This is a genomic window from Antrihabitans auranticaus, assembly GCF_016481275.1.
GTDB lineage: Bacteria > Actinomycetota > Actinomycetes > Mycobacteriales > Mycobacteriaceae > Antrihabitans.
Genome location: NZ_JAEMNW010000001.1, coordinates 1318415 through 1375263 on the forward strand (window position 1 = coordinate 1318415; position 56849 = coordinate 1375263).

Here is a 56849-nt window from a genome sequence, read left to right on the forward strand (position 1 = left end):
TTCGTTCGTGCTCACCGACACCGCGGGCTGCACCTCGAGCCCACTCGCCGGACCGGGCGCCGACCCCGAGCAAAGGGTCAGCCCTCCCGGCGTGCCGCGAACCATTCGTTCGTGCTCACGGGGCCGCGGGCTGCACCTCGAGCCCAGTCGTCGGGCCGGGCGCCCGAACACGAGCAACGGGTCAACCGCCCCGGCGTGTCACCGACCATTCGTTCGTGCTCACCAACACCGCGGGCTGCACCTCGCTCGCGAGCTCCCCCACGGGCCCACTCGCCAGGCCGGACACCCCAGCACGAGCAAAGGGTCAGCCGCCCCGGCGTGTCGCGAACCATTCGTTCGTGCTCGCCGCGGCTCGAGGTGCGCGACCGGTCCGCAGACTGGCCGACCGGGCCTTCGCGGCGCGAGATGGGCCGTGGCGCCACCACAATCGCCCACTCGTCGGGCCGGGCGCCCGACCCCGAGCAAAGGGTCAACCCTCCCGGCGTGTCACAAACCATTCGTTCGTGCTCACCAACACCGCGGGCTGCACCTCGAGCCCACTCGCCAGGCCGGACGCCCGAGCACGAGCAAAGGGTCAGTCGCCCCGGTGTGTCGCGAACCATTCGTTCGTGATCACCAACCCCGCGGGCTGCACCCCGTTCGCGAGCACCCCTACGGGCCCACTCGCCAGCCCAGGCGGCCCACCACGAGCAAAGGGTCAGCCCTCCCGGCGTGTCACAAACCATTCGTTCGTGATCACCGGGGTGGAAAGAGCGAATCGAAACTTATATTGCACACAACTTAATTGTGGACTACAGTTATCTCCGTGCCCGACGAACTGTCACTCGACCGCCAGCTGTGCTTCGCGCTTTACACCGCGTCGCGGGCGATGACTGCGGCCTATCGGCCAGTTCTGGAGTCACTCGGCGTCACCTATCCGCAATACCTCGTCTTGCTTGCACTGTGGGAGCGAGACGGGCGCGGCGTCGGCGACCTGTGCGACGCGTTGCACCTGGACACGGGCACGTTGTCACCTTTGCTCAAACGGCTCGAGGCGCTCGACCTCATCAAGCGGCAACGCCTCACGGCCGACGAACGTCGGGTCGAGATCCGGCTCACAGACAAGGGCGCAGGGCTTCGCGGCAAAGCCTGCGACATCCCGCACCACGTCGCGCGCAACAGCGGACTTCGCGTAGAAGATCTGGGCGACCTCAGGGAAGTCCTTGTCCGACTGACAGATTCACTCAACGCATCACTGACGAAAGTGGAAAAATGACTCTCTACACCGCAGAAGCCCTCGCTACCGGTGACGGCCGCAACGGCCACGGACGCACGTCCGACGGCAAGCTCGACCTCGATCTCACATCGCCGAAGGAACTCGGCGGCAGCGGCGAAGGCACCAACCCCGAGCAGCTTTTCGCCATCGGTTATGCAGCGTGCTTCCACTCCGCACTGCGCCTGGTCGGTGCTCGCGCGAAGGCCGACATCTCCGATTCGGCCGTCGGTGCGAAGGTCAGTCTCGTCTCCACCGACAACGGCGGCTTCGGGCTCGAAGTCGAACTCGAGGTCACCCTGCCCAACCTCGCCGCCGACGAAGCGCAAGCACTCGCCGACAAAGCACATCAGGTGTGCCCGTACTCCAATGCCACTCGCGGCAACATCCCGGTGAAGGTCACGGTCACCGACGACTAAAGCGCGAACCGAACTCCGGTCAACTTTTCGGACAGTTCCCACAACTGGGCAGCGACCGCCTCGTCCTTGGACTTCTTGCTCGATCCCTGAAGTTTCGGATGGCCGCGGTTGTTGCCCAGTTTGTCGGGTCCGACGTAGCCACCGCCCGGTGCGCCGGGTTCGGTGGCCGCGTACAGCTCAGGGAGCGCACCCATCTCGGCGCTCTGGGCGATCAGCCGATTCCCGAGGGCCAGCACTTTGTCCTGGATCGACTCGGTTCGGCCCTGCAATTCCGTGGCCGCGTAACCGGGGTGCGCACCGAGCGACTTTACTTTCGAGCCTGCCTTGTCGAGCCGGCGCTGCAACTCGTAGGCGAACATCAGGTTCGCGAGCTTCGATTGGCAGTAGGCGATCCACCGGTCGTAGCGGCGCTGTTCGAAGTTCGGATCGCCGAGGTTTATCGATCCGACCAGGTGCATGTTGCTCGAGAGGGTGACGACGCGGTCGGAAATCTTCGGCAGCAGCAGCCCGCTCAGGGCGAAGTGGCCCAAATGATTTGTCCCGAACTGCATTTCGAAGCCGTCCGCGGTCTTGCGGTGCGGCACCGCCATCACTCCCGCGTTGTTGATCAGGACGTCGACCTTGTCGACGGAATCCGCGAAGGCCCGTACCGACGCGAGGTCGGCCAGATCCAACTGCCGAACCTCGGCGCGGGTGCCGACACTGCGCGCGACCGTGTCGCCCTTGTCGACGTTGCGGCACGCAAGGATCACGTGTCCTCCCGCCGCCGCCAGCGATCGAGCAGCGACCTCGCCGAGCCCGCTGTTCGCACCTGTGACGATGAAGGTGCGGCCGGATTGATCGGCCATGTTCTGCACTGTCCATTTGTTATTGGCGCTGCTCACGGTTGCCAGCCTACTGATTACAACCCCGCAGCGGGCTAGGTCGAAAGGCCCAACCAGTCCACCGGCACTTGTATCGTCGCTGTGGACACAGCCGAGATCAGGTGAGGAGTCGATGTGAAGCCAGGCGGGCCGGCAATCGTGCGTTCGATCGTCGCCGTGATCGTTCTAGCGTTGGCATTGGCCACCGCGTGCGGCAGTGGTGACGAGAATCGCCGCGTGTCGATCGGCCATTCGCTGGGACAGTCCGAGGTCAACGGCATTCCCGAACGTATCGTGGCGCTCGGGACGCAATGGCTCGACGCGACGGAAGCACTGGGCATAACCCCGGTCGGTTACATCGACGACGTCGCCGTGAGCACGGGCGCCCCCGCACCGTGGGAGCCGCCCGAACTTGCCGACTCGGTCGCGATCGATCCCAGAGGCGACATTCTCGCTCAGGTGCAGGCGCTCGATCCCGATCTGATCCTCACGCCCGGATTCGCGGCAGACGAGAAGAACTACGGCGGACTGTCCAAGATTGCACCGACCGTGCCGAATCTCGGTAATACCCAGATCGATTCGTGGACCGCGCAGGTCGACGTCCTCGGCAAGATTCTCGATCGGGAGGGCCAGGCAGCCTCCCTCATCGCGAATCTGAACGGTCGCATCGACGCCATCGCCAAGAAATACCCCGGTCTCGCGGGCAAGACGTACGCCGCCATTCGGGTCGAGTCACCGACCGAGTTCTCGGCGATCACGGCGCCGGAAATCGGCGCGAACACCCTCTTCACAAAGCTGGGCATGAAACTGCCGCCGCAGCTGACGGCAGACCCCCAAGCCGGGCGGAAGACATTTCCGCTGGAACGCATCGTCGACTTCCCGACAGATCTGCTCGTGATCACAGCGACATCCCCCGAGGCTGCTGATGCGCTCGGCGCTGTACCCGGTTACTACGAGCTTCCGTCGGTGCAGAAGGGCAGCGTCGCGGTGCTCGACATTGCGACCGGCACCGGGCTCGAACTGTTGTCGCCGCTGTCACTGCCCTACGCGCTCGACATGCTCGATCCCACCCTCGAGGTCGCCGCTACGTGAGCCGACGCCTGCCGCGGCAGCTCGTTCGACGGTCAGCAAGCTCTCTGCGCTGTGCTCGGCGTGATACGCCGCTCCGCCACCCCGCACGCCGAACAAGCGCTTACTCCAGATCAGCCACACCACCGCAGCGACGTTGACCACCAGCGCACCGATGCGCAGGGCGGTGATGCGTTCGGTCAGTTCGTAGATCTCCAGCGGCAGAAAGATACTCGTGGCAACGACGGCGAAATATTCACCCCACCGCTGCACCAACCAGAGTCCGACCGCTTCGACGATCTGCAGGACGGCATAGGCACAGATGCCGATACCGATCCACAGCAGCGTCGTACTCGACAGGTCGAGTGCCTTGTCGATCCCGTGGACGATCTTCGAGTTGTCGATGTTCCAGCCGATTTGGTCCGCTAGTTGCCGCAAGAGCGGCAGATCCGCGTCGTAGGCCGCTCGGAAATCGGTTCGCGACGAACGGAAATGGAAGACGCCGTACGCAATCGCAAGCAGGACCAGCGCACGGGCAAACCGTTCGATGGCGAGCAGGCGCATCAACCAGCGGTCGCGGAGCAATCTGCCGTGTGGGACCTCCGGCGCCTGATCCGCGGGACCACTTCCGCGCGGTTCACCAGGAACGAAGTTCCCGCACCGCAGGCAGCGCCATGCCTCGCCGATCGCGGTGTCCACCTGTAGCCGGGCACGCAACTCGGGTTCATCCGGCGAATAAGTCTCGTGGCCACGCCAGGCGCACGATCGCAGTGCCCAATCCATTGTCGCAGCCTAGCCCCGCATTCCTGCGAACTCGTCAAACTTGGGCGAGAGCTCCCGTGACGAATACCGCGACCTCTGCGCAGATCTCGTCGACGCTGACTGCTTCGTCGCCGCCGGCAGTCACGGCGAATTCTTGTGCAAGTGAGTTGACGATGCCGATCACGGCTACCGGGAACAATCGGTAGTTCCGACCACGCGCCTCATCGCGCTCGACCGCGCGCTCGATCTCGGCGAGGATCACGGCCGACATCCGCTCCCGCCAGCCGATCCGCCACTTCTCGACGGTTGCGCTCACACCGACAACTTCGACGTAGCAGACGCGCGCACTCCGGTGATCGCGGCACGTCACTGCCAAATACGCTTCGAAGCTCCTGGTGATGCGATCCGCCAGCGGTTCTTCTGCTGCCGCGGCCAGCGCTGCAAGCGCTGCCGCGGCGGCTCGCGCGGTGATTTCCTCGACGAGCGCGATGAGCAGACTTTCGCGACTTCCCATTTCTTCGTAGAAGCTCCGCGTCGAGACGTTCGCGGTTGCGCACAGTTGCTCGATCGACGTCACGGCATAGCCTTGTGACCCGAACAGTTGCAGTGCAGCGGCTTTCAATCGTTCGCGGCGCTCGTCGCTACGCTGTTCGGAGGATCGGCCGCCGTAGCTACGCTTCGCCGGAGTGCTTCTTTCTACTGCCGCCACCGCGTCGATGCTACCGATCCGGTGCCGGTGTTCTCACCAAACGTATCGTCGGTTGCGGCAATCGGCTGACGCCTCGATGCTGAGCGCAGCAAGATTGAGTATCGGCACGCTTGTTTCTGCCGCCCCAGCTACGCGTGAAGGGATGCCATGTCGGACATCGCACCGCAAACGACCGTCGTGCTGGCAGAAGTTGCGACCCCCGTCGAACGCGAGGTGATCAGTCAGTGGCTGGCGAACGGCGGTCTCGGCCGTGACGCCGGCACCAAGACGCCGGTCCTGGTCGACCTCAACACCGACGAAGTCGTGAACCGGCTGGTCAGCCGCAGCGACAATCCGATCGTGCTGCCGGTCCGCGTGCTGTGGCTGCCGAAGGAACGCGACGGCGTCCGGCGCGCGAGCTTCAAAGACGTTGCTACACTGAACAACCCCCGAAACCCGAACCGGTTCGCCCAGCGTTGGATCGTCAAGCGCTCGCCCGATCGGCACCGCGTGCTGACCGGCGAGCCTGCGACGCTCGACGAACTGCGCAACCGCCACCTCGAATCCGGCGGCGACCCGGCGCCGCGGTCCCTCGCCCGCTACGTAGTGCGCAGTGCCGTCGTCACGTTGTCGCGTGCGGAACGGTCCGTGATCGGCGACCGCTACAAGGTGCCCCGCCTGGTCGTCGAGGAGATCTTGGACGGCGCGGCCTTCCGCAAGGAACTCGACGAGATCGCCACGAAGAGCGGCATGTCGCGAGACGAAACCTACGAACGCGCCGAAAGCGCTCTTCGTGAACTCGTCGCAACGCAAAGCCGGCTCGTGTCCGACCTCTTCAGCCAAGCCATGGCACCGATGCACAAGCGAGCGTGGACGGTGCACGCCGACGAAACCGGACTCGAGGAGCTGCGCGCACTCAATCGCCGGTATCCACTGGTCTTCCTGCCGTCGCACCGGTCCTATGTCGATGCGTTCGTGCTTGGTGACGTCCTCGCACAAAACGACTTTCCGCCGAATCACCTCATCGGTGGCGCGAACCTGAACTTCTGGCCGTTGGGGCCGATCGCCCGTCGATCCGGCACGGTCTTCATCCGCAGAAGCTTCGGGGACGACGAGATCTACCGCGCGGTCGTCGAGGAGTACTTTGCATATCTGCTCTCCAAGCGGTTCAACATGGAGTGGTATTTCGAAGGCGGCCGAACCCGTACGGGCAAGCTGCGGCCGCCGAAGTACGGCTTGCTGAACTACCTGGCCGAAGCGGTGCGCAGCGGCCGGGCCGAGGATGCGCTGCTGATTCCGGTCGCGATCAGCTATGAACGGCTCAATGAACTGGGGGCGATCTCCGACGAGCAACTCGGCGGCAAGAAGCAACCCGAGGGTCTGGCGTGGATGGCGCAGTACCTGCGCAGCCAGCAGAACTCGGCCGGTCACGTCTACCTGCGCTTCGGCGAACCGCTCTATGCGCGTGAACGTCTGATCGCGCACGGCGACATCATGGCCGATTCGGGCGCGCAACCCGACGAGGCCAAGTCGCGACTCGCCGTGCAGAAGGTCGCTTTCGAAGTTGCCGTCGGGATCAACAAGGCAACCCCGATCGTCGCCAACGCGCTTGTGACACTTGCCCTTCTGGGTGTTCGGGGCCGTGCGCTCACCGTCCCCGAAATTCAGGACATTCTCGGTCCGGTTTTGAAGTACATAGACGAGCGCAAGATTCCACAGGGCGAACTACATGTGCTTGCCTCGCGCATCGGCCTGACGGGAGTTCTCGACCGCCTCGCCCTGGCGAAGGTCGTCACCGCCTACACCGCGGGCGAACAGGCGGTGTACTCGATCGAACCGGGCCAGCACCTGATCGCGGCCTTCTACCGCAACAGTGCGATCCACTGGTTCGTCAACCGCTCGCTACTCGAACTCGGCATCTTCACCGCCGCCGACAGCGAGTCGAGCGATCCGCTTGCGGCCGGACTTGCCGAAGCCCGCCGGCTACGCGACCTGCTGAAATTCGAGTTCTTCTTCCCCGAGAAAGACGTGTGGGAAGACGAGATGCAGGCAGAACTGCTCCTTGTGGACCCGGAATGGAACGAACGCACGCCCACTGCGGCCGAGCTTCTGGACCAGCTCGTCGGCACCAAATTCATGATGGTGCACAGAACGTTACGGGCTTTCCTCGGCGCTCAGCTCGTTGTGGCGGAGCGGCTTGCGTTGCGCGATCCGGCGGCAGAGGTCGACAAGGACTCGTTCATGGACGAGTGCGTCCGGGTAGGTCAGCAGATGTTGCTACAGGCGCGGTTGCACAGTCCGGAGTCGGTGTCGTCCGAGTTGTTCGCATCGGCGTTGCGGCTGGCCGCCAACCGGAACCTCGTCGATCCGGGTGGCGACGAACTGCGCGAACGGCGCGAAGCCTTCGCAGCCGAGCTGCGGGCGCTCGGTGACCGCATAGACAGGGCCGAGTCGATGGACGCCGCGAACCGGCGGGCCTACTGATGGATCTCGACCTCATGGAACTCGACGATGCCCTCACCCGGATTCGTTCCGGTCCGCAGGGACCGACTGTCGGCGCGTTCTTCGATTTCGACGGAACGATCGTGCACGGTTTCAGCGGTGTTCCCTTCTTCCGCCATTTCGTTCGGGCCGGGCGGCTGACGGCGCGCGAGGTGGCGGCGACGATGATGTCCGGGATTCGCGGCGGCAAGACCGAAGCCGACTTCGCGCGGTTCATCGACTTGGCGCTCGCAGGCTGGCGTGGATACACCGAAGCAGAATTGGACGCCATCGGAAGTCGCCTGTTCGAGAAGCGAATTGCGGGACACCTGTATCCCGAAGCGTGGCAGCTGATCCGCGCGCACGAGCGTGCCGGTCATACGCTCGCGATCGCGTCGTCGGCGACTCGCTTTCAGATCGAACCGACTGCGCGCGCTATCGGCATCCAGCGCGTGCTGTGTACGCAACTGGAGGTCGAGGACGGTGTACTCACCGGTCGAGTCACCGACCGCCCGATGTGGCGCAGCGGCAAAGCGATGGCGGTCAAGGACTATGCCGCCGAGAGCGGACTCGACCTCGCTTCGAGCTACGCATATTCCAACGGTGGCGAAGACGTCGGGTTTCTCGCCTTGGTGGGCACCCCGACAGCAGTCAATCCCGACCGCGTGCTGAGCGGCGCAGCAGCCGAAAACAACTGGCCGATATTGCGTTTCAAGCCGCGTGGCAATACCGGACCGATCCGCGCCGCGCGGACGGTCGGCTTCTTCGCGGGTTTCGCAGGTGGAGTCGCCGCGGCGGCCGCCGGTGGTGTGAAGACCCGCGACCACATCCGCACCCGCGACAAGATCCTCGCGAATACTGGCGACTACCCCCTGAAGCTCGCGGGCATCGATGTCTCGATCAGCGGTGCCCACAATGCGGTCGAGCCACGTCCAGCGGTCTTCATCTTCAATCATCAGAGCGAACTCGATATGTTCGTGCTGGCAAAGGTTTTGCGGGGCGGCTTCACCGGCATCAGCAAGAAGGAAGTCGCGACGAACCCGGTCTTCGGTCCCCTGTTCAGATACATGGGCGCCACCTTCATCGACCGACAGAACACCGAAAAGGCAAAGGCAGCATTGCTTCCCGTCGTCGAAACCCTCAAAGGCGGACTGTCCATCGTCATCTCGCCCGAGGGCACGCGCTCACTCACACCGACGCTCGGTCCGTTCAAGAAGGGCGCCTTCCACATCGCAATTCAGGCTGGTGTGCCGCTGATCCCGATTGTGATCCGCAACGCTGGAGAGATGCTGTGGCGCAACGGAACAGCACTTCGATCTGGCACTGTGGATGTCGCCGTGCTCGACCCGATCGACGTAACAGGTTGGGATCCAGACGATTTGAACGAGAACGTCGACACCGTCCGGCAACTGTTCGTCGACACACTGGCGAACTGGCCGGCGAAATAGCGTGCTCCCGATCCGCGACGGACTGAACCCGACGCGGCTGCGGCTGCCTGCCGGCGAGTGGCCGACGGTGCTGGAGTACCTGGTCGGACGGTTCCCTGACGACGCCACGCGAATCCGGGAAAAGGTAGGCCTCGGCGAGGTCGTCGACGAGCGCGGCACCGCTATTACCGGCGAAACCCCATACCGCGCCGGTAGTTTCGTCTTTCTCTACCGTGATCCACCACACGAGGACCGCGTCCCGTTCGAGATCGACATCCTGCACCGCGACGATGACCTACTCGTCGTCGACAAACCGCATTTCCTGGCCACGATGCCGCGCGGCATGTACGTCGTCGAGACGGCACTGGTCCGGCTCCGGCGCGAACTCGGCCTTCCCGACCTCAGTCCAGCCCACCGGCTCGATCGACTGACGGCCGGCGTCCTGGTTTTCACGGTCCGCCCGGAAGTCCGGCGCGCGTATCAGATGCTGTTCGCAGAACGCCTGGTGCGCAAGACGTATCACGCAATTGCGGGTTTCGATCCCGCGCTCGAGTTGCCACGGACCGTGCGCAGCCGGATCGTGAAAGAACGCGGCGTGCTCCAGGCCAGGGAGGTGGCGGGCGACCCGAACAGCGAGACCGTCGTAGAACTCCTGGACCGGAACGGTGACCACGGGTTGTACCGCCTGCTCCCCCACACCGGCAAGACGCATCAACTGCGCGTGCACATGAGTTCGCTCGGCATACCGATTGCCGGCGACAATTTCTACCCGGTGCTGTACGACGTCGCGCCCGGCGACTACTCGAATCCGCTACGGTTACTTGCCCATTCGCTCGAATTCGACGACCCGATCACCGGCGCCGCCCGCCGATTCGTCAGTGCGCGGACGCTCGGAAACCTCGCGGAGCAGACCCCGTCCAACGGCGAAAAGCATGCGTGAAGCTCGCCGTCTCGGCGTACCCCAACCGCTCGGCAACCTCGGCGACCGATAGCCGGGTCTGACCGAGCAGGTCTTGCGCGACCTGCATGCGGACCTCGTCGAGCAGGCTGCGGTAGGAGGTCCCCTCCTCGATCAGGCGGCGGCGAAACGTGCGCGGTGCAAGAAACAGCGACGCCGCAACCTGTTCCGCCGTCGGCGACCGTGCCGGGTTGCCGAGCAACACGTTGCGGACCTGGCCCGTGAGGCCGGTGTGCGTTTCGGACCGCTCGAGCAGTTCTCGGCATTGCTGCTCGGCCATTGCGGCTGTGTGCGGGTTCGCGAGCGGCAGCGGGAGCTCGACGCTGCTCCGACTGAAGCACGCGGCATACCGCGGCGCACCGAACTGGATGTCCGCATTCACCAGAGCGCGCAACCGCTCTGCGACCTCACGACCGGGGGATCGATGCGGTAGTTGAACACGATCCAACGGCACAAGGGGACCGACGAGCTCGCCCCGGAGCGCGTCGATGATCCCGATGTCACGTTCGGCGACGAAGGTCCGGTGCGACGGCGGCGCGGGTCCCGGGTCGACGACAAGCGCTACCTCGTCCCCCTCGTGCTGGGCTGTGATCTGACAGTAGGAAAAGGACAAATCGAGATAGCGCAGGCCGAGGTCGATTGCCGCCTGCAGCGTGGGACTGCTGATGAGCGCATATCCCCAAATGCCATGCGTTGTGACGTGGTAGCGCCGCCCTACTTCGATCCCGAGGCCCGGCCGGTCCAGCGCCGAACACAGATTGGCAATGACCGCGAGTTCCTGCTCTCGGGAAACCACGAGTTCGGGAGCTGCCAGCCCGGCAACCGACAACCCGGTGCCGCGCAGGCACTCGTCGGCCGCGAATCCCTGTTCGACGGCGAACTCCGTCATCAGCGCAACGCTCGGTGCGCGTCGCCGAACCAAAGCTGCCGTCACGCGAATCCCTCGTATCGATCGCCGCCGTGGCCAAATCTATCAAAATTGTGGCCGCCGCTCCCCTGGGTTCTGAGCTGTCGGAGCAATACAGTTGGATGGTGGCACGTGACGCACGTCACGGCCTCCACGCCAAGGAGAATGAGTGACCGAGCAGGATTCTTTCGATTACGTCATCGTCGGCGCAGGTAGCGCGGGCTGCGTGCTCGCCAATCGACTGAGTGAGAATGCCGGGACATCCGTGCTCTTACTCGAGGCCGGCGGCGAAGACGATGCCGACGAGATTCACATTCCCGCCGCGTTTGCGGGGCTGTTCAAGACCAAGTTCGACTGGAACTACGAAACGACCGAGCAGAAACACATGGGTGGCCGAAAGGCATTCTGGCCACGTATGAAGGCGCTCGGTGGCTGTTCGTCGATGAACGCCATGATCTACATCCGCGGGAACCGCGCGGATTACGACGGCTGGCGTGACAACTACGGCGCCGAAGGCTGGGGCTACGACGACATCCTTCCGTACTTCGTGAAGTCCGAATCGAACACCCGTCACAGCGCTCCGTATCACGGCACGGACGGTCCGCAGCATGTCGAAGACCGCCGCTATACCCACGAGCTGACCGACGCCTGGGTCGAGGCGGCAGTCGCCAGCGGGCTCAAGCCGAACGACGACTTCAACGGCGCCGATCAGGAAGGCGCCGGCCGCTACCAGGTGACGTGCAAGAAGGGGCACCGGTGGTCCACCGCCGACGGCTACTTGCGGCCGGCGCTGGAACGACCGAACCTCACGGTCCGCACGAACGCCCTCACCACGAAGGTGCTGCTTCGCGGCACCAAGGCGATGGGCGTGACGTACCAGAACAAGGGCGTCGAGCACACGGCGTACGCGAACGCCGAAGTCATTCTCTCGGGCGGCGCGATCAACTCGCCGCAACTGCTGATGCTGTCGGGAATCGGTCCGGCCGCGCATCTGCGCGAGGTCGGCGTCGACGTCGCCGTGGATCTGCCCGGCGTCGGCGAGAACCTGCACGATCATCCCGTGATTCCGTTGCTCTGGTACACGAAGGGCACTTCCGACCTCACCGATTTCGTCAACCCGGCCCGTCTCATCCAGTGGCAGGCAACCGGACGTGGTCCGCTTGCGTCGAACGTCGGCGAAGGCGGCGCGTTCTTCGCATCCCGAGACGGTTTGGCCGCACCCGACATCCAGATCCACGTCGCTCCGACGGGCTTCTACGACAATGGTTTCCGCGAGCCCCTTTCGCAAATGTTCACGTGCGGTGTGACACTCGTGAACGTCGCCAGCCGGGGCAACCTGCGGCTGCGGTCTGCCGACCCGTCCTGGAAGCCGGCGATGGATCCTGCGTACTTCGCGGATCCGGCCGACATGGATGCCGTAATCGCCGGCTGTCGAACATCTTTCGATATCGCCGAGCATGCACCGATCAACGGTTTCCTCGATCGCCCGTTCATTCCGGGCAAGGTCGACGGCGCGACCGACGAAGAACTCGCCGAGCACGTTCGCACCTGGACGCAGACGCTCTATCACCCCGTCGGCACCTGTGCGATGGGTGGCAGCGACGATTCGGTCGTCGATCTACAGCTACGCGTTCGCGGTGTCGACAACCTGCGCGTAGTCGACGCGTCCGTCATGCCGGAAGTCGTCCGGGGCAACACCAACGCACCAACGATCATGATCGCCGAAAAGGCCGCCGACCTCATCCTCGGCCGCACCCCGTCAGGAGCTACCAGATGACCACCACAGCAGACGTTTCCACCGAAACCTTCGATTCACTCGATCCTGCGACCGGTGACGTCGTAGGTACCTACCCGGTCAATACAGCCGAGCAGGTCGACGAGACCGTCGAAAAGGCGCGCGTCGCAGCGGAATGGTGGAGTGGGCTCACCTACGACGAGCGTGGCCAGCGGCTACGCGCATTCGCCGGTGTCATCGCGCGCCGGATGGCTCAACTCGCAGACGTGATTCACCTCGAGACCGGCAAGCCGCATTCCGATGCCCAACTCGAGGCCGCTCTGGCTCTCGACCACATCGCCTGGGCGTCGAAGAACTCCAAGAAGGTTCTGGGCCGCAAGAGCGTCTCGTCGGGCCTGATCATGTCGGACCACTCGGCGTCGGTGGAATACCTGCCGCTCGGCGTGATCGGCGTGATCGGTCCGTGGAACTACCCCGTCTTCACCCCGCTGGGCTCCATCACCTATGCGCTCGCGGCCGGCAACGCGGTCGTCTTCAAGCCGAGCGAGTACACGCCTGGCGTCGGCGCGTGGCTGGTCAACGCGTTTGCGCAGGTTGTTCCGGAAGCTCCTGTACTGCAGCTGATTACAGGTTTCGGCGCCACCGGAGAAGCGCTGTGCCGGTCGGGTGTGAACAAGATTGCGTTCACGGGTTCGGCAGCGACAGGCAGGCGCGTCATGCACGCGTGCGCCGACACGCTGACGCCGGTGATCATCGAGGGCGGCGGCAAGGACGCACTCATCGTCGATGCGGACGCCGACATCAAGAAGGCCGCCGACGCAGCCGTCTGGGGTGGTCTCGCCAATGCCGGCCAGACCTGCGTCGGAGTCGAGCGTGTGTACGTCCATCAGGATGTGTACGACGAATTCATCACCGCCGTAACCGAATTGGCCGAGCCAATTAGAGCGGGCGGCGACGCGGACGCCAAAATCGGCGCCATGACGATGCCGAGCCAGCCCGACGTGGTCCGCCGGCACATCACCGACGCGCTCGAGCGCGGCGGCCGGGCAATTCTCGGCGGCCTCGGATCGGTCGGCGAGCGGTTCGTCCAGCCGACGATCCTCGTCGACGTGCCGGAAGACTCCATCGCGAACACCGAGGAAACGTTCGGACCGACGCTGACCATCGCCAAGGTTCGCGACATGGACGAGGCAGTGAAGCTGACGAACAACTCGAAGTACGCCCTCGGCTCCACGGTGTTCTCGAAGAAGCGCGGCAAGGAGCTCGCCCACCGCATCCGGTCGGGAATGACGGCCGTCAACTCCGTCATCTCGTTTGCGGCAATTCCGTCGCTCCCGTTCGGCGGCATCGGCGACTCCGGCTTCGGCCGCATTCACGGTGCCGACGGGCTCCGCGAGTTCACCTACGCCAAAGCTGTTGCGAGCCGGCGCATGCCGGGCCTCATGAACCTCACGAGCTTCGGTCGAACGGCCTCGAACGACAAGGCAGTCATAACCCTCGCCAACGTGCTTCACGGACGCGGCTGATCCCAGATCGGTCCCCAGACACCCCCACTTGGCTCTCGAGTGGGGGTGTTTTGGACTTCACGCCGTCACCGACAATATTTCTTGTCTTGACAAATTTTGTTTTCGGTACGACAGTTGTCCCATGCACGAAGTAGCAGTCATCAACAGTTCGGCCGCCGCCGAGATCTCGCTGGACCCCACCCGGGCCGCGTTGCTGGCCGCACTGGTCGAACCGGGTTCCGCATCGAGCCTGGCCGGCCAGGTCGGGCTGACGCGACAGAAGGCCAACTACCACCTCCACGCGCTCGAAAAGCACGGGCTGATCGAACTCGTGGAGGAACGCAAGAAGGGCAACGTCGTCGAGCGGCTGATGCAAGCGACCGCCGCGTCCTTCGTCATCTCCCCTACCGCGCTCTCGGCAGTCGCGCCAGATCCCAGCCGGTTCCCGGACCAGCTGTCGGCACGCTGGATGCTCGCGCTCGCCGCACGGCTGGTCCGTGAGGTCGGTGACCTCATCACCGGCGCAACAGCGGCCAAGCGGCAACTCGCGACCTTTGCGATCGACAGCGACATTCGTTTCGCCTCGGCCGCGGACCGTGCCGCATTCGCAGAAGAGCTGAGCGAGTCAGTCAAGACACTGGTTGCCAAGTACCACAACGAAACTACGGCGAACGGGCGCAACCACCGATTCGTCGTCGCCCTACATCCGAGCCCCAAGAAGGAGCAATAGCCATGCCCGAGTTCAAGATTCAGCGCCAGGTCGTACTGCACGCCAGCCCGCAGGAGGTGTTCGACGCGATCACCGCGGGCACGGCGGGCTGGATGTTTCCGACGGGTGGCGACCCTGCAATCGACGGCACGCAGCCCGATGCCGACCCCGTCGTCGCGTGGGAACCGCCCAACAAGTTTGCGGTACGCCAGGAAGCCGACGGGTGGTTCAACGCCCTCGAGTACCTGATCGAGGCGCGCGACGGCAGTACGGCAACGCTTCGGTACGTGCATTCCGGCATCTTCACCGACGACTGGGACAACCAGTACGACGGCGCCGGCAGGCACACCGATTTCTACCTCCACAGTCTGGGCCAGTATGTACGTCATTTCCCCGGCCGACCGGTCACCTACGTGTCCGCAGATGGACCGCAAGGATCGGCGACACCCGACGGAGTCGACATCCTCCGTCGGGCAATCGGATTGGGCGCCACCGCACAGGTCGGAGACGCGGTAACTTTCGATGTGCCCGGCTTGGGCACGATCGACGCCGAAGTCGATTACGCCAACGACTACTTCATCGGCCTCCGCAGCGCCGACACCCTGTACCGCTTCTATGGCCGCAACCACTTCGGCGGCACAGTCGACGCCGCGCATCACATCTTCGACCCGACCGCCGACCAGGAGGCGACGCAGGCAGCGTGGCAAGCCTGGCTCGACAACGTTTACGCCTGACGACTTGACCTCAACCATAGTTCAGGTTGAACACTCGTATGCAGACAACCCGAAACCCCTAGGAGTTCAGATGACCACCACCCTCGAAACCCGCACGCAGCGAATCAAATCCCTCGAACTGACCCGTGTCGAAGCCGTCGTGGCGACCGTCGTAGTCGGCCTCGCCGTGAACCTCTTACTGTGGCTCATCGGCCTCGGCGCCGGTGGCTCGTTCGAGGTCACCGATGCCGGCGAAAAGATGACTGTCGCGCCGGGCGGCGTCGTCGTCCTGTCCGTCGTGCCCACGATCGTCGGTATGACCGCCGCCGCACTGCTGTCACTCCGATGGGTGAGCGTGATCCGTATCGCCCAGGTCGTCGGACCGGTCCTGTCGCTCGCCACGATCGCGGGAACCATCCTGTCCGACTTCGACGGTGCGTCCACGGTGTCGCTCGCCGCGATGCACGTCGCACTCGCCGCGGTCGTCTACTTCGGACTCGAGGGCATGCGCCGCGGCATCACCAAGTAGTTCGCAACGTCGCGCCGAGCTTGGCGGCCTCGTAGTGCGCCAGCTCGCGCGCGATTTGCGCGTCAGCGGTAGCAAGCTTCGGCCCGAATCGTCTGTTCGAACGCCATTTCGCGGGTCGGCTCACCGACGACCGATTGACCGCGCCGCTGACGATTCTGGGCACATTCCGCGACTGAACTTCTTGACCAAGTAGCGCGTGAAAAGGGGAGAATCAAGACATCACGATCTTGAACAGCCCACCTGAGGAGTTCGAATGCCCGGTGCACTTTCGGTCAGGTCGTTGACTCTGACCAGAACCCAAGCCGTTCCTGCCACCGTGCTCGGCGCGCTCGCCGTCAACCTGGTGATCTGGTTGATCGGATTGGCTGCAGGCGGCAGTTTCGAGTTCGTCGACGAGAACGATGTAGCACGAAAGGCCGCGCCGATGGGTGTCATCGTCCTGACGCTCGGACCGGCAACGGTCGGCATGCTGGCCGCGGCACTGCTCTCGCTGCAGTGGCCGATCTTCGTTCGGATCGCGCAGGTCATCGGCCCGGTACTGGCTCTTCTGACGATCTGGCTCACGATCGACGCGGACTTCGACGGCGTGAGTACGACCGCCCTTGCCGCGATGCATGTGGTCCTCGCAATCGCACTCGTCGTCGGCCTGGAAGCGATGTACCGCGGAATCAACGTGCGCGCGCAACAGGGAATCCGATGACCACCTTCGACGGACTGCCCACCCATCCACTTCTCGTCCACGTCATCGTCGTACTCACACCGCTGACCGCGGTGCTCGCAATCGCGTGCGCCCTCTGGCCCGCGGCACGCCGCCGATTCATCTGGCTGCTGCTGCCGTTCGCCTTGATCGTCCTCGTGCTCACCCCCATCACAACCAACGCGGGCGAATGGCTCGAAGACCAGTTCGGCGAAGTGCCTGCCATCGAAACCCACGCCGACCTGGGCGAGACGATGATCTACTTCGCGCTCGCGCTGACGCTCGTCGCAGCGGCAGTCACGGCGGTGCACTACTTCGAGCAGCGCGCGAAACCGTTGAAACCCGCCGTGGTGTGGGCGATCGCTGCTGTCACGATCGTTGTGGCGATCGCGACGTGCGTGCAGGTCTACCGCATCGGCGACTCGGGTGCTCGCGCCGTGTGGGGCACGACCGCTCTCGCCGAGCCCTAAGTCGAGGCAGCAGCGGGTTCGTCCTCTTCCGCTTCCGCCGTATCGGCGAGGTGGGCGCTCGGCGCGAAGTCGTCGGCGTCCGGCCATTCGATCTCGTCGGGCAATGTGTAGTTCTTCGTCATTGTCTCGGTCAACCGGCGATGCAATCTGGCCCGTTCTACGTCGGATTCCGCGTTTCGGTGCTTTGCATGAGCGAGGTTCTTCATCTCGAGCGGATCCGCCGCCAGGTCGTACAGTTCGTACTCCATCGGAGCGCCGCCATACGGGTCGTAATACACCGCATACTTCCAGAGGTCCTCGACGATCGCGCGGATGAATCGGGCCCCCGTCACGGGAAAGACGTCGTCCTCGTAGGTGAAGTGCAGCACGTCCTGAACCGTGACTGCCGGATCAGCCAGAATCGGGGTGAGGTCGTGTCCCCTGAAACCGTGGTTTTCGCGGCCCGGCGCGTCCGCAATCGTCGCGAGTGTTGGCAGAACATCGATCAGGCTCGCGAACGAATCCGTCTGCTTCGGTTCCGGATACATCCGCGGATTGGAGAAGATCAGCGGAACACTCAATGATTCCCGGTAGGCGTTGTAGAACTTCTGCCGACTGCGGCCGTGTGCCATGCCGAGCTCACCATGATCACTGGTCCGGACGATCAGCGTGTCGTCGGTGAGCCCTTTTGCGTCGAGCGCATCGAGGACCTTCATGATCTCGCTGTCGACCTGCTTGTGCAGATATGCATAGAAGTTGGCATAGGTGAGTTGCCGCTCTTTCGTGCGGACATGTCCCGTCGCGAGGCCGAGGAACTTCCGAAATCCAGCGTGCACACTGGGTTTCGTCGACAGATCGTCGTCCACGCTTGCCGGAAGGCCGATTCCGACGTCCTTGAAGTCTTCCAGACGATAGCCGCCCTGGGCATACGTGGGAGTGAAGTTCCGTTCCTTCAACGCACGAATGCCGCGGCCCGGATACTCCTGCACGTCGTGCGGATTGACGAGCGCGACGATGAGGCAGAACGGCTCAGGTCGGTCGTAGGTCTCGATGAAGTTGACCGCGCTTTCGCGGTGCATGTCTTCGTGCGGACGATCATGTCCCGCCGCGGTGCCGGTGCCGTCGACGAAGCGTCCATCATTGTTGACGGATCCACCGCCGAGATCGGCCAGGCTGGTCGGATCGCTCATATCCGGCGGATTCCAGCCGTGGAAACCGTACCGGTTCGCCAGGTGTTTCTTGTCCGCGTCGGACCAGTAGTACCGCTTCATCTCGGCGTTGTAGCGGACGGGACGGGTCAGGTGCAGTTTCCCTTTGAGTGCGACGTGGTAGCCGGCCGCAGCCATCGTCGTCGCAAGGTTTGGCAGGCGACTGGGCAGGACCGAAAGATGGCGTTGCACTTCGGATTTGGGATCGTCACTCGTGACAATGTTCTTGACACCGTGCTCGGCCGGATACCGACTGGTAAGTAGGGTGCCGCGGCTGGCCGAACACGCCGCCGCATTGCACTGGGCACGGGTGAACTGCATACCGTGCGCCAGTATTCGATTCCGGGCCGGGAGATTGGCCTCCGCCCAGCCGTCCGGCCAGTGCATCACTTCACGCTCTTGGTCGGTGATGATGATCAGAATGTTGGGCTTGCTCGGCAGGTCTGCGAAGGTCACGGCGCCCTCGATTCGTTCGACTGCGAACTCGGTGCGCAAATTCTAACGCTGCCGTTATGGTGATGAGCAATGATTCTCGACCCGCATGCACCGCCCGCTCCAGACATGATCTGGATTCCGGGCGGCGAGTTTCTCATGGGATCCGACGACCACTATCCGGAAGAAGCTCCCGCACATCGAGTCTCCGTCGACGGGTTCTGGATCGACCGTTTCCAGGTGACGAACACCCAGTTCCAGAAGTTCGTCGCCACAACGGGTTACGTGACGCTCGCGCAACGCGCACCGAATCCGGCCGACTATCCCGGCGCGCACCCGGACATGCTTGTTCCGTCCTCGACGGTTTTCGTGCAACCGAAGGTTCCCGTAGACCTGAGCAACCACTACAACTGGTGGCGATTCGTTCCCGGTGCCGACTGGCGCCACCCGCGGGGTCCGGATTCGTCCATCAAAGGCAAGTCGAAACATCCCGTCGTGCATGTCGCCTTCGAAGACGTCGAGGCGTACGCAGCATGGGCCGGCAAGCAACTCCCCACCGAAGCGCAATGGGAATTCGCCGCACGCGGTGGGCGCGATGCTGTCGAGTTCGCTTGGGGTAACGAACTTTTGCCGGATGGCAGGTTCATGGCCAACACCTGGCACGGCGATTTCCCGCTGACGAACCATATGCCGGACGGCTTCAAATGGACCTCTCCGGTCGGCACGTTTCCGGCGAACGGGTTCGGCCTGTACGACATGATCGGAAATGCCTGGGAGTGGACGACCGACTGGTTCGGCGACCGGCATATGGTCACGCATGCGTGCTGCACTGTCACCAATCCGCTTGGTGGCGAACGGGACACGAGCTACGACCCCGCCGAACTGGCGCAGGGCCTCCGCATCCCGCGCCGAGTGATCAAGGGCGGTTCACACCTGTGCGCGCCGAACTACTGCCGGCGCTACCGGCCTGCCGCCCGGATGCCGCAGACAATCGATACGTCGACGTCGCATCTGGGATTCCGCTGCATCGTCCGCGCGTAGCCGTCTCCTATGCTATGTTGCATAGCATATTGCCGACGGAGGAAGCCACGTGAGCGAAGAGAAGCTGAAAACGACCGCGTGCGTGCTGTGCGAATGCAACTGCGGAATCACCGTCGAACTCGACGGACGTCGATTCGCGAAGATCCGCGGCGACAAGACGCACCCCGCATCGGAGGGTTACACCTGCGAGAAAGCAATGCGCCTCGACCTCTACCAGAACGGCCCACATCGCATCTCCACGCCTATGAAGCGCGTTGCGGACGGCAGCTACGTCGAAATCGACTGGGACACAGCACTCGACGAGATCGCAGCAAAGTTGACCGCGATCAAAGCGCGCTACGGCGGCGACACGATCTTCTTCTATGGCGGCGGTGGACAGGGCAACCATCTCGGTTCGGCGAACGCTCTCGCGCTGCGCGGGGCGTTGGGCTCGACGTTCCACTCGAATGCGCTGGCACAGGAAAAGACCGGCGAAATCTGGGTCGATGGCCGCCTGTACGGCGGGCACACCAAGGGCGATTTCGAGCACGCCGAAGTCCTGGTGTTCGTCGGCAAGAATCCCTGGCAATCGCACAGCTTCCCGCGCGCCCGGCCCACCCTGAAGCAGGTCGCGACCGACCCAGCACGGTCGATGATCGTCATCGATCCCCGAGTCAGCGAAACCGCAGCCATGGCCGACTACCACCTGCAGGTTCGACCGGGTGGCGATGCGTGGCTGGTCGCCGCACTGGTCGCGGTGATTGTGCAGGAGAACCTCGTCGACGCCGACTTCATCGCGGCGCATACCAGCGGCTACGACGAGGTACGTGCCGCTTTCGCGGCCGTCGACATCCCCGCATTCGCTGCGACCAGCGGTGTCTCGGAAGAGCAGATCCGTTCCGCGGCAAGGCGAATCGCGACAGCGTCGAGCGTCTGCGTGTACGAGGACCTCGGCATTCAGCAGGCACCGAACAGCACCCTCGTCTCGTACCTGAACAAGATGCTGTGGATCCTCACCGGCAATTTCGGCCGCCCTGGCACGATGTTTCTGCACTCCAGCTTCGCCGCCCTTGCCGGCGGATCCGGACCGCCCGTAGGCCCGCGCCGCACGCCGACTCGGTTGGACCGGGCGAAGAAGGCCGCGACCACCAGGGCCGTCACATTGGCAGGCACAGCGCTCGGCCGAGCCCTTCCGGCTCTTTCGGGCCCCCTCGGACCCGTCGTCGAAAGCGGGTCACGGCGCTTGCTCGAGGCGATGGTGCCGCTTGCCGGTGGCATGCTTTCCGGCGGTGGCGGGGGTGGGGCAGGCCGAACGACGCCAGTCACCGGAGCGAAGATCATCGGCGGACTCATTCCGTGCAACTCGATCGCCGACGAAGTTCTGACCGACCACCCCGACCGCTTCCGGGCGATGTGGATCGACAGTTCGAATCCTGCTCACTCGCTCGCCGACTCGAAACGCTTCCGCGACGCCATGCGCGAACTCGAGTTGTCGGTCGTCATCGATGTCGCGTTCACCGAAACCGCACGGCAGGCAGACTACGTACTCCCGGCGGCGAGCCAATTCGAGAAGCCGGAGGCAACCTTCTTCAACTTCGAGTTTCCGAAGAACGTCTTCCACCTGCGCAAACCGATCCTCGAACCGATGACGGGCACTAGGTCGGAGCCGGAGATCTACGCTGCGCTGCTGCGCCGGATGAACGTCGTGGACGAGGCGACGCTCGATCGCCTGCGAACTGCCGCGCGGGCAGGGAGGGACACCTTCGGTGCGACCTTCCTCGCGACTGTCGCCGGCGCACCGCGGCTCGCGAAGGTCGCGCCGTACCTGCTCTACGAAACGCTCGGGGAGACGCTGCCGCGTGAATTGCGCGGCGCCGCTGTGTTGTGGGGTGTCGCCCAGATGTGCGCTCTGTCGAACGGTGCGGCAGTCGCGCGCGCTGGTTTCACAGGTAAAGGCCTCACGCCTGGGAACAGATTGTTCGATGCGGTCCTGAACACGCCGACCGGTGTCGTGTTCACCGCCGACACCTGGGACGACGTGTGGCACTACGTCAAGCGCCGGGACCGCCGCTTCACCATCGCGGTCGACGACTTCCTCGACCAGGTCCGCGGCCTCGGCACCGCACGGTCGGTGTGGACGACCGACGAGTTCCCGCTCGTTCTCGCCGCCGGAGAACGGCGCTCGTTCACTGCGAACACGATCATGCGCAATCCCGAATGGCGACGGCGAGATCGCCAGGGGAACCTGCGGATCAGCGCCGGCGATGCGGGAGCGTTGCGCATCGCCGACGGCGAGAGCGCGCGCCTGGTCACCGAACGCGGCGAGGCAATTGTCACCGTCGAGATCAGCGACATGATGGCGAGCGGAAACATCGCCCTGCCCAACGGGTTCGGTCTCGACTTCCCAGCCGCAGACGGTTCGAGCCGGTCCGCGGGCGTGGCACCGAACGAGCTGACGAGCCTCGGCCTCAAGGACGAGTTCGCCGGCACGCCATGGCACAAGCACGTCCCGGCCCGGCTGGAAGCGCTCGCCCCTGTGCGCGATTAGCGAGTCCCTGGACTCTCCAACCGCGCACGGGGTGTCAGCCGTGAGCTATGTAGGACTCCAACTGCTCGCGGTCGCTCTCGAGCTGGCTGATCCGGCTCTTCACTACGTCGCCGATGCTGACAATGCCCGCGAGTGAGCCGTCAGGGTCGACGACCGGCATATGGCGGACACGACGCTGGGTCATCGCCTCGGCGAGGCTGTCGACCGTGTCGTCGGGCGCGCATGTGTAGACGTCCTTGGTCATGATCTCCGATACCCGGCTGTGCATGAGGGCCTCGCCGTCTGCGTGCAACTTTCGCACGACATCTCGCTCGGAAACGATGCCGATCACCCGCTGCCCGTCGAGCACAACCAAGGCACCTACGTTGTGATCCGCAAGGGCGGCAATCAGTTCCGCGACAGTCGCCGTCGGCTCGACCGTCGCTACAGCCGCGCCCTTGACCCTCAGCACGTCTGAGATCCGCATCTCGAACACCTCGATCCAGCATTGGTTCGTGCGAAACGTGTGATTGCTCCAGGATATTCACACAGCAGCGCTGGTGAAAGGTGCTTACGAACCTGGTTTTGCCGTGTCGGCCAGCGAAGCATCCAGTACGGCCATGAGATGACGGCGAATCACGGGCCAGTTCGCGTAGACGTCACCCATGCCCGGTATGGGCGACATGATGACGGCCCCCCGAATCGTCGACACCGCCAGATCGATCAGATCGCCGAAATCCGGCCGTGCGGCGTAGGTCGGGACCATCGACACCGCAATCGATTGCATTGCAGTTCTGCCGAATCCGAGGATGGCGCCGATGTTCGCGGCCATGTCGGGGTCGGTTCGTGCGACATTGAACAATTCGAAGACCGCGGGGCAGATCGGCAGGTTGTGCAACTCCCACAGGCGTTCCAGCAGAATCTCCGCACGCTCGCGCTCGGTATCCGCATCGATCGGGCGCGCGGCCGCTTGCGCAGCGAGTTGTTCGACCAACCGGTGCATTGCGGCCTCGACGAGAGTTGTTTTGGTCGGGAAGTAATGCTGCTGCGCGCCTTGGCTGACACCCGCCCGGTCGGCGACGCCTCTGGTGGTCAGAGCTGTGTAGCCGACGTCGACGAGCGTTTCGATAGTCGCGTCGAGTAGGGCCGTGACTGTCGCAGCGCGGCGCTCGGCCTGCGTTCGCGTGCGGGTTTCCATCGTCGGATCGTAGCGACTCCCGACTTATAAGTCGAGGGACTTGTAAGTCACTCGACTGGTAACTAGAGTCCGACCTTGCAAGTCAACGTTGACGAGGAGCGGTATGAAGCAACTGAATGGCAAAGTCGCTGTCGTGACCGGCGCGGGATCCGGCATCGGTCGTGCACTGGCGATCGACCTGACAAAGCGAGGTGCGCGGGTCGCGATCTCCGACGTCGACGCTGCCGGACTCGCCGAAACGGCGAAGATCTGCCGGACGCACGGCCCGTCGCCGCATGTCCAGGTCCTCGATGTCAGCAACCGCGAGGACATGACCGCGTACGCCGATACGGTCGCCAAGTTCTACGGCACGGTCAACCTCGTCATCAACAACGCCGGCATCACGATCTTCGGAACCGTCGAGGACTCGCCGTATGCGGACGTCGAGAAAGTCATGAACGTCGACTTCTGGGGCGTCGTGCACGGCACCAAGGCCTTCCTCCCACACCTGATAGCTTCCGGCGACGGGCACATCGTGAACATCTCCAGTGTCTTCGGTCTGTTCAGCGTGCCGACCCAAAGTTCTTACAATGCAGCAAAGTTCGCAGTTCGCGGCTATACGGAGTCGCTACGCCAGGAGATGCTGGTCGCCGGCCATCCCGTCGGCGTCACCTGTGTGCACCCGGGCGGCATCAAGACCAACATCGTCCGGAACGCGACGTCGAGCACGGGCGTCGAGATGGAAGCCCTGCGAAAGCTTTTCGAGGAGAAGCTGACTCACACGAGCCCGGAGTCTGCCGCTCAGACGATCCTGCGCGGTGTCACGTCGAGCGACTCGCGCGTCCTGATCGGTTTGGACGCAAAGGCTTTCGACCTGATCGTTCGGGTGCTCGGCCCGAGCTATCAACGAATCTTTGCCACGGCAAGCAGATTCCTGCTGGGAGCGCACGTCGCCCCGAAGGTGCCTGCAGCGAAATCACCTGAGGCGGTGTCCGTATGACCAGGACAGTCGCACTGACCGACGCCGTCGCACTCCCCTGCGGCCAGCAGTTGCCCAACCGCTTCATGAAGTCCGCGCTGAGCGAGGCGCTCGCCGATTCCCGCAACCGTCCCACCGAGCGTCTCGAAAGGCTCTACGCGCGTTGGTCAGATGGTGGATACGGGCTCGTGGTCACCGGAAATGTGCAGGTCGACGGCAGGCATCTCGGCGAGCCGGGCAACGTCGTCGTCGAGGACGACTCGAATCTCGACGGCTTGAAACGGTGGGCCGCAGGCTTCAAGGAAGGCGGCACGCCGCTCTGGATGCAGATCAATCATCCTGGACGGCAATCGAATCCACTCGCCCGCAGCAAGCCGGTCGCGCCGAGCGCGATCGCGGCGAAGGTGCCGGGCGCGACGCGGCCCCGTGAACTGACCGATGCCGAGATCGTAGACATCATCGAACGATTTGCGACGACCGCCGCCGTTGCCGAAGCCGCCGGATTCGACGGCGTCCAGATCCATGGTGCGCACGGCTACCTGGTGACGCAGTTTCTCTCACCGCTGGTCAACCAGCGGACCGACCGTTGGGGCGGAGATGCGACACGGCGCCGGCAGTTCGTGCTCGAAATCGTGCGCCGGATTCGCAGCAACGTTTCGCCCGGGTTCGCCGTCGGCATCAAACTCAATTCCGCAGATTTCCAGCGGGGCGGGTTCACCGAGGACGAGTCCCGCGACGTGGTCCGTGCGCTGGTGGACGAAGGCATCGACATGATCGAGGTCAGCGGTGGTTCCTACGAAGCCCCCGCGATGATGGGTGCCGTCCGCGCGTCGACGGCAGCGCGTGAGGCGTACTTCCTCGACTACGCGCGGTCGGTTGCCGACCTCGCCGGCAATGTCCCGATTGCCGTCACGGGCGGCTTCCGCACCCTGGCCGCAATGGCCGAAGCTGTTTCCGCCGGCGACTGCGACATCGTCGGGCTCGGTCGTCCCGCATGCACGACGCCCGACGCACCGAGCGCGCTGCTGGAGCAGCGAACCGACAAGCTGACCACGGGCCGGATCTCCCTCCCCATGTCGGGCCGAATCGACGACCTTCGGAAGCTGGAAAGTCTGCTCGATTTGCAGTGGCACACAGACCAAATGCACCGCATGGGCGACGCCAAGGAACCCGACCACAACCGGCAGTGGTGGCAGACGCTCGTTTCCACGGCGGTCCGCAACGGAACCGACACACTGCGTCCGAAACGGGGCTGAGCACAGACCACGGGAAGCCATGATCGGTAGGTCCGCGTAGCCTGCGGAAATGACCCTCGATCATGGCGACCCGGGCGATGCGCCCACCGTCCCACCACCGTTGACCGCCGTTGCCGATCCGGCGCGTCCGTCCGCAGCGGAAGAGGCAAGAACTCTCGCCGCATCGACCAACGTCGCAACACTCGCGAGCCTCACCTCGGACGGCGATCCGTGGGCGTCGTTCATCACCTACGGCCTGCTCGACGGTGCGCCGGTCCTCTGTGTGTCCCGGATGGCCGAACACGGGCGGAACCTCGCACACGATCCGCGTGCGAGCCTCGCGATCGTCACCCCGGACCCGCCGAAGGACCCACTGGCGAGCACTCGGATCACGCTCGCCGGCGTCGTCGAGCGACCGGTCGGCGACGAACTCGCAGCTGCCCGCGAGGCACATCTCGCCGCGGTGCCCGCGGCGAAAATCTACATCGACTTCAGCGACTTCTCACTGTGGGTGTTGCGCGTGCAGCGCGTGCGCTGGGTCGGCGGGTACGGGCGGATGGACTCCGCGACAGCCGAGGATTACAACGCTGCCACTGCCGATCCGATCAGCCCCGTCGCCGGCGGCGCGATCACGCATCTCAACGACGACCACGCCGACTCACTGCTTGCGATGGCGCAGGTACTCGGCGGATTTCCGGACGCAACCGTCGCGACCTGCTTCGGTGCGGATCGGTATGGACTCGATCTCGACGTGACCACACCGCGCGGCTTCGCGGTGACCCGCGTCGGTTACGCGGCACCGATCTCAGCAATCGGTGAACTGCGGGCAGCCACCGTCGAACTCGCACGTCGATCCCGAATATCGAACGGGTAGATCGCGCATAATCGACATTTGCAACGGCATTTCCCTCGTTATGAAGGACGGTAGGCGATGACCGACACCGATGTTCTCGTCGCAGGCGCAGGGCCGATCGGCCTGACTGCAGCAATCGAATTGCGGCGGAGGGGAATTCGGTGCCGAATCGTCGACCCCCTGCTCGAACCACCGCAGTATGCGAAGGCGGTCGGCGTTCAGCCCCGGACACTCGAAGTGTTCGAGGGCATGGGCGTACTGCGGCAGGTCCTCGACGCCGGAATCCAGATGCGCGGCCAGATCGTCTACGTCAACGGCGAGCAGGTCAACCGGATGGATATGGTCGTGCCCACCGACGTGCCCTTCGGATTCATCGGATTGCCGCAGTACGCCACGGAACGGATCCTGCGCGAGCGGCTGACCGAACTCGGTCTGGAGATCGAACGGGGCGCCGGGCTCACGTCTTTCGAGCAGGACGCTGACGGAGTGAGTGCCGTCCTGTCCACAGGCGAGGAGGTCCGCGCGCAGTATCTGATCGGCTGCGATGGTGCGCACAGCGTGGTCCGCAAGTCGCTGGGGCTCACCTTCGAAGGCGCCGCCTTCGAGGAGCAGTACATGCTCGGTGACGTCGAGGTCGACTGGAACCTACCGCGGGAGTATGGAGTCCGAGCGACACACCAGACCGACGGCAAGGTCGACGACGTACTCGTGTGTATTCCGCTGCCCGGCCGGCGCCGGTACCGCATGTCGATGTTCGTGCCCGAGGACCTCGCGAGCGCGCCCGCGTCGACCGGTGACAAGATCGCGCACGGTTTCGAAGGCGGCAGGGCACCTGAACTGTCGCATATCCAAGCGGTGCTGGACCGGCTCTCGCCAGAGCCGACCACAGCAAAGAACCTGCGCTGGTCTTCGGTTTTCAGGATCAGCCATCGAGTCGTCAATTCCTACGGCCGCGGACGGGTTTTCATTGCCGGCGACGCCGCTCACATCCATCCGCCTACCGGCGCGCAAGGCATGAACACCGGTATTCAAGACGCGCACAACCTGGCCTGGAAGCTTGCCTTGGCGGCACGCGGCATCGGCGCCGCGGAACTGCTCGATAGCTACGATGCCGAGCGCCGTCCTGTCGGCGAAGAGGTGGTCGGCAGGACGGTTCGCAGCGCACGTGAAGGAATCGGTGCCGATTCGAAGGACCCGGACTTCATCATTCGGCGCGAGGCGCAGTTGCTCATCAACTACGCGGACAGCCCGATCGTCGCGAAATCGGATGCAGCCGAGCCACTTCCGCACGCGGGCACTCGTGCACCGGATGCAACGGGCCTGACGCGGGAGGTCGTGGCCTGGCCATTGCGACTATTCACGTTGCTCGGCAGGTTGCGCCACACTGCGCTGATCTATGCGGACGCGACGACGACCGAGGCAGACCTCGCCGGGCTCGAAGACATCGCGCGAGCCGCGACGGAAGCTGCGCACGGACTGCTCGACGTGTACATCGTCGCGGACCCGAAAGCCGATGTTGCAGAAGCACTTCTGCCGACGGTCCGGGACGCCGACGGGAATTTCGCTCAGCTGTACAACGTCTCGTCGTCCGCCGTATTCATCGTTCGCCCCGACGGCTACCTCGGTTACGCCGGGCGATCGATTTCAGCAGACGGCATCGTCGCGTATCTGCAGAAGACGTTCAGCTAGGACGCGAGCTCTTGAGCAGTCCCGAACCGGTCGCGTGCAATGCGGTTGCGGCCCTGTCCCATTGGCGCTTTGCGCGGGTTTTGTCGGGTTCGACGAAGTTGGAAATCAGGATCCCGCGAATCGTGTCCATCGCGGTGAAGATGAAGGACACGAGTTCACGGCTCGCGTCGCGGCCGGGGAATGCTTGTTGGAGTGCCGTCAGGATGTTCGACGTCGCGAGGGGTTCGAATTTGGCCATCTCGCTCGCAAGCAGCGGGTCGGTTCGCCCTGCAACCCACAACTCGACGGTTGCAACGAAGATCGGTCCTTGATGGACGTCCCACAACAAATCCAGGATGCCGCGTATCGGATCCTGTGCAGAATTGAAGCTTCCGATCTCGTGGAGCGCGGCCTCTGCGCGACGCGCTGCGAGATGCTGAATTGCAGCGACAACGAGGTCTGTCTTCGATCGGAAGTGGTGCACTTGCGCTCCACGCGTCACGCCGGCTTTTTCGGCAACCCGTGGGGTTGTCGTACCGGCGTAGCCGAACTCGACGAGGCAGTCGATTGTGGCGTCCAGTAGGCGCACCTGCATTTCGGCGCTGCGTTGTTCCTGGGTGCGCCGAACCTTCGGCTGCGAGGGTGCACCGCTCGTGGACATGGTCGCATCCTACTTGCGCGGCTATCCGCTCACCGGAACGCCGGCAGTGTGAGTGCGTGTTGGCCGAGTGTGTTGCGGGCGTGCACGATTGCATGCGGTGCCAGTTCGTAGCTCCACAACGGACAGGCCCGGTTCGGCATCGAGTCGCTCCGACAGTGTCTCCACCATCCGGTTCGCCTCCGCCGTGGCCGTGCACGCCCGACCGTGCCCGCTGCGCGGCAACACTGCACCACAACGCGAGTAGGCGTCGACCTGCAAGTCTGTGACCGCACTCATCGAGTGCATAGTTCTACAGGCCGCCACGCCGACCCACCACCTGCAAAACCGCACTCTCGACACGGACCCCCGCAACGGCCTACAGCGAGGCGGCCAACGACCTACTGATCACGAGTCGCTGAATCTGGTTGGTGCCTTCGAAGATCTGGGTAATTTTGGCTTCGCGCATGTACCGCTCGACGCGGAAGTCACGGGTGTAACCGTAGCCGCCCAGCACCTGGACCGCGTCGGTCGTGACTTTCATCGCGGCGTCTGTGGCGACAAGTTTCGCGACGGATGCGTTGCGCGAGTAAGGAAGTCCAGCATCGCGGCGACGTGCGGCGTCGACGTAGGTCGCGCGGGCGGAATCCACCGCGGCGGCCATGTCGGCAAGCAGGAAGCCGAGGCCCTGGTGGTCGATGATGTTCTTTCCGAAAGCTTTTCGCTCTTTCGCGTAGGCGACCGCATCATCGAGAGCGGCTTGGGCGATGCCAACGGCGACTGCCGCGATCCCCAGTCGGCCGGAATCCAATGCGCTGAAAGCGATCTGGAGGCCCTGCCCTTCGTCACCGAGTCGGCGTTCGGCGGGCACGAAGGCTCCGTCGTAGAACGCGGCCGTGGTCGGTACCGCGTGCAACCCCATCTTCTCTTCGGGCTTGCCGAACGAAAGGCCTTCCAGCCCATTCGGAATCAAGAAGCACGAAATTCCCCGCGACCCTTCGCCTGTCCGTGCGAACAGGCTGTAGAAGTCGGCAATCCCGCCGTGTGTGATCCAGGCTTTCGCGCCGTCGATCAGATAGCCACCCTCGGTCGGTGCTGCCTTGCAGTTCAGCGCTGCGGCATCCGATCCGGCCTGCGGCTCGGAAAGGCTGTAGCCGCCGACCATCGAGCCGCTGAGCATCTCGGGGAGCCACTTGGCCTTCTGCTCGTCGGTGCCGTATGTGAACAGGGGGAAGCACGCCAAGCTGTGGACGCTGACAGCTACGGCGACTGCTGCCCAGCGCGCGGCAAGTTCTTCGAGAACCTGCAGGTAGACCTCGTAGGGCTGGGCACCGCCGCCCCACTCCTCCGGGTACGGAAGACTCAGCAGTCCCGCTTCGCCGAGCGTGCGGAAGACGCCGTCCGGATACGTTTCGAGCTTTTCGTGCTGATCGACCGCTGGCGCGAGCACTTTGTCGGCCACGTCGCGGGTCAACGCGATCAGATCGCGGGCATCGTCAGTTGGGAGCAGGCGTTCGACGGGCACGAGTCCTCCAGGCAGCAGTACTGCGACGAACTTCGCAGTATCAATAGTACTGTAGCTGATCCTGCAGTACTGTTTCCAGTATGTCGAGCGCCACCAGTTCAGCCCACGCAACCGCACGCCGGGCCGAACTGTTCGACCAGCTGGTTCACCTCTTCCTGACCGAAGGATTCGCGCATCTGACGCTCGACGAGGTCGCGGCGCGGTTGAAGTGCTCCAAGTCGACGCTTTACACACTTGCGCGCAGCAAAGAGCAGCTCGTGCGGGCCGCTACGGTCCATTTCTTCCGCGGCGCAACCGCGAGCACCGAAGCGGTGCTTGCGTCGTCGACGGGCACACGAGATCGCCTGACGGCCTACGTCCTCGCCATCGGTGACGCCCTGCGCCCGGCGTCCGAGCAGTTCATGGAGGATTTGGCCGCATTCTCGCCCGCTCGCGAGATCTACGAACAGAACACTGCGATCGCCGCCGACCGTGTTGCGCAGTTGATCACCGACGGTGTCCGCTCGGGCGACGTGCGCGACGTGCATGCTGCCTTTGTCGCCGACGTCGCGGCGTCGATGATGGTGCGTATCCAGACTCGCGAAGTAATTCGCCGGACCGGCCTCGACGACTCGCAGGCCTACACCGAATTAGCCGCGCTGCTCGCCGCCGGACTCGGCACCTAGTTCAGGCGGCGGTACCGCTGGGCACCAGCGTGTCGAAGTTCGGTAGCGGAAGCGAGCAGATCGCCTTCGCTTCGGCAGCTGGGATACCGAACATCCGCAGCAGGTCTTCCGTGACCTGGTCAGCGGCCTCTGCGTCGTCACGCTCGGGCTGATCCTGCAACAGCTGACCGAGGCCCATGGCCGCCCCGCCCGCGATCACAAGGGCCAGCTGCGGATCTGCCACGGTAAATCGTCCCGCCGCGATGCCGGCTTCGATATCCCGCAGCGCACGAGGTGCGAGACCCCGCTCCGCCGTGATCAGCGCCGGACCGCTGTTGAGCAACACACGACTCAAATCGGGTTGCCGACGATGAAATCGGCCTGTCAACCGGAAACTCTGGGCGAACATCTCGGCCGGATCCGCGAAGTGCTCGGCGAGCGCATCGAGCAGTACACCGTGCGCGTCCAAAGCCTCGTCGACCGCCGCTTCGAACAGTTGGTCCTTGCTTTCGAAGTGGTTGTAGAACGACCCCATGCCGACGTCCGCGGCCTGGGTGATCTCCAGAACGGGCACATTGAGTTTCCCCGCCGCGATGAACCGTTGAGCGGCAGCGATCAGGGCCGCGCGAGTGCGCATCTTTCGTCGTTCGAGGCGGCTTTCGCCGCCCTCTTTTCCAGCCATACACCCAGATGCTAGCAGCACGCGTCATAAATGACGATATCGTCAGTAACCTTGACTGATCCCCGCCTCGTAAGTGACGATATCGTCAGAACTATTCCGAAGGAGAACCACATGACCCGTACCGTTCCGCAGTACCGTCCCGACATCTACACCCCCGCGGCGATCCAGGACCCCTACCCGCACTACGCGCGGATGCGCGAGCTCGGTCCAGTCGTGTGGCTCCCACGGCATCGGGTCTACGCACTGCCGCGATACGCCGAATGCAAAGCCGCACTTCGGGATCCGGAGACTTTCACGTCCGGTAGCGGAGTCGCGCTCAACTGTGTCACGAACCGAATGTCGCGCGGAACGACGCTCAACAGCGACGGCGAAGAGCACGACAGGCGCCGCAAGCTCGTCGCGCACCGACTCACTCCGCGCGCGCTCCGATCGATGAGTGCCGCAGTCGAGCAGCAGGCAACCCGAATCGTCGAGGACGCGATGTCGCGACGGCAGATCGACGGCGTCCATGACTTGGCGAGCGCCCTCCCGTTGGCGGTTGTCCCCGATCTCGTCGGCTGGCCGGTGGCCGGGCGCGACCAGCTCTTGCGTTGGGCAGGAGCCACATTCGACGCACTCGGGCCGATCAATCGGCAGTCGGTGAAGTCCATTCCCGCGAGCATCGAGATGCTGCGCTATTCCCGGCGGGTCGTGGAGCAACGGTCGATCATCGACGGCAGCATGGGCCACGACGTTCTCGTTGCAGCCGACGCGGGCGAGATCGGTCACGCGGAGTGCCCGGCACTGATGATCGACTATCTCGCTCCCTCGCTCGACACGACGATCAGCGCAATCTCGAGTGCGCTGCATCTATTCGCAAGTCACCCCGAGCAGTGGGACGAGATCAGAGCCAATCCGAAGTTGATACCGAACGCCGTCAACGAAGTCGTCCGGATCGAGTCACCGCTGCGTGCGTTTGCCCGATCGACCAGTCGCACAGTCGAAATCGGCGATACCACCATTCCGCGAGACGCACGAGTGCTCGTGATGTACGCGTCGGCAAACCGCGACGAACTGCAATGGACAGATCCGAACACCTTCGACGTACATCGCAACGCGACGAACCAACTCGGCTTCGGTTACGGCACCCACGGGTGCGCTGGACAGGGGCTCGCACGTCTGGAAACCGAAGCGATCCTGCGCGCACTTGCCCAACGCGTCGAGCGAATACTGCCGAACGGCAAGCCTTCCTGGGCGATGAACAACATCATTCATCGCCACGAGCAACTTCCGCTCGAACTCGTTCCTGCAAAGGAGAACGTCTGATGCGCGTATTTGTCGACCGTGATCGCTGCGAAGCGCACGGCATGTGCACCCTGCAAGCCCCGACCGTGTTCGCCCTCGACGACGAGGGCGAACTGGTGACCGAGTTCGAATCCGCCGACCTACCAAGCGAACTCGAGGCAGAGGTGGATTCGGCCGTCGACGCGTGTCCCGTCGCTGCGCTGCGCGCTCGCTGAGCTACAAACTGCTCTCCCGCGTCGCACACTGGCTGCGAAGGAGTGCAGTGGTGTCGGCGACGGACTGCGGTCTGCCGAGCAGAAACCCTTGGGCCAGATCGCATCCGCACGCGCGCAGGGTTTCCAGCTGTTCGACGGTCTCCACTCCTTCGCCGACGACGGTGAGATCGAATGCGCGAGCAAGCATCACGATCGCCGAAACGATCGCCCTGGGTCGCGCCGCCGGAAGACCTTCGACGTAGGACCGATCGATCTTGAAGCACTCGAAGACCGGATAGCGGCTCAAATAGTTGATGGAGCTGTAGCCGCTGCCCAGATCGTCGAGCGAGATTCCGACGCCGAGGCGGTGCAACGCCCCAAGTGTCGCAGCGACACGGGCCGTATCTGCGACCCAGACGGTCTCCGTGATTTCCAATCCCAGCGCTTGCGGCTCGAGTCCGGTCGCAGCGACGACTGCGGCGACCTTCGCCACGAACGCCGAATCACGCAACTGCAGTGCGCTGACGTTGACCCGGACGCTGATATCGCTGAACTTCCGCCATTCGGCGGCCTGCGCGCAGGCGGTCCGCAGTGCCCACTCACCCAATTCACCTACCAGTCCTGTGCGTTCGGCGACCGCCACGAACTCCGCCGGGTCGATTACTCCGAGGTCCGCGTGCGTCCACCGCGCCAGTGCCTCGACGGCCACGATGTCACCCGTGACGAGATCAACCAGAGGCTGATAGCGCAGGTTCAGGTCGTCGCTGCCGAGCGCCCTGCGTAGGTCGACCGACAAGCGGCGAGTCCGGTCCGCGTCGTAGACGTCGTCGTGATCGAAGACCGCGTGGCCGCCGGTGCCGGCGTGTTTCGCCCGGTACATCGCCAAATCGGCACGTCGGATGAGTTCTTGTCGCGTGGAATGCGGCTCCGAGACGGCGATGCCGATACTGGCACTCAGCGGTGTGGGCTCGTTGCCGGGCGGATGCGGCGTGCTGATCGACTCGGTCAGGGCGTGCGCGAGCCGTTGCGCATGGGCGATGCCCTCGATGCGGTCGGAAATGACCAAGAACTCGTCACCACCGACCCTCGCGACCGTGTCTTCGGGCCGGGCGGCCGCAGCAAGGCGGCTCGCGAACCGCAACAGCGCTCGGTCGCCGGCTTCGTGACCGAGGCTGTCGTTGATGATTTTGAAATCATCGATGTCGAGCAGCAGTACCGCGATCGACGTGCCCTCGGCATCCGCTTTGGCCAGCGCCTGCTCTATTCGCTCGTAGGCCAACGTGCGATTCGGCAGACCGGTCAACGGATCGTGCATGCTGCGTTCGTGCAGCTGCCGGTCGAGATCGAGGCGCCGAATAGCTGCCGACAGCACGCCTGTGACGGTCTGCAGAAAGGACACGTCGCGCTCTGTGTAGATCCGGTTCTGGTTGCTGTGGACCGACAGGGCACCCCACGGACCTTCGGCGCCGGGTATCGGCACGCACACTCCGCTGCGGAATCCGTAGGACGCCATCGCAGCGGTCGAGAATCTCGTTTCGTTGTCTCGGTCCTCGCAGATGATCACGTCGTTGGCCAGCAGCGCGCAGCCCATCAGCGACATGTTGCCCGCCGGCACCGTCGCGGGCCGCGGTGGTTTCCCGGTGAATGCTGCGACCAGGATGTTGTCGTCGTCGCCCACGATCGGGCGGGTGATCATCGATCTGTGTACGCCCATCAACGTCGACGCGGCTTTGGTTGCCGCGACGAGGAGTTGTTCGAGTTCGCCATTGAGCGCCAATTTGCTCAACTCTGCGACGGCCTCTTGTTCGGCTGCCCGGTACTCCGACGCCTCGATGACCGCCTGCCACCGAATGTCGTCATGTTCGTCCCGGCGATCCCGAATTATCGAGACGATGACGCTCGGTTGACCGCTCGGACGATCGACCGTGAAGGCAGCGATCTCGACGGGGATCGCCTGACCTGACGCGAAGTTCCGCAGTTCGGTAAGGCCGCGCCATTCCCGCGACCTGGCGAGAGCCAGTTCCACATCACTTGCCATGACATGGCCGAGATGGGTGAAGAATTGCGGTGTCGACAGCGGCTCGCCAGCAGGCAGCGCCGCCAGACCGACCAGCGCCAATCCGGCTGGGTTGACATAGATGACGCGTCCGTTGCCCTCTGACACCGAGATCATGTCCGGTGAGCGATCCAGCACGGACCGCAGAATGCCCATGTCGTCCAATGCGTCCGGCACGGCACCCTCCAACGAAGAAGAGTCCTTCTCAGGTCTCGACAGCGCCTACCTAACTGGCAGTCCGCTCGTGTTTGCGTGCGTCCCTCGCCAGTGAGCGGTCACGCTGCTCCTCGAACTTCGGCACTTTCACGGTAGCCATGTCGTCGAGGTACGCGGCAAGTTCGTCGCGGACCTTCTCACCGTGGGCGCTGAAGTCGTTGCGATCGAAGATGTTCCATTTCCGCAGCACGGGCATGACAACTTCCTCCAGGTGCTGGCGCAGGTCGTAGATGCCGTGCTTGGCCATCAGGACGCCGTTGCGGCGGAAGTTCGGCATGCCCGCACCGGGCATCTGGAAGTTCTGGACGATGAGGTTGATGCCCTCGATCGTCTGGTCCGGCGCGACGTCGAGCGCGGCGCCGCACAAGTTGCGATAGAAGATCATGTGCAGGTTTTCGTCCGCGGCGATGCGCTGCAGCATCCGGTCCGCCATCGGTTCGTTGCATGCTCTGCCCGTGTTGCGATGCGAAACGCGCGTCGCCAGCTCCTGCATGGTCACGTACGCGAGAAATGCCAGCAATCGCGCGTCATCGCCGCCGGGCGGTGCGACCGCGCCGTTGGTCATGTGCTCCATGCGGTCACGTTCGAGCGCGACAGGATCGACCGCACGGGTGACGACGAGATAGTCCCGCAGGACGATGCCGTGGCGGTTCTCCTCGGCGGTCCAGCGGCCGACCCACGTACCCCAGGCGCCGTCCAACGAGAAGTTGTCGCCGATCTCTCGGTGATACGAAGGCAGATTGTCTTCGGTGAGAAGGTTGGTGATCATCGCGGCCCGTGCGAGTTCACTCAGTTGCGACTGGGCGAGATCCCAGTCCTCGCCACCGAGCGCGGCATAGTTTCGGCCCTCGTCCCACGGCACGTAGTCGTGCGGATGCCACTCCTTGGCAACCGAAAGATGCCGGTTCAGGTTTTGTTCGGCGACCGGCTCCAACTCGGTCAACAACGCCGCCCGTGACAACTTCTTCATCATTCGCACCCCTTCGCTCGCGCGGCGTAGCTGTGCCGAAACCGGTTTCGTCGCAGGGTCCACAGTAGGACTCCGCGCACCCTTCCGCACTCATCTCTGACTACATCGCAGATACAGTCTTCACGGCAGCGGCCGTCAGTCGCCGAGACGGCGCAAACGCTGGTGCCGCAACACTGCGCGCACACCCGCAAACGCGAGGGCCACCAATGACCCGGCCGCCACGAATCGTACGAGCGCCAGGTTCGCCGAAGCCGCCGCCAACAAACCGTATACGAGGCCGAGCGCAGACGCCCACACCAAGGCATTGAGCGATCGGCGGACCTCCGGGCTGATCGCTTGCCGCCGCGCCCACGCCGCGACGCCGAACACCGTGCCGGATGCGGCCGCAGCCATGCAGCCGTAGACGACGTTGAAAACAGTGTCGCCGCCGTCGGGGTCCGATCGCATCGGCGCAAAAGCGTAGACGGTCAGCAGAGTGATCACCGCGGCTGCGGCCAGCGGCCTGCCGAGACTCACGAGGAGCGGACGGCTCGAAAGCCGGCCGCCGAGTGAGAGGTATTCGCCCGCCGCGAGCAGGACGAGGCATCTGCCGACGAGCACGTGCATGTGCGCCAGCCCGAAGTGGTCCTCTGAGAGCGTATCGATCTGTGCCTGAACTGCGGGAATGTAGAGCAGGGTCGCAAAGAAGAGCAGACCGCAGACGCGCGTGAGTTCCCGATGCCGAGGCTGATTGTGATCCACCATGCGCGCGATCCACACGGCGCCGAGCGCAGTGGGAACGCCGAGCGCGATGAGGTCGACGAGGACTTGCGCGCCGCCATACCGGTCAGTTGACACGAAGCCTCACACTACTGGCGGGCTTCCGTCGTCACAGACCGAGATCCCGCGCACTCCGGTCGACGTCGATATCGTCACGATCCCGCGTGACGGCGCGCTTCAGCCGCTTCGCAAGTCCACGTTCACGACCGGCTTCCGGGGGCATTGCAAGCTCCCACATGGGTAGTCCGAACACCGCGGCAATTGCGGAGGTCTGCTCGACGTCCAGCACGGAGTCACCGTTGAAGATCTTGCTCAGCGTCGTTTCCGGCACGCCGGCGAGCCTGGCGAGTTCGCTTTGCTTCATGTTGCCGGCACGCGCCATCTCTGCGCGGATATGTTCCACGATGGCAGCCTGTTCGCGACCTGCCAGTCGCTTCCCGCTCGGCATGCACTGATCTTACGCATCGGAAGCCGTTCAGCTTATTACCCAGAAGACATATCCATATGGAAAGATGAAGAGCGGTGTACCGCGTGGACGTTCGAGGTCGGCTCTTCGAGGGGTAGTTGCCGACCGAGAACTGCGGTTCCCCAGCGGGGATTGCATGCAGGACGCCCGCATTCGGCTCATAGTTTGGAGAACCCCGGTGACTGCCACATTCCATGACGCCGCTTCGACCGAACAGCACGCGCACCCCAATTTGTCGCCGCGCGAAATCGAAGTGTTGCTGGGCTGGCTTCGCACCGACTCCAAAGTTGCCGTCGCGGACTCGATGTATCTGTCCGTCGGCACGGTCAACACCCATCTGACCCGGATTCGCGCCAAGTACGCCATGGTGGGCCGCGCCGCGCCGACCAAGGCCGCGTTGGTCGCGCGAGCCCTGCAGGATCGGCTGATCACGATCGACGAACTCTAGGATCCTTCAGTTCGGCGTGCCGGTTTCCGAGGGACACACGGGATCGGGCCCCGACGGCGGCGCCATGTCGTTGAGCGTGTTTTGCAGTTCCTCGTGGGTTTGCGCCTCGGTCTTCGCCTCGGCGGACCCGTCCGACGGCGATTCGACGATGTCGGCAGTCGTAGCCACAGCTACCTGTTGGTGGTCGTAGTCGATCTGCGCCTGCACGTCCTTCTTCAACTGCTCGACCTGCGAATCGACCGAATCGGGAAATTCGATGGCGTCGATTTCGTCGAGATAGGTCTCCAGTCCGCCGATTTCGATCTCGTTGGCTGCGATTGCGGCGTCGAGATCTCCCGAAGCGAGCGCGTCCCTGAACGGCTGTCCGGCCTCGGCGCTCGCACTCGCGGACTTGCTTCGTGCGAGTCCCAGCTGATGTGCGGCGACGAGCGCCGGCGCTGACGGGTGCCCGAGGCTCGCCTGAAGTTCATCGTTGGCGACGGTGTTCTCCCAGTCAGCGACGAAAATCTCCCACACGACAATCGTGGCCTCGTTGGCATCTGTCGCAGCTGCCATATCGTCGAGGCTGTTCAGCTCATCGGTATTTGTCCGGTACAGCCGTTCGGCCGCTTCGCGGCTGCCGTCGGGGAAGTCGATCGCGCGCACCTTCTCGTCCCACGCCGCGATGATCTTCCGGTATTCGGCGGCCGCCGCGCGTTGCCCCGCAACGTCGTTCGCGATGTGGGCAGCATCAAGATCGCCGAATGCGCTCGTGCAGTCGAATACCTTCGCGGCCTCGCGCAGTGCGGTGTAATCGGCCTCCGAGTCGGACGTGTCCGGGTCCGACGAGGCCTCGTCGTCCTTCGTTCCGCAACCCGCCAGCGTTGCGGCCGCGAGCCCCAGGCAGGCCAGACCGGTGAGGGCCCGGCCAAGAAAGCTGTGTTGTTTCGCCGACGACGGCACGTTGACCTCCACGGGGGTGAGTGGCAATCCGACCCCCGCGAGTGAATGTTCCAGAAATATAGCCCCAGAAGTGTCCGTGCGGACGAGATTTATGGTGTTCAGAAACCCAGACCCGGCGGGATGCAGACAGCTCCCAGGCAGGTCGGCGCGTTCACGACGACCGGTACCGGCGCGGCCGTAGGCGTCCAGCCATCACCAGCGCTGCGCGACGGCGTTTCCGTGCCCCACCGCACCTCCGCGCCGTTCTCGACGGCGGAGCATGTCCAATAGACCTGATAATTGCCGTTGAACATCGGGAACGTTGTGCTCACCCATTCCCTGGTTTCGCCCGGTTGAATATCCACCGGGCCCCAAAAATTCTGGGGAGTCCCGTTGTGCGGGTAGTTCGGCTCTTTGAACAGAAACACACCGCAGACCGTAAGCGGTGCCGAGTAACTGTTCGTCACTCGGATCGTGACGGTCTTGTTCACTGCCCACGCCGAAACGCTCACCGCATCGGGGGCCGCAGGATTGGGTGGTGCCGCCGCGGCGGGAGCAATCACGCCGAGCAGTAGCAACGCCGCGCCGACTGCCGACCAGAGCACTCGCTGCATGGGGTTCATCGAGAACCACCTCCCGCTCATCATTCTGATTCGGTAGTGCCCGCTAGGGGCCGCTTTCGAACTCCAGGTGGTGACGAATCTCCTCCGCGGCCGCCTCGAGGTGACGGGTGAGGATGCCGCGGCCCAGAAATTCGGTCAGCCGCGCGAGTAGCAGGCCCGACAGGTCGTAGGTCACCGACATCGTCAGTACGCTGCCGTCGTCAGCGGGTTCGACTACTGCCTCGAACGTGTGCTCGGTTCCCCGTGTCGTCCGCCAGCACAGGCGATACGGGTCCGGTCGCGTCACGAGAACGCGGCCGCCGATCTGGATCGCGCCGACATCGAGGAAGACGTCCCAGCCCTCGCCGCCGCCTTCGGGACCCACGCACTTCCATCTGCCGACGCCGGAGATCAGCGGCAGCGATTCGTGCGGGTCGGTGACGAACGCCGCGACCTCATCGGTGGGTCGGCGGATTTTCCGCGAGACCGTTGCGCTTTCGCTCATGCGCTCACCCGACCAACGGCAGAACAGTTTTCGATGCAAGCCTCGAGAGGCCGGTCTGCATGACGCTCGTAACGTACTCGTACGCGGCATCCCAATCGGGTTCGTCGCCGAAACGCTCGTGCAGATCGATCGGTTTCAGTACCTGAATCCGGATCTTCGCCGGTAGTGGGATGTGGGGTAGGTCGCCGGGCAGCAGACCCCACGGCACGCTGATGCTCAGCGGCACGCTCTTGATCCGCAACAACTTGTCGAAACGCAACAATTGCGCCATCCGTCGTCCGTCGTTGAGGACGTAGAAGGTGTCTTGACCACCGGTTGCGACGACCGGCACGATCTTCACGCCGGCAGTGTGCGCAAGCTTGAGGAAGCCCTGTCTACCGTCGAACACGATCTTGTTTCGGTCGCGCGAGGGACGAAGGGCTTCGACGTCGCCGCCCGGGTAGACCAGTGCCGAAGCGCCCTGCTCGAAGATGGCTGCCGCGACGTCGGGATCAGCAGGCACGACACCCATCTTGCGGCTCAGCGAGCCAAGGATCGGCATCCGCGTCACCACCTCGTGGGCGAGCGCATAGAGGGGGCGTCCAGTCACCGTGAAGTAAGTGTTGTACGCCAGTACGAAAACGAAGGTGTCAGGAATGTTTGCCCCACCGCTGTGATTGCCGACGAACAGAACCGGTTCATCCGGGACGTTCCGGAAGCCGTCCACCTCGGCGCGAAACCACAGGGTTGCCGCCAGCCACAGCCGCGGCAGCATCGTTCTGATGAACTGCGGGTCGCGACCGGCGAGTTCGGGCCGCTCTGAATCCGTCGATAAGTCAGCTGACACACACATCGTCTACCCCACTCCGACCTTCGCTACGCAAACGAAGCAGCCGAGTCCGGTTCTATTGCTACCGTTGGTGTTGCTCTCGTGCATGGACCGAATGTGGAGGCGTCTTGCGAACCATCGTTCGCGTGTTGCTTGTCGTGCTGGCAATCGCTTGCGGCGCAGCACTATTGCCGCCAGCGGCGATCGGTGCACCGAGCGCTGATATCGACGACGTCACCGCACGAGAAATCGACGACCTCGTCGCGCTGCGCGCCGCCGCCGGAGCCGTGAGCAAGGGCGAATCGATCGAGATTGTCTCTGCGAATTTCCTGGGCACGCCGTACGGCGCTGACATGCTCGTCGGCTCGGCGACGCAACCCGAGCAGCTCGTCGTCGATTTTCGACGGGTCGATTGCTTCACCTATCTCGACTACGTCGAGGCGTTGACCCGGTCGACGGATCGCGAGCAGTTCGTGGCCAACCTCATCGCGACGCGATACCGCAACGGCCAAGTCGATTTCCTCCAGCGCAGACACTTCTTCAGCGACTGGTCGCCCGACCTCGCAACCGACATAACCGCATCGCTGAGTCCTGCCGCAGTGCCGGTCGCCAAACAGCTGAATGCAAAAGCCGACGGCGGAACCATTCTTCCCGGTCTACCGGTCGTCGATCGCACCATCACCTACATTCCCAGCGCCGCGGTGGACCAGGCTGTGATCGGCCAATTGCGGACCGGCGACTACATCGGCGCCTACGCCGACCTCCCGGGCCTGGACGTCACCCACGTCGGGATCTTCGTCATGACACCCAGCGGCCCTATGTTCCGCAATGCTTCCTCGCTCGCGGAGAACTCCGCCGTGGTCGACTCCCCGTTCGCCGACTATGTGCAGTCGACACCCGGAATCGTCGTCTACCGACCGCAATAACACCTGTCACGAAGGGGTGCCATGTCCCGATCGGCATATGAGCGCATGCGCTCCGCTCATCTGAACCAGGTGCAGGCCGCGCTCGACGACCACGTTGGACGCCTGGACTGGTCCCGCGAGCAGATCGAGCACTTCCGCAACGCACGGCTGCGCGCGCTGCTCGGTTACGCACGTGAACGGTCGCCGTTCCATGCCGAGCGACTACGCGACCTCGATCCAGCGACAGCTTCGGTCGCAGACCTGGGGTTGCTGCCAATGATGACGAAGCAAGACGCACAAGAGAATTGGGACTCCATCGTCACCGTAGGCGGCCTGAACCGGGCCCGCGCAGAGCAGACTCTGGCGGGGCAGACGTGGTTCTCCTACACGTCCGGCGATGAGCAGATCTTCAGCTCGGGCGGGTCCAGCGGCGTGCGGGGCGTCTACGTGTGGGGCTGGGAGTTCTTCGTCTCGGCCGCGTGCCTCGCATGGCGAATGCAAGCGCGCGAAGAAATGCGCAGGACGACTGGTCCGACGCGCCTCGCGGTTCTTTCGGCAGGGGAGCCCCCGCATGCCAGCACTCCCCTGTTCGATGTCCCGACGGCGCCCGGGATGGAAACGGTCGTGATCCCGGTCGGCGCGCCGTTCGACGAGGTGCTCGCAGCCGTTGCCGCAGCCCGGCCGACGCATCTCGTCGGCTACGCATCGGTGATCGGCAGGCTTGCGCGCGCGGCAACGCGCGGCGAGTTGGCAATTTCGCCGGTGCGCGTCAGTACCAACTCGGAGCCGCTTCTCGACGAAGACCGCCACGCGATCCAGGAGGCGTGGGCTGCACCCGTGCACAACCTGTGGGGTTCGACCGAGATCGGTGTGCAGGCCGTCGGCTGCGCGCTGGGCGAGGGCCTGCATATTGCCGAAGACGAGGTTGTCCTCGAGCGGGTCGACGAGAACGGCATTCCGGTCGCGCCGGACGCACCCGCGGTACGAACGCTCGCGACCGGTCTGGCGAACCGGACCTTCCCGTTCATCCGCTACGACCTCGGCGACCAGGTCACGCTGCTCCCCGAGCCGTGCCCGTGTGGAAGCGCATTCGCGCGGGTGGCCGACATCGGTGGCCGACGCGACGATGATTTCCGCTACGGGCCGGTCACCGTGCCTGCCAGCGCCTTCCGCTACGTCCTGGGCACGGATCCGCACGTGTCCGAATACCAGGTCACGCAGACCGCGGCCGGTGCCGACATTCTCGCGGTCGGCGATCCCGATCCGGTCGCGCTGGCGGCAGCGGTGATTGCTGCGCTCCGTGTCCAGGGGCTGGCAGATGCGTCTGTGCGGATCCAGATCGTCGACCGCCTACAGCGACTCTCCGGGAGCGGGAAGCTGCGCCGATTCATTCCCCTACGCTGACTTGACCGACCAGTTGACCGATTGGTAAGTTACCGATCGGTCAACGAGGAGGCAACAATGCTGTCGATTGTCTGGGAACAGGTGCAGAACCCGATTCTGTACGCACTTCCCTTCTTCGGCGTGTTCATCGCCATCGAGGTTGTGCTACTCCGCGTGGCAGGCGAGCACGAGACGCGCGGAGGCTACTCCGCAGTCGATACGCGCACGAGCCTCACGATGGGGATGGGTGCGCTTGTCTTCATGACGCTGTTCAAATTCCTCACGATGGTGCTTTTCGTCATCATGTGGACCTATCTGGCACCGTGGCACATTCCGTCGAACACCTGGTGGAGTTGGCTGCTGTTGTTCGTGGTCGTCGACTTCACGTGGTACTGCAATCACCGCTTCTCACATCGGGTCCGGATCGGTTGGGCTGCACATCAGGCGCACCATTCGAGTCAGTACTTCAACCTCGGCACAGCGTTGCGGCAAAAGTGGAATCCCTGGTCCGAGGCGATCTTCTGGCTACCGCTACCCCTTCTCGGGTTCACACCGTGGACCATCTACGTCGCGTTCGGTTTCAACCTGATCTATCAGTTCTTCAGCCATACCGAGACCATCGGACAGCTGCCGCGCCCCATCGAATTCGTGTTCAACACCCCGTCACACCACCGTGTTCACCACGGCAGCGACCCGGAGTACCTCGACCGGAACTACGGGGGGATCTTGATCGTCTGGGACCGCATGTTCGGCACCTTCCAACGCGAACTGCACACTCCGACTTACGGATTGACCACCCCGGTCGACACCCACAACGTGTTCAAGCTGCAGTATCACGAGTACGGGAAAATTATCGCCGACGTCCGCCGAGCCGACCGCTGGCGCGACAAGATCGGATACATCGTCTGCCCGCCGGGTTGGGCTCCCCGCCAGGCACCTGCACAATGCGAGGGTGCCGGAAACGAGAGCGGTGGGTTCGAAAGGTGTGCCACGCGCACAGCGTGAGCAACAGATCCTCGACGCGGCAACCGCCGAGTTCGGTCGGTACGGCTATGCGGGCGCTGCCCTTTCCGCTGTCGCAACCGCGGCCGGCGTGTCGAAACAGTTGGTGCTCAGCTACTTCGGTTCCAAAGACGGTCTTTTCATCGCGTGCGTGAAGAGGGCAGGCGACAACCTGGTCGACCCGATCGAGCGGGTGTTGTCCGCCGGCGACTCCCCAATTCGGACCGCCGCGAATACGCTTGCCGCAATCTTCGACGCACTCGAACCCCGCCCGAACGACTGGAACGTGATCAACGATCGCACGCCACCGGCCGGCGGTCCGGCGCATGAGGCCGCCCGACAGGTCCGGCTGACCATCGCAGGGCAGGCTGCCCGCGGTGTATCGGGACTGGCAGAGCCCGCGAGCTTCACCGACCCGGACGACATCTCGGTCCTCACCGACCTCTGGATGAGCGCCGTGACCGCGCTGGTGCGCTGGTGGTTGCGCCATCCCGAACAGACAGCGGCGCAGATGAACGAACGAAGCGGGCGAATCCTGGCCGTCCTCAGCGGCATCGCACCGTAGCGTTCGGGGCGGTGGTCGTGCGACAGTTTCCCGATGGTGGGACGCGTCGCGGTAATCGGAGCCGGGCCCGGCGGGCTGGTTGTTGCACGCTGGCTGTTGTCACAGGGCTTCGAGCCGACCATCTTCGAGCAGACTTCCCGCCTCGGCGGTCAGTGGAGTGGACTGCCCGGCCATAGTGGCGTGTGGCCTTCCATGCATACGAACACGAGCCGCGTACTGACCGCGTTCAGCGACCTCGATCCACTCGATGACGCCGTATTCCCCTCCAGCAGAAGCATTCTCGACTACCTCGAGAATTACGCCCAGCTGTTCGGCCTAGTCCCGCGCATCAGGTTCGGCACCTCGGTCGAGCACATCGGACGGGACGCGACCGGCTGGGTGGTGAGCCACGCGGACGGCGACGAGTCGTTCGAGCGAGTGGTGGTCGCGACCGGCAGGTTTCAGGCCCCCGCAATCCCCGCGGTTCCCGGGCTCGACACGTTCGCCGGATCGGCAGGTGCGACGAGCACGTATCACTATCGTGATTCCGCGCAGTACCGGAACCAGCGCGTGCTTGTCGCAGGTTGTGCGGTCAGTGCACTCGAGATCGCCGCCGACCTCGCCCAGCAGGGCGCTGCACGCGTCGTCGTCACGCAGCGGCGGCAGCGGTATGTCCTGCCGAAGTTCGCCGCTGGGGTTCCGTCCGATCACCGAATATTCACGCGCTACGGCACACTCGCCACCGAGCAGCTCCCCGCACCGGAAGTCGACCGCCAGCTGCGAGAAATCGTCGTCGAGGCCGGTGGCAGCCCCGAGCAATACGGCGCTCCGACGCCCGATCCGTCGCTCTTCAAAGCAGGCGTCACGCTCAACCAGCAGTATCTGCCGCTCGTGGCGGAGGGCCGAATCTCGGTGCGGCCCTGGATGACATCGGTCTCCGGCACGACTGTCGCCTTCGCCGACGGACATGCCGAGGATTTCGACGCGATTATGTTCGGCACCGGATTCGAGCTTCGCCTGCCCTTCTTGAGCAACGAAGTCCAGGCAATCCTCGATCTCGACGCTGTGCACCTCGACGCCGACCGGTACACCTTCCATCCGGACCTTCCCGGCCTCGCGTTCATGGGCATGTGGGACCAGTCCGGTGGCTACTTCGTTCCCATGGAACTGCAGGCCCGCTGGATCGCCTACACGTGGGGCGGCACGATCCCCGCAACGAATCCCGCCGACCGAAAGTTGGCTATCGATGTGTACCGCTCGCGGCGCGGCATGCCACAGAAGACGCGAATGAACCTGGCGGCCTTGACCTTCGCTCGTGCAGCGGGGGTGGAGCCGCACCTCGACAGTTGGCCGGAGTTACGCCGCGGCCTGCTGTTCGGACCGTTGGCGCCGAGCAGCTTTCGCCTCGAAGGTCCCGACGCTCTACCCGACGCCCCGGCCCGATTCGCCCGCGACGCTGCAGCTTTCGGAGCGATAACGTCCAACGACTTCACCGCGCGCGAGGCGCGTTACTGGTCACTTCTGTCTGCCGCGCACACAATGCACGCAATCTAGGAAATCGGGTGCAGGGCCGGTTGTGTGGTGGGTATGGAACTGGAGACGACCCCCGTGCGTCGACCGATCGACGCCGGAATGGCCCGATCGTGGCTGTTGGTTAACGCCGCGCGCGCCGAACTGTTCGATCCCGCACAGGCTTCCGAGGCCGACCAGATCGTCCTCGACGTCGAGGACGCGGTGGATCCGGTACTCAAGCCCGCCGCGCGCGATGCCGTCGCAGCCTGGCTGCAACACAACTCTGCCTGGGTACGTATCAACAGCTGCGAGACTCCCTTCTGGTCCGACGATGTCGACCGGCTGCGGGGAGCACCCGGCCTCGCCGGAGTCATGCTCGCCAAAGCTGAGTCCGCACAACAGATCACCGATACCTTCGATCGACTCGGCGGCGCCACACCCGTCATGGCTCTCGTGGAGTCGGCGCTCGGAATCGAGGAAGCATCGAGCATCGCCCGCGCCCGCGGTGCCTTCCGACTGGCGTTCGGCAGTGGCGACTACCGCCGCGATACCGGCACCAGCGCCGACCCCATCGCGATGGCATATCCCCGCTCACGTCTCGTCGTCGCCAGCCGGATCGGCAACCTGCCCGGCCCTATCGACGGACCGACCGTGGGCGACCTCGGGTCGATCCTGCGCGAACAGTCGACGATGTCGGTGGGTCTCGGTCTCACGGGCAAGCTGTGCCTCGACACTGCCCAGGCGCCCGTCGTCAACGAAACCATGAGCCCGACCTTCTCCGACGTCGAGTGGGCCAACGAATTCCTCGCGGATTTCGCCGCGCGCGGCAGTGTGATCCGCGACGGTAGCGACCCGCCCCGGATCAGCCGGGCGCGGAAGATCACGCAGTTGGCAACCGCATTCGCGGTGCTACAGACGTCAGGGGCACCCGCGGTATAAGTTGACGCAGCATGACAATCGAACGCGTCACGACAGACAATCTGACAGTGGGTCACATCGGCAAGTACCTTGCGATCCTCTCGCAATTCCGGATCGGCGACAGCGTCACCGAATCTCTCGTCGCGGGCCTGCTCATCAATGTCGAACACCGATACGGCGAGGCCCTCGAACACGAAACTCTGCTGACGATCGCGATCACACCCAAGGACACGTTCACGTCCACGTTCGTAGACCGCGGGGAGATCGTGCTCGGTGACGAGATTCTGGAGGTCATCACCGTCGACTTCGGGATCGACTCGAGCAGCGACAAATCCGACTAGATCATCTTTCGCCGAAATCGGCGCTGAACTACTCTGCACGTGCCACACTGCGAATAAAGTGCTGGTCAGTTCCACACCGGAGTTTCTTGCATCGGAGATCGCCATGCTCGCAGCGTTGAATCGCACCAAAATCACCGTAATCTCCTGTGTGACAGCAACGATCGCAGCGTGCGGTTTGCTGATCGGCGCCGGCCCTGCAACTGCCGCACCACCCGGGTTAGGCGCGGTGCCGCAGTGTGCGTGGGAATTCATGTCCAACAATCAAGTTCTCAACATCGCGTTCCCCGACACGAACGCGACGTACTGGGTGCTGCCGTACGCCCTCGCACCGGGCGACAGCATTCAGTTGTCCGGCACGTACCCATACGCGCGGTACATGTCGCTCAACACCTACGGAACCGACTTCAATACGATCGATACGTTGCGCGACAACCAGATTCGTCCCGATGCGGGTAGCAGCAATCCCTTCGTCGACGCGGCCGCGGCTTCGTTCGCACCACCGCAACGCCAGTGGCATGCGACCGTCGTCAGCGGAGCGGCCGATCACGAGCGCAATCAGATTCAAGGACTGCCATCGGGTGTCGACCCCCAGACCGTGCCGCTCGGCTTCCTCATCATCCGGGTCTACGTGCCCGACAACCCGAGCTCGGCTCCAGGAGGCGTGCCGTTACCGGCCGTCACACTCACGCACGCCAACGGCGCATCGGTGCCACTGCAGACATGCAACACGGTATTCAACCCGGCGACGATGCCCGATGGACCGGGCAAGATGGTGCTGCAAGCGCTGTTCGATCGAGTCGTCGCGGGTGCGGCTTCCGGTGCGTTCCCGGGCAATGTTCCCGAAGCGGTCTTCGTCAATCCGGCCAGCACCTCAGGTCTGTTCCCGAACGGCGACAACAAGTACATCGGTGCCGGATTGACGTACCGCCCGCAGCGAATTCTTGTGGTCCAGGGTCGGGCACCAAGTTTCCCCGACACCCGTTCCGGCCAGACGGTCGCCGGCTCCGACACGCAGGTCCGTTACTGGTCGATGTGCCAGAACGATCAGGTTTCGCCATATCCGGTGGTGACCTGCGCCGCAGACTTCCAGACCGGCGTAAACGGCCAGGGTGACTACACCTACGTTGTGGCCGCCGCCGGCGACGTCCCGGCGCGCGCAGCGACCGACCCGAGCGTCACGGTGCTCGACTGGGGGTCGACCTCGGTGCCGAAGAAGGTGCTGTTCATGCGGTACATGCTCCCGTCTGCGGCGTTCTATCCGAATTCGATTCAGTTTTCCCAGAACACCGGTTCCGATCCGGCGTCGACGATGGGGCCCTACTACCCACGCTCGGTCTACTGCAATACGGCTACCTTCGAGGCCGGCGGCGCACAGGCCTGCTTCGACAACCCGGCGGGCTGACGTCGGCTAGGGTTCGCCCGTGGGCTTACTTACTCCTCTGGCTGTTCGAATCGGCGCCATATCCTGGATGCCGAAAGCACTTCCCCTGATCGAGAAGACCGACCGACGCCTGCAGCAGGTCAGTCGCGGACGCGTCAGCATCCTGGACATTGCCGGGCTGCCGAACATGATGCTGAGCGTGCCCGGCCGCAAGACGGGTGTCCCGCGGACCACGCCGCTACTGTGCGTTCCGCACCATGGGGAATGGCTGGTTGCGGGGTCGTACTTCGGCGACGAGAAGATGCCGGTCTGGGTTCACAACCTGCGCGCCAGTGACGGCGCGTCGATCGTCTTCGAGCGCGAGAAGATCGACGTGAAATGGCGGGAAGTGCAGGGCCCCGAACGCGAAACCCTCTGGGAAGTACTGGTTTCCGTGTGGCCGAACTTCGATCTGTACAAAACCCGAACGAAGCGGGTCATTCCTGTCTTCGTACTTTCTCGAACAACGCCGTAGAAGAGCCAGCACCGCGACCCACAGGGCCGCGGTGCTGGATCGGAAAGCCAGGCTCAGACGAGCGCCGGCGCGAACGTCGACCGCTCGAATCGGCCCGCCGGCGCGAAGCGCGCCAGCAACGCGGCGGGGTCTTCGCCGGTGACCTGCGCGATGTACGCGCCCGCTGCTTCGACGGAGTCGACGCCCAGGAACGGCTGTGGCCGATGCAGCAGACCGACCAGCGCAGAGGCAAACCGCGGATCGACCGCAGCCGTCGCGAAGAACTGTCCGCCGATGTCGGCGAACTCGGGATCGCTCAGGAACAACCGGGTGACCTTGTTCGCTGCGTCGGACCGCGCGGCAAGGAACGCCGAGTACTGCCCCGTCAACCATTCTTCGTCGAACGCACCATCGTGCACCGCCGCGGCGGCGACGAGTCGCTGCGCCTGGATCAGGCCGCTCTGCGCGCCCTGGCCGGCGATCGGGTCGTATGCGACGGACGTATCACCGAGTGAGCCGACGACATGACCGCTCGCGGTCCGGCCGACACCTGCACGAACGACCGGGCGGACAGCACCCTTCAGCCACGAATGCGGGTCCTCGCCGATGACCTCTGTGGCGAGCACCTCGGGCAGATCCCAGTCGATGTAGTCGCGGTAGAGGTCCTTGACGATGCCGAGCGCGGATTCGGCAGAATCGGCTGCGGCGAAACGACTTTCCCAGTCACTGCCCGGCCGCGCCCAGCCGAGGAACGCCCAGCTCGGGCCGGCGTCCTTGTGCAGGTACGGGCCCCACCAGCCTTCACCCTGCTCGGCGAGGATAGAGAAACCACTGTGCGCGCCACCCGCAGGGCTGCGGTGGGCGAAGACGCCCTCGTCGAAGCCGAGTCCGGTGACCGTGACGGTCAGCAACTTTCGCTGCGGCGCGTCGTACACCGACCGAACCGGATCGATGGCGAACAGATCCGACAGGCCGCCACGACCGGTCGCGACGAGGGTCAAAGCGTTAGCGGCCGCGATCCGGTCGAGCGTCTCGGGTGTGACCTGCTCGACGACGAACTTGCCGCCACGCTCCTGGAATGCTGTCAGCCGCTCATCGGCCTTGAGCCGGGTATCGACCGCGACGCCCACATACCCGTCGAAGTTGCCGTCGAACGCGATGAGCTCTGCATTCTCGGCACCGGCGATTCGGACGCTCAGCCCGGAGTGCCGGGGTGCACGGGACGTATAAGGATCGAGGCCAAGGGCAACCTCGGCCTGCTGCGTCTCGCCGAACTCCAGCGCGGTGCCAGTGGCGGGAACGTCGTTGCGCAACGACCGCTGGTCACGGTCGCTGTAGATGGTGACGTCGAAACCGGCGTCGAGCAGGCCCAGAGCAGCGGTCACTCCGGTCTGGCCAGCGCCGATGATTGCAGCGGTCCGGGTGGATGGGGACGTGGAATTCTGTGTGGTCATGATCGAATTCTTGCTTCGCCGTGCATGTTTCAGCAGGGTTGCGATCACCGCGAATCGATTCCATTATCGCGATTGCCGACCGCCTACGATTGCACTATGTCGTTCACTGTCACGGAACTCCACGGCGACCGGGCTGAACAATATCGCCAGCTCGCCGACCAGGCCGAAGCATTGGTGACAGGAGAGACCGACCGAATTGCCAACGCGGCCAATATATCTGCGCTGATCTACCATGCGTTGACCGAGGTGAACTGGGTGGGCTTCTACTTCTTCGACGGCCACGAGTTGGTCGTCGGACCGTTCCAGGGCAAGCCTGCATGCGTTCGAATCGCGCTCGGCAAGGGCGTGTGCGGCACCGCTGCGGCGACCCAACAGACTCAACTCGTCCCGGACGTGCACGCATTCGCGGGGCACATCGCCTGCGACGCGGAGACTCGATCGGAAATCGTCGTGCCGCTTGTGCTCGGTGGCGAACTCGTCGGCGTGCTCGACCTCGACAGCCCTGCACCTGACCGATTCGACGAGGCGGATCGACACGGCCTCGAAGCGATCGCCGAGGTGTTCCTGCGAACCCTCGGCGATCGCTGAGCAACTCACGCCGTGAGCGCGCTCGCCCGCACCTCGGAATCCGGCAGAGCCGTCGAGCCTGGTGCCCCGAGTCGATAGTTCGCACCGCGGTGCTCGTCCGGCAGGCGATCACCCGCACCGAGCAGCTTGTTGCGCAGAGTTCCCGGAGCGTAATCGCGCGCGTACACACCACGCTCGGTGAGCACCGGAACGATGTGCGTCACAATATCTTCGAACGTTCCTGGGGTGATCGCGTACGCGAGGTTGAAGCCATCGAGGTCGGTCGCATCGACCCAGTCCTGCAGTTCGTCGGCGACGGTCACGCCGGATCCGACGAACACCGGACCCATCCCACCGATTCCGGCCCAGCGGCCGATATCCCGGACGGTCCACTCGCGACCGTCGTCATCGAATTCCTGGAATGCGGCGACCGCCGACTGGATTGCGTTGCTCTCGACCTGACCGATCGGATCGTCCAGGTCGTAGCGGGAAAGATCGATGCCCATCCAGCCAGACATGAAGACAAGGCCGCCTTCGATGCTTGCGTAGGACAGATACTCCTCGTGCTTGAGTCGGGCGGCCTCGTCGGTCGCGTCGGTGACGATCGTGGCCAAGGCATAGATCCGCGCCGAATACCGGTCCCGCCCTGCTGCTTGCAGTGCGTCCCGGATTCGCGAGACAGTCTGCGCGAGAATCCGTTTGGACGGACCCGCCACGAAGATCGCCTCGGCATTCTCGGCCGCGAATTTCACGCCACGAGTCGACGCGCCGGCCTGGTAGATAGTCGGGGTGCGCTGCGGTGACGGCTCGGAAAGGTGAACACCGGGAACGGTGAAATGCGTTCCGCGATGGCCGATGTGGTGCACCTTGGCCGGGTCTACATAGACGCCGCTCGCCGCATCGCGGACTACGGCGTCGTCCTCCCACGACCCTTCCCACAGCTTGTAGAGCACCTCGAGATACTCGTCCGCGTGGTCGTAACGCGTATCGTGGTCGAGTTGGTCGTCGGCACCGAAATTTCTTGCTGCCGAGGGCAAATAGCCCGTCACCACGTTCCAGCCGATCCGGCCCTTCGTCAAATGATCGAGGGTGGACAACCGCCGGGCGAATGGATACGGATGCTCGAATCCGGTCCCCGTCGTGATACCGAAACCGAGGTGTTCCGTCACTGCCGCCATAGCCGACACGAGCAACAGCGGATCGGCGACCGGAATCTGCGCGCCCTGGCGTAGTGCGGCGACATCGTCGCCGCCGTAGACGTCGTACGTGCCGAGCACGTCCGCGATGAAGATCCCGTCGAATCGGCCCTGTTCCAACAGCTTTGCGAGCTCGGTCCAGTAATCGAGATCCTTGTAGCGGTGCGATTGGTCGTCGGGGTGTCGCCACAGTCCGGGTGACTGATGCGCGACGCAGTTCATGTCGAACGCGTTGAACCTGATTTGCCTGGTCATCGAGCGGCGTCCTGTGACTTGCGTTCGCCCGCGCTCCACGCGAACGGCAAGTCCGTTCCGTTCAGCAGGTGGTCACCGATCGACCGCGCCTTGAAGATCGCTGGGTTGTGCACCGAGATCGTTCGAGCGTTGCGCCAGTGCCGATCGAGTTGGTGGCGCTCCGCAACGATCGACGCGCCACCGAGTTCGAACAGTTGCGTGGTCGCAGCGAGGACGGTGTCGATCACACCGAGCTGGGCCTGACCGGCCGCCAATTCTGCTGCGATGAGCAGCTTCTCGTCCGTTGCACCCTGCGCGAGCACCTCGTCGAGGACATCGGCTACCGCGAGCACGCTCGCCCGCGCCGCGAACGCTGCCGCGGATAGCCGGCCGATGACCTGCTGCACCAGCGGATCCTCGCGTGGCAGGTCGGCCGCGGCGTGGGTGTAGGTGCGGGTGCGCGCCGAAACCCATTCTCGTGCGTCACGCTCGGCACGTTTCGCGATTCCTGCGAGCACCGCGAGCTGGAAGAGCTGCAGATACGACGTCGCATAGGTTGCACCGGGACCGCCGTAGCCCGGCCCGAGAATCCGGTCTTCGGAAACGGCGACGTTGGTGAATTCGGTTGTCCCACTTGCGGTCAACCGCTGCCCGAAGCCATCCCAGTCGTCGTGCTGGCGCACGCCTTCGGCATTCGCGTCGACCAGGATGCCGAGCCGCTCGCCGTCGCGGTCGGCGGCAACCAGGATGTGGTCGGCGTACAGCGAGCCCGTGCTGTAGTACTTGACGCCGTTGAGCGCCCACGCGTCGCCCGCCGCTGTCAGAGTGGTGCGGTACCGATCCACGGCACCGACACCGGGTTCGGTAATCGCATTGCCGACGAGTGCGCCGTCGCTGACTGCGCGCAACCAGTTCTCGCGCGCGGGTCCGAGCTCGGCAAGCAACTGGTCTTCGACGAACACGAAGTGCACACGAAGCGCCTGCGGGAGATTCGACTCGGCGGCTGCCAGATCGATCAGGAGCCGGAAGAGCTGACGGACGCTGACGCCGTAGCCGCCGTGCTCGACCGGTACGCGAAGTGCTCCGAATTTCGCCTCTTTCAGCCAGCTGACCTCGTCGTACGGCAGCCTGCGGTCGGTCTCCCGCTCCACGGCGCCTGCAGCGATTCGCTCGAAGATCGGTGCGAAGATCTCGTCCAGCTCGGTATCGGAAACATACTTCGGGGCAGTCGATGTCATATTCGGAATCGTTGCCCAATCCGCGGGACGATCCACCAGTTGCACGCAGCGCGATTGAAATGCTGACGCAGACCGCTAGCCGGCCAATGGCCAAGTTTCGGGCGCTGCTACGGCATCGCTCGGCCGAATACCGAAGACCGGGAACGCCCCGCCGACGGGAGACGGCTGAAACTGCACGCGCACTGGTCGATCCGAGTGGGGCGGCACTTCACCCTCGATCGTCGAATAGACCCACGGGCCGTCGTCGAGCTGGACTATCGCCTTCGTCGACGGCAGCAATTCACCGTGCGGCCCGTGTGGATAGCGGTGCGTCACCTTCCACGACACGATCGATCCGGTGCCGGAGGACGGCACCCACTCGAGGTCGAAGCCTTGGCAGAACGAACACGCCACGGTCAGCGGCGCGAGCAGTTTGTTGCAGGTCCCGCACCGCCTGATCAGCAACGTCGGCGCGCCGGTCGCCGTCGTGCTTGCCAACTGTTCAGTGTTGTGTTGATTCATCGGAACCTCGACTGATTGTTGCTGGTGGGCTGCATTCAGCCTGCGCGCCGCCCCCCGGGGAGCAACACCGTCGAACTACGTAGACGCATACCTATTTCTGCCGCGAGCCAGCACATCACACGGTGGGGAGGCGATCACCATTGCCAAGAAGGCAACTGCAGAACTACAAGCATTGGACTGATCTTCATCCATACGGCGATAGTGGACCCATGCAAAACCTCAATCCCGAGGTACCCGAGGACGTCTTCGCCGAGGTGCTCAGGCAGATCAACCACTTCGTGCGGACCCGCGTCGTCCCTCGTGAGCTGGAAATCATGAGCACCGACGCAATCCCATCGGACCTGCGCAAACAGGCCGCCGACATGGGATTGTTCGGTTACGCGATTCCCCAGGAGTGGGGTGGGCTCGGACTCGACCTCGTCCAGGACGTCGAGGTCGCCATGGAACTCGGCTACACGTCGCTGTCGCTGCGCTCGATGTTCGGCACGAACAACGGCATCGCGGGCCAGGTGCTCGTCGGGTTCGGAACCGACGAGCAGAAGGCCCACTGGCTCCCCCGCATCGCATCAGGTGAGGTCGTCGCGTCCTTCGCGCTCACCGAAGACGGCGCCGGCTCGAACCCCGCTGGGCTGCGGACCACTGCCAAAGCCGAGGGTGACGGCTGGATCATCGACGGCAGCAAACGCTTCATCACCAACGCCACCGAGGCCGGGTTGTTCGTTGTGTTTGCCCGCACCGACCCGAAGCCGGCGGCCGGAAACGGCATCGCAGTGTTCCTGGTCCCGGCCGATCTGCCGGGGCTCGAGGTCGGCACGAAGGACGCGAAGATGGGGCAGGAAGGTTCGCGGACAGCCGATGTCAGCTTCGACCAGGTCCGGGTCGGTCCGGAGGCGCTGGTCGGCGGGTCCGGTGACGTGGGCTACCGCGCCGCCATGACATCACTGGCTCGCGGCCGCATCCACATTGCAGCGCTGTCGGTCGGGCAGGCGCAGCGCGCATTGGACGAGTCGGTCGCGTACGCGGCCAGCGCGACACAGGGCGGTGTGGCGATCGGAGATTTCCAGCTGGTCCAGGCCATGATCGCGGATCAGCAGACGGGCGTCATGGCCGGTCGCGCACTCGCGCGGGAAGCGGCGAGAGCGTGGGTCGACGGCACGGATCGGCGAATCGCGCCGTCAGCAGCCAAATTGTTCTGCACCGAAATGGTCGGCAAGGTTGCCGACCTCGCCGTGCAGATCCACGGCGGCACCGGCTACATGCGGGAAGTGCCGGTCGAGCGGATCTACCGCGATGTCCGTCTGCTGCGTTTGTACGAAGGCACGAGCGAGATCCAGCGCCTCATCATCGGCGGTGGTCTCGTGCGAGCCGAGAAAAAGAAGGCGCTGTGACGCAGCCGCTCGACGGAGTCACCGTAGTCTCGATCGAGCAAGCCGTGGCCGCTCCCCTCGCCACTCGGAATCTGGCCGACCTCGGTGCGCGCGTGATCAAGGTCGAACGCGTCGACGGCGGCGACTTCGCGCGCGACTACGACCATGTGGTGCACGGCACCGGGGCACATTTCGTCTGGCTCAACCGCGGGAAAGAATCGCTCGCAATCGATGTGAAATCGATCGAGGGCCGTGCCGCGGTGCGGCGCCTCGTCGACCGTGCCGATGTATTCGTACAGAACCTCGCCCCCGGTGCGGCGCAGCGCCTCGGCCTCGGAGCCGACGAACTCCGGGAACACCACCCGGAGCTGGTCGTCGTGAATCTCTCCGGCTACGGGACGGGCGGGCCGATGACCGACCGCAAGGCCTACGACATGCTGATTCAGGCAGAAGCCGGCCTTGTGTCGATCACCGGCACGCCCGAGACTGCCGTCAAGACCGGAATTCCGACCGCCGATATCGCCTCCGGAATGTACTGTGCGCAAGCAGTTCTCGCGGCTTTGCTGCGTCGGTGCCGGACCGGTGAAGGCGCTTCGATCGACGTGTCGATGCTGGACGCGACCGTCGAATGGCTGGGTCACGCGATGTACACCCAGATGTATACGGGCAGCCAACCGCCGCGAATGGGATTGAGCCACATCTCGATTGCCCCGTACGACGCCTTCCCGACCCGCGACGGCGAGGTGCTCATCGGCGTGCAGAACGACAGCGGCTGGCGCGCCCTCGTCACCGAGGTACTCGATGCTCCCGCACTTGCCGACGACCCTCGATTTGT

At 64.1% G+C, this 56849-nt stretch carries 56 protein-coding genes and 1 pseudogene (1 of these 57 cut by a window edge); 35 read left to right on the forward strand and 22 right to left on the reverse strand.

The window, feature by feature from the left end:
• Nucleotides 1-805 precede the first annotated feature (805 nt).
• Together JGU72_RS06115 and JGU72_RS06120 are read left to right on the forward strand one after the other, a co-directional pair.
• The gene (locus JGU72_RS06115; RefSeq protein WP_199682790.1) at nt 806-1255 is read left to right on the forward strand and encodes a MarR family winged helix-turn-helix transcriptional regulator; all 450 of its coding nucleotides are present in this window, start codon (nt 806-808) and stop codon (nt 1253-1255) included.
• Nucleotides 1252-1671: an organic hydroperoxide resistance protein gene (locus JGU72_RS06120; protein WP_199682791.1), complete on the forward strand. Its 420-nt coding sequence runs from the start codon at nt 1252-1254 to the stop codon at nt 1669-1671. Before JGU72_RS06115 ends, JGU72_RS06120 begins: the two co-directional genes overlap by 4 nt.
• Here JGU72_RS06120 and JGU72_RS06125 read toward each other — a convergent pair.
• Entirely contained in the window at nt 1668-2555 is an 888-nt protein-coding gene (locus tag JGU72_RS06125) for an oxidoreductase (protein ID WP_307828316.1), read from the reverse strand. The two genes, JGU72_RS06120 and JGU72_RS06125, sit on opposite strands and share 4 nt — an antisense overlap.
• A 114-nt stretch (nt 2556-2669) precedes the next feature.
• Between JGU72_RS06125 and JGU72_RS06130 the strand changes: the two genes are divergently transcribed.
• A complete protein-coding gene (locus JGU72_RS06130; protein WP_199682792.1) occupies nt 2670-3626 on the forward strand; it encodes an ABC transporter substrate-binding protein in 957 nt (318 codons plus the stop codon).
• Here the strand turns inward: JGU72_RS06130 and JGU72_RS06135 are convergent.
• Nucleotides 3570-4385 (reverse strand): DUF2127 domain-containing protein, encoded by an 816-nt coding sequence (locus JGU72_RS06135; protein ID WP_199682793.1) that lies wholly within the window; start codon nt 4383-4385, stop codon nt 3570-3572. The two genes, JGU72_RS06130 and JGU72_RS06135, sit on opposite strands and share 57 nt — an antisense overlap.
• Before the next feature lie 34 nt (nt 4386-4419).
• Nucleotides 4420-5073 (reverse strand): TetR/AcrR family transcriptional regulator, encoded by a 654-nt coding sequence (locus tag JGU72_RS06140; RefSeq protein ID WP_199682794.1) that lies wholly within the window; start codon nt 5071-5073, stop codon nt 4420-4422.
• Between the two features lie 147 nt (nt 5074-5220).
• Here JGU72_RS06140 and JGU72_RS06145 point away from each other — a divergent pair, with 147 nt between their 5' ends.
• Genes JGU72_RS06145 through JGU72_RS06155 form a run of 3 tightly spaced genes read left to right on the forward strand, consistent with a single transcriptional unit; the run spans nt 5221 to nt 9900 of the window.
• Nucleotides 5221-7536 (forward strand): glycerol-3-phosphate 1-O-acyltransferase, encoded by a 2316-nt coding sequence (locus JGU72_RS06145; RefSeq protein WP_199682795.1) that lies wholly within the window; start codon nt 5221-5223, stop codon nt 7534-7536.
• Nucleotides 7536-8981: an HAD-IB family hydrolase gene (locus JGU72_RS06150; protein ID WP_307828317.1), complete on the forward strand. Its 1446-nt coding sequence runs from the start codon at nt 7536-7538 to the stop codon at nt 8979-8981. Before JGU72_RS06145 ends, JGU72_RS06150 begins: the two co-directional genes overlap by 1 nt.
• A gap of 1 nt (nt 8982) precedes the next feature.
• On the forward strand, nt 8983-9900 hold the full coding sequence (locus JGU72_RS06155; protein ID WP_374101085.1) for an RluA family pseudouridine synthase: 918 nt from the start codon (nt 8983-8985) through the stop codon (nt 9898-9900).
• Here JGU72_RS06155 and JGU72_RS06160 read toward each other — a convergent pair.
• On the reverse strand, nt 9836-10852 hold the full coding sequence (locus JGU72_RS06160) for an AraC family transcriptional regulator (protein ID WP_199682796.1): 1017 nt from the start codon (nt 10850-10852) through the stop codon (nt 9836-9838). The genes JGU72_RS06155 and JGU72_RS06160 overlap by 65 nt on opposite strands.
• A gap of 142 nt (nt 10853-10994) precedes the next feature.
• Between JGU72_RS06160 and JGU72_RS31200 the strand changes: the two genes are divergently transcribed.
• The 7 genes from JGU72_RS31200 (at nt 10995) to JGU72_RS06195 (ending at nt 17183) form a co-directional block, all read left to right on the forward strand.
• Nucleotides 10995-12602: a GMC family oxidoreductase gene (locus tag JGU72_RS31200; protein WP_199682797.1), complete on the forward strand. Its 1608-nt coding sequence runs from the start codon at nt 10995-10997 to the stop codon at nt 12600-12602.
• Complete coding sequence (locus JGU72_RS06170; protein WP_199682798.1) at nt 12599-14086, forward strand: aldehyde dehydrogenase family protein; 1488 nt, start codon at nt 12599-12601, stop codon at nt 14084-14086. Before JGU72_RS31200 ends, JGU72_RS06170 begins: the two co-directional genes overlap by 4 nt.
• 121 nt (nt 14087-14207) lie before the next feature.
• Entirely contained in the window at nt 14208-14795 is a 588-nt protein-coding gene (locus tag JGU72_RS06175; protein WP_199682799.1) for an ArsR/SmtB family transcription factor, read from the forward strand.
• 2 nt (nt 14796-14797) lie between these two features.
• Nucleotides 14798-15508 carry an SRPBCC family protein gene (locus JGU72_RS06180; protein WP_199682800.1) on the forward strand — a complete coding sequence of 237 codons (711 nt, stop codon included), beginning with the start codon at nt 14798-14800 and terminating at the stop codon, nt 15506-15508.
• 70 nt (nt 15509-15578) lie between these two features.
• A complete protein-coding gene (locus tag JGU72_RS06185; RefSeq protein ID WP_199682801.1) occupies nt 15579-16016 on the forward strand; it encodes a DUF6069 family protein in 438 nt (145 codons plus the stop codon).
• Nucleotides 16017-16269: 253 nt separating this feature from the next.
• The gene (locus tag JGU72_RS06190; RefSeq protein ID WP_199682802.1) at nt 16270-16716 is read left to right on the forward strand and encodes a DUF6069 family protein; all 447 of its coding nucleotides are present in this window, start codon (nt 16270-16272) and stop codon (nt 16714-16716) included.
• Nucleotides 16713-17183 carry a DUF2231 domain-containing protein gene (locus tag JGU72_RS06195; protein WP_199682803.1) on the forward strand — a complete coding sequence of 157 codons (471 nt, stop codon included), beginning with the start codon at nt 16713-16715 and terminating at the stop codon, nt 17181-17183. The genes JGU72_RS06190 and JGU72_RS06195 overlap by 4 nt, the downstream gene beginning before the upstream one ends.
• Here the strand turns inward: JGU72_RS06195 and JGU72_RS06200 are convergent.
• A complete protein-coding gene (locus JGU72_RS06200) occupies nt 17180-18865 on the reverse strand; it encodes a sulfatase-like hydrolase/transferase (protein ID WP_199682804.1) in 1686 nt (561 codons plus the stop codon). The genes JGU72_RS06195 and JGU72_RS06200 overlap by 4 nt on opposite strands.
• 30 nt (nt 18866-18895) lie before the next feature.
• Here JGU72_RS06200 and JGU72_RS06205 point away from each other — a divergent pair, with 30 nt between their 5' ends.
• Nucleotides 18896-19843: a formylglycine-generating enzyme family protein gene (locus JGU72_RS06205; protein WP_233531142.1), complete on the forward strand. Its 948-nt coding sequence runs from the start codon at nt 18896-18898 to the stop codon at nt 19841-19843.
• A gap of 49 nt (nt 19844-19892) precedes the next feature.
• Nucleotides 19893-22370 carry a molybdopterin-dependent oxidoreductase gene (locus JGU72_RS06210; protein ID WP_199682805.1) on the forward strand — a complete coding sequence of 826 codons (2478 nt, stop codon included), beginning with the start codon at nt 19893-19895 and terminating at the stop codon, nt 22368-22370.
• A 34-nt stretch (nt 22371-22404) separates the two neighbouring features.
• Here the strand turns inward: JGU72_RS06210 and JGU72_RS06215 are convergent, their stop codons facing one another.
• Complete coding sequence (locus JGU72_RS06215; protein ID WP_199682806.1) at nt 22405-22836, reverse strand: CBS domain-containing protein; 432 nt, start codon at nt 22834-22836, stop codon at nt 22405-22407.
• Nucleotides 22837-22920: 84 nt separating this feature from the next.
• On the reverse strand, nt 22921-23547 hold the full coding sequence (locus tag JGU72_RS06220; protein WP_199682807.1) for a TetR/AcrR family transcriptional regulator: 627 nt from the start codon (nt 23545-23547) through the stop codon (nt 22921-22923).
• 103 nt (nt 23548-23650) lie between these two features.
• On the opposite strand from JGU72_RS06220, the gene JGU72_RS06225 reads away from it, so the two are divergent.
• The 4 genes from JGU72_RS06225 to JGU72_RS06240 are packed head-to-tail and all read left to right on the forward strand — an operon-like array spanning nt 23651 to nt 28282.
• Nucleotides 23651-24526: an SDR family NAD(P)-dependent oxidoreductase gene (locus tag JGU72_RS06225; protein WP_199682808.1), complete on the forward strand. Its 876-nt coding sequence runs from the start codon at nt 23651-23653 to the stop codon at nt 24524-24526.
• Nucleotides 24523-25761 carry an NADH:flavin oxidoreductase/NADH oxidase family protein gene (locus tag JGU72_RS06230; RefSeq protein WP_199682809.1) on the forward strand — a complete coding sequence of 413 codons (1239 nt, stop codon included), beginning with the start codon at nt 24523-24525 and terminating at the stop codon, nt 25759-25761. Before JGU72_RS06225 ends, JGU72_RS06230 begins: the two co-directional genes overlap by 4 nt.
• A gap of 49 nt (nt 25762-25810) precedes the next feature.
• Nucleotides 25811-26614 carry a HugZ family pyridoxamine 5'-phosphate oxidase gene (locus JGU72_RS06235; protein WP_199682810.1) on the forward strand — a complete coding sequence of 268 codons (804 nt, stop codon included), beginning with the start codon at nt 25811-25813 and terminating at the stop codon, nt 26612-26614.
• A 57-nt stretch (nt 26615-26671) separates the two neighbouring features.
• Entirely contained in the window at nt 26672-28282 is a 1611-nt protein-coding gene (locus tag JGU72_RS06240) for an FAD-dependent monooxygenase (RefSeq protein WP_199682811.1), read from the forward strand.
• On the opposite strand, the gene JGU72_RS06245 is transcribed toward JGU72_RS06240, so the two are convergent.
• Both JGU72_RS06245 and JGU72_RS06250 read right to left on the reverse strand, forming a co-directional pair.
• Nucleotides 28275-28922, reverse strand: a complete 648-nt coding sequence (locus JGU72_RS06245; protein ID WP_233531147.1) for a TetR/AcrR family transcriptional regulator — start codon at nt 28920-28922, stop codon at nt 28275-28277. The genes JGU72_RS06240 and JGU72_RS06245 overlap by 8 nt on opposite strands.
• 355 nt (nt 28923-29277) lie before the next feature.
• Nucleotides 29278-30423 (reverse strand): acyl-CoA dehydrogenase family protein, encoded by a 1146-nt coding sequence (locus JGU72_RS06250; protein WP_199682812.1) that lies wholly within the window; start codon nt 30421-30423, stop codon nt 29278-29280.
• Between the two features lie 80 nt (nt 30424-30503).
• On the opposite strand from JGU72_RS06250, the gene JGU72_RS06255 reads away from it, so the two are divergent.
• Nucleotides 30504-31088 carry a TetR/AcrR family transcriptional regulator gene (locus JGU72_RS06255; protein WP_199682813.1) on the forward strand — a complete coding sequence of 195 codons (585 nt, stop codon included), beginning with the start codon at nt 30504-30506 and terminating at the stop codon, nt 31086-31088.
• A gap of 1 nt (nt 31089) precedes the next feature.
• Here JGU72_RS06255 and JGU72_RS06260 read toward each other — a convergent pair whose 3' ends face one another.
• The gene (locus JGU72_RS06260) at nt 31090-31749 is read right to left on the reverse strand and encodes a TetR/AcrR family transcriptional regulator (protein ID WP_199682814.1); all 660 of its coding nucleotides are present in this window, start codon (nt 31747-31749) and stop codon (nt 31090-31092) included.
• A 111-nt stretch (nt 31750-31860) separates the two neighbouring features.
• Here JGU72_RS06260 and JGU72_RS06265 point away from each other — a divergent pair, with 111 nt between their 5' ends.
• Together JGU72_RS06265 and JGU72_RS06270 are read left to right on the forward strand one after the other, a co-directional pair.
• The gene (locus JGU72_RS06265) at nt 31861-33054 is read left to right on the forward strand and encodes a cytochrome P450 (protein ID WP_199682815.1); all 1194 of its coding nucleotides are present in this window, start codon (nt 31861-31863) and stop codon (nt 33052-33054) included.
• Nucleotides 33054-33248 (forward strand): ferredoxin, encoded by a 195-nt coding sequence (locus tag JGU72_RS06270; protein WP_199682816.1) that lies wholly within the window; start codon nt 33054-33056, stop codon nt 33246-33248. Before JGU72_RS06265 ends, JGU72_RS06270 begins: the two co-directional genes overlap by 1 nt.
• A 1-nt stretch (nt 33249) precedes the next feature.
• On the opposite strand, the gene JGU72_RS06275 is transcribed toward JGU72_RS06270, so the two are convergent.
• From JGU72_RS06275 to JGU72_RS06290, 4 genes are all read right to left on the reverse strand, one after another.
• Entirely contained in the window at nt 33250-35460 is a 2211-nt protein-coding gene (locus JGU72_RS06275) for an EAL domain-containing protein (RefSeq protein ID WP_199682817.1), read from the reverse strand.
• A 49-nt stretch (nt 35461-35509) separates the two neighbouring features.
• Nucleotides 35510-36472, reverse strand: a complete 963-nt coding sequence (locus JGU72_RS06280; RefSeq protein ID WP_199682818.1) for an acyl-ACP desaturase — start codon at nt 36470-36472, stop codon at nt 35510-35512.
• A gap of 132 nt (nt 36473-36604) precedes the next feature.
• A complete protein-coding gene (locus tag JGU72_RS06285; RefSeq protein ID WP_199682819.1) occupies nt 36605-37306 on the reverse strand; it encodes a hypothetical protein in 702 nt (233 codons plus the stop codon).
• A gap of 31 nt (nt 37307-37337) precedes the next feature.
• On the reverse strand, nt 37338-37676 hold the full coding sequence (locus JGU72_RS06290) for a helix-turn-helix domain-containing protein (protein ID WP_199682820.1): 339 nt from the start codon (nt 37674-37676) through the stop codon (nt 37338-37340).
• A gap of 238 nt (nt 37677-37914) precedes the next feature.
• Here JGU72_RS06290 and JGU72_RS30575 point away from each other — a divergent pair.
• Nucleotides 37915-38142, forward strand: a pseudogene (locus JGU72_RS30575) (LuxR C-terminal-related transcriptional regulator); the annotation flags it as partial.
• A 6-nt stretch (nt 38143-38148) separates the two neighbouring features.
• Here JGU72_RS30575 and JGU72_RS06300 read toward each other — a convergent pair.
• From JGU72_RS06300 to JGU72_RS06315, 4 genes are all read right to left on the reverse strand, one after another.
• The gene (locus JGU72_RS06300; RefSeq protein ID WP_233531149.1) at nt 38149-39111 is read right to left on the reverse strand and encodes a hypothetical protein; all 963 of its coding nucleotides are present in this window, start codon (nt 39109-39111) and stop codon (nt 38149-38151) included.
• Between the two features lie 71 nt (nt 39112-39182).
• Nucleotides 39183-39686, reverse strand: a complete 504-nt coding sequence (locus JGU72_RS06305; RefSeq protein WP_199682823.1) for a hypothetical protein — start codon at nt 39684-39686, stop codon at nt 39183-39185.
• 43 nt (nt 39687-39729) lie between these two features.
• Nucleotides 39730-40170 carry an SRPBCC family protein gene (locus tag JGU72_RS06310; protein WP_199682824.1) on the reverse strand — a complete coding sequence of 147 codons (441 nt, stop codon included), beginning with the start codon at nt 40168-40170 and terminating at the stop codon, nt 39730-39732.
• Between the two features lie 4 nt (nt 40171-40174).
• Nucleotides 40175-40996, reverse strand: coding sequence for a lysophospholipid acyltransferase family protein (locus JGU72_RS06315; RefSeq protein ID WP_307828318.1), 822 nt, complete (start codon nt 40994-40996; stop codon nt 40175-40177).
• A gap of 110 nt (nt 40997-41106) precedes the next feature.
• On the opposite strand from JGU72_RS06315, the gene JGU72_RS06320 reads away from it, so the two are divergent.
• The 9 genes from JGU72_RS06320 (at nt 41107) to JGU72_RS06360 (ending at nt 49478) form a co-directional block, all read left to right on the forward strand.
• Complete coding sequence (locus JGU72_RS06320) at nt 41107-41904, forward strand: DUF1460 domain-containing protein (RefSeq protein ID WP_199682826.1); 798 nt, start codon at nt 41107-41109, stop codon at nt 41902-41904.
• 21 nt (nt 41905-41925) lie between these two features.
• Nucleotides 41926-43287, forward strand: coding sequence for a phenylacetate--CoA ligase family protein (locus JGU72_RS06325; RefSeq protein ID WP_199682827.1), 1362 nt, complete (start codon nt 41926-41928; stop codon nt 43285-43287).
• A 57-nt stretch (nt 43288-43344) separates the two neighbouring features.
• Nucleotides 43345-44271, forward strand: coding sequence for a sterol desaturase family protein (locus JGU72_RS06330; protein ID WP_199682828.1), 927 nt, complete (start codon nt 43345-43347; stop codon nt 44269-44271).
• A complete protein-coding gene (locus tag JGU72_RS06335) occupies nt 44252-44833 on the forward strand; it encodes a TetR/AcrR family transcriptional regulator (RefSeq protein WP_199682829.1) in 582 nt (193 codons plus the stop codon). The genes JGU72_RS06330 and JGU72_RS06335 overlap by 20 nt, the downstream gene beginning before the upstream one ends.
• Nucleotides 44834-44866: 33 nt before the next feature.
• Nucleotides 44867-46366, forward strand: coding sequence for a flavin-containing monooxygenase (locus tag JGU72_RS06340; protein WP_199682830.1), 1500 nt, complete (start codon nt 44867-44869; stop codon nt 46364-46366).
• A gap of 33 nt (nt 46367-46399) precedes the next feature.
• Nucleotides 46400-47263, forward strand: coding sequence for an HpcH/HpaI aldolase/citrate lyase family protein (locus tag JGU72_RS06345; RefSeq protein WP_199682831.1), 864 nt, complete (start codon nt 46400-46402; stop codon nt 47261-47263).
• 11 nt (nt 47264-47274) lie between these two features.
• On the forward strand, nt 47275-47583 hold the full coding sequence (locus tag JGU72_RS06350) for a hypothetical protein (protein WP_199682832.1): 309 nt from the start codon (nt 47275-47277) through the stop codon (nt 47581-47583).
• A 103-nt stretch (nt 47584-47686) separates the two neighbouring features.
• Nucleotides 47687-48985 (forward strand): hypothetical protein, encoded by a 1299-nt coding sequence (locus tag JGU72_RS06355; protein ID WP_374101092.1) that lies wholly within the window; start codon nt 47687-47689, stop codon nt 48983-48985.
• A 67-nt stretch (nt 48986-49052) separates the two neighbouring features.
• Nucleotides 49053-49478, forward strand: a complete 426-nt coding sequence (locus JGU72_RS06360; protein ID WP_233531151.1) for a nitroreductase family deazaflavin-dependent oxidoreductase — start codon at nt 49053-49055, stop codon at nt 49476-49478.
• Between the two features lie 53 nt (nt 49479-49531).
• Here JGU72_RS06360 and JGU72_RS06365 read toward each other — a convergent pair whose 3' ends face one another.
• On the reverse strand, nt 49532-50911 hold the full coding sequence (locus tag JGU72_RS06365) for a styrene monooxygenase/indole monooxygenase family protein (protein ID WP_199682834.1): 1380 nt from the start codon (nt 50909-50911) through the stop codon (nt 49532-49534).
• Between the two features lie 96 nt (nt 50912-51007).
• Here JGU72_RS06365 and JGU72_RS06370 point away from each other — a divergent pair, with 96 nt between their 5' ends.
• Entirely contained in the window at nt 51008-51499 is a 492-nt protein-coding gene (locus JGU72_RS06370) for a GAF domain-containing protein (RefSeq protein ID WP_199682835.1), read from the forward strand.
• 5 nt (nt 51500-51504) lie between these two features.
• On the opposite strand, the gene JGU72_RS06375 is transcribed toward JGU72_RS06370, so the two are convergent.
• The 3 genes from JGU72_RS06375 to JGU72_RS06385 form a co-directional block, all read right to left on the reverse strand.
• A complete protein-coding gene (locus JGU72_RS06375) occupies nt 51505-52929 on the reverse strand; it encodes an LLM class flavin-dependent oxidoreductase (protein ID WP_199682836.1) in 1425 nt (474 codons plus the stop codon).
• On the reverse strand, nt 52926-54146 hold the full coding sequence (locus JGU72_RS06380) for an acyl-CoA dehydrogenase family protein (protein ID WP_199682837.1): 1221 nt from the start codon (nt 54144-54146) through the stop codon (nt 52926-52928). The genes JGU72_RS06375 and JGU72_RS06380 overlap by 4 nt, the downstream gene beginning before the upstream one ends.
• Nucleotides 54147-54221: 75 nt before the next feature.
• Nucleotides 54222-54623, reverse strand: a complete 402-nt coding sequence (locus tag JGU72_RS06385; protein ID WP_233531160.1) for a Zn-ribbon domain-containing OB-fold protein — start codon at nt 54621-54623, stop codon at nt 54222-54224.
• Nucleotides 54624-54856: 233 nt separating this feature from the next.
• On the opposite strand from JGU72_RS06385, the gene JGU72_RS06390 reads away from it, so the two are divergent.
• Together JGU72_RS06390 and JGU72_RS06395 are read left to right on the forward strand one after the other, a co-directional pair.
• Nucleotides 54857-56035 carry an acyl-CoA dehydrogenase family protein gene (locus JGU72_RS06390; RefSeq protein WP_199682839.1) on the forward strand — a complete coding sequence of 393 codons (1179 nt, stop codon included), beginning with the start codon at nt 54857-54859 and terminating at the stop codon, nt 56033-56035.
• Nucleotides 56032-56849: the 5' portion of a CaiB/BaiF CoA transferase family protein gene (locus JGU72_RS06395; RefSeq protein WP_199682840.1), read on the forward strand. The gene runs 394 nt beyond the window's last position; the window shows 818 of its 1212 coding nt (coding positions 1-818); its start codon is at nt 56032-56034; the stop codon falls past the right edge of the window. The genes JGU72_RS06390 and JGU72_RS06395 overlap by 4 nt, the downstream gene beginning before the upstream one ends.

What these genes read in the sequence shown, in the direction of transcription:
- JGU72_RS06170 (WP_199682798.1), top strand. Translation starts at nt 12,599, where the DNA reads ATGACCACCACAGCAGACGTTTCCACCGAAACCTTCGATTCACTCGAT.
- JGU72_RS06260 (WP_199682814.1), bottom strand. Translation starts at nt 31,749, where the DNA reads ATGGCTGGAAAAGAGGGCGGCGAAAGCCGCCTCGAACGACGAAAGATG.
- JGU72_RS06195 (WP_199682803.1), top strand. Translation starts at nt 16,713, where the DNA reads ATGACCACCTTCGACGGACTGCCCACCCATCCACTTCTCGTCCACGTC.
- JGU72_RS06375 (WP_199682836.1), bottom strand. Translation starts at nt 52,929, where the DNA reads ATGACCAGGCAAATCAGGTTCAACGCGTTCGACATGAACTGCGTCGCG.
- JGU72_RS06150 (WP_307828317.1), top strand. Translation starts at nt 7,536, where the DNA reads ATGGATCTCGACCTCATGGAACTCGACGATGCCCTCACCCGGATTCGT.
- JGU72_RS06390 (WP_199682839.1), top strand. Translation starts at nt 54,857, where the DNA reads ATGCAAAACCTCAATCCCGAGGTACCCGAGGACGTCTTCGCCGAGGTG.
- JGU72_RS06120 (WP_199682791.1), top strand. Translation starts at nt 1,252, where the DNA reads ATGACTCTCTACACCGCAGAAGCCCTCGCTACCGGTGACGGCCGCAAC.
- JGU72_RS06185 (WP_199682801.1), top strand. Translation starts at nt 15,579, where the DNA reads ATGACCACCACCCTCGAAACCCGCACGCAGCGAATCAAATCCCTCGAA.
- JGU72_RS06380 (WP_199682837.1), bottom strand. Translation starts at nt 54,146, where the DNA reads ATGACATCGACTGCCCCGAAGTATGTTTCCGATACCGAGCTGGACGAG.
- JGU72_RS06205 (WP_233531142.1), top strand. Translation starts at nt 18,896, where the DNA reads ATGATTCTCGACCCGCATGCACCGCCCGCTCCAGACATGATCTGGATT.
- JGU72_RS06355 (WP_374101092.1), top strand. Translation starts at nt 47,687, where the DNA reads ATGCTCGCAGCGTTGAATCGCACCAAAATCACCGTAATCTCCTGTGTG.
- JGU72_RS06305 (WP_199682823.1), bottom strand. Translation starts at nt 39,686, where the DNA reads ATGAACCCCATGCAGCGAGTGCTCTGGTCGGCAGTCGGCGCGGCGTTG.
- JGU72_RS06340 (WP_199682830.1), top strand. Translation starts at nt 44,867, where the DNA reads ATGGTGGGACGCGTCGCGGTAATCGGAGCCGGGCCCGGCGGGCTGGTT.
- JGU72_RS06180 (WP_199682800.1), top strand. Translation starts at nt 14,798, where the DNA reads ATGCCCGAGTTCAAGATTCAGCGCCAGGTCGTACTGCACGCCAGCCCG.
- JGU72_RS06265 (WP_199682815.1), top strand. Translation starts at nt 31,861, where the DNA reads ATGACCCGTACCGTTCCGCAGTACCGTCCCGACATCTACACCCCCGCG.
- JGU72_RS06365 (WP_199682834.1), bottom strand. Translation starts at nt 50,911, where the DNA reads ATGACCACACAGAATTCCACGTCCCCATCCACCCGGACCGCTGCAATC.
- JGU72_RS06345 (WP_199682831.1), top strand. Translation starts at nt 46,400, where the DNA reads ATGGAACTGGAGACGACCCCCGTGCGTCGACCGATCGACGCCGGAATG.
- JGU72_RS06270 (WP_199682816.1), top strand. Translation starts at nt 33,054, where the DNA reads ATGCGCGTATTTGTCGACCGTGATCGCTGCGAAGCGCACGGCATGTGC.
- JGU72_RS06290 (WP_199682820.1), bottom strand. Translation starts at nt 37,676, where the DNA reads ATGCCGAGCGGGAAGCGACTGGCAGGTCGCGAACAGGCTGCCATCGTG.
- JGU72_RS06240 (WP_199682811.1), top strand. Translation starts at nt 26,672, where the DNA reads ATGACCGACACCGATGTTCTCGTCGCAGGCGCAGGGCCGATCGGCCTG.
- JGU72_RS06225 (WP_199682808.1), top strand. Translation starts at nt 23,651, where the DNA reads ATGAAGCAACTGAATGGCAAAGTCGCTGTCGTGACCGGCGCGGGATCC.
- JGU72_RS06145 (WP_199682795.1), top strand. Translation starts at nt 5,221, where the DNA reads ATGTCGGACATCGCACCGCAAACGACCGTCGTGCTGGCAGAAGTTGCG.
- JGU72_RS06135 (WP_199682793.1), bottom strand. Translation starts at nt 4,385, where the DNA reads ATGGATTGGGCACTGCGATCGTGCGCCTGGCGTGGCCACGAGACTTAT.
- JGU72_RS06350 (WP_199682832.1), top strand. Translation starts at nt 47,275, where the DNA reads ATGACAATCGAACGCGTCACGACAGACAATCTGACAGTGGGTCACATC.
- JGU72_RS06360 (WP_233531151.1), top strand. Translation starts at nt 49,053, where the DNA reads ATGCCGAAAGCACTTCCCCTGATCGAGAAGACCGACCGACGCCTGCAG.
- JGU72_RS06235 (WP_199682810.1), top strand. Translation starts at nt 25,811, where the DNA reads ATGACCCTCGATCATGGCGACCCGGGCGATGCGCCCACCGTCCCACCA.
- JGU72_RS06280 (WP_199682818.1), bottom strand. Translation starts at nt 36,472, where the DNA reads ATGATGAAGAAGTTGTCACGGGCGGCGTTGTTGACCGAGTTGGAGCCG.
- JGU72_RS06220 (WP_199682807.1), bottom strand. Translation starts at nt 23,547, where the DNA reads ATGGAAACCCGCACGCGAACGCAGGCCGAGCGCCGCGCTGCGACAGTC.
- JGU72_RS06230 (WP_199682809.1), top strand. Translation starts at nt 24,523, where the DNA reads ATGACCAGGACAGTCGCACTGACCGACGCCGTCGCACTCCCCTGCGGC.
- JGU72_RS06325 (WP_199682827.1), top strand. Translation starts at nt 41,926, where the DNA reads ATGTCCCGATCGGCATATGAGCGCATGCGCTCCGCTCATCTGAACCAG.
- JGU72_RS06175 (WP_199682799.1), top strand. Translation starts at nt 14,208, where the DNA reads ATGCACGAAGTAGCAGTCATCAACAGTTCGGCCGCCGCCGAGATCTCG.
- JGU72_RS06330 (WP_199682828.1), top strand. Translation starts at nt 43,345, where the DNA reads ATGCTGTCGATTGTCTGGGAACAGGTGCAGAACCCGATTCTGTACGCA.
- JGU72_RS06215 (WP_199682806.1), bottom strand. Translation starts at nt 22,836, where the DNA reads ATGCGGATCTCAGACGTGCTGAGGGTCAAGGGCGCGGCTGTAGCGACG.
- JGU72_RS06310 (WP_199682824.1), bottom strand. Translation starts at nt 40,170, where the DNA reads ATGAGCGAAAGCGCAACGGTCTCGCGGAAAATCCGCCGACCCACCGAT.
- JGU72_RS06370 (WP_199682835.1), top strand. Translation starts at nt 51,008, where the DNA reads ATGTCGTTCACTGTCACGGAACTCCACGGCGACCGGGCTGAACAATAT.
- JGU72_RS06255 (WP_199682813.1), top strand. Translation starts at nt 30,504, where the DNA reads ATGTCGAGCGCCACCAGTTCAGCCCACGCAACCGCACGCCGGGCCGAA.
- JGU72_RS06190 (WP_199682802.1), top strand. Translation starts at nt 16,270, where the DNA reads ATGCCCGGTGCACTTTCGGTCAGGTCGTTGACTCTGACCAGAACCCAA.
- JGU72_RS06245 (WP_233531147.1), bottom strand. Translation starts at nt 28,922, where the DNA reads ATGTCCACGAGCGGTGCACCCTCGCAGCCGAAGGTTCGGCGCACCCAG.